51 protein-coding genes, 1 pseudogene and 2 riboswitches (2 of these 54 cut by a window edge) are annotated in these 57,671 nt (G+C 36.3%); of the genes and pseudogenes, 22 read left to right on the plus strand and 30 right to left on the minus strand.

Annotated features, from left to right (window positions below):
* The 7 genes and pseudogenes from C7N65_RS02125 to C7N65_RS02155 all read right to left on the minus strand — a co-directional run.
* On the minus strand, positions 1–90 hold the 5' end (the start) of the coding sequence (locus C7N65_RS02125; RefSeq protein WP_105992816.1) for a M20 metallopeptidase family protein. Its footprint begins 1,074 nt before the window's first position; only the first 90 of its 1,164 coding nucleotides appear in the window; the start codon lies at positions 88–90; its stop codon lies off the left edge, out of view.
* A 117-nt stretch (positions 91–207) separates the two neighbouring features.
* Positions 208–927, minus strand: coding sequence for a 2,3,4,5-tetrahydropyridine-2,6-dicarboxylate N-acetyltransferase (gene dapD, locus C7N65_RS02130; RefSeq protein ID WP_105992817.1), 720 nt, complete (start codon positions 925–927; stop codon positions 208–210).
* A 24-nt stretch (positions 928–951) separates the two neighbouring features.
* The gene (gene dapB / locus C7N65_RS02135) at positions 952–1,680 is read right to left on the minus strand and encodes a 4-hydroxy-tetrahydrodipicolinate reductase (RefSeq protein ID WP_105992818.1); all 729 of its coding nucleotides are present in this window, start codon (positions 1,678–1,680) and stop codon (positions 952–954) included.
* Entirely contained in the window at positions 1,680–2,564 is an 885-nt protein-coding gene (gene dapA / locus C7N65_RS02140; protein WP_105992819.1) for a 4-hydroxy-tetrahydrodipicolinate synthase, read from the minus strand. Before dapA ends, dapB begins: the two co-directional genes overlap by 1 nt.
* A gap of 1 nt (position 2,565) precedes the next feature.
* Positions 2,566–3,555: an aspartate-semialdehyde dehydrogenase gene (locus C7N65_RS02145; protein WP_105992820.1), complete on the minus strand. Its 990-nt coding sequence runs from the start codon at positions 3,553–3,555 to the stop codon at positions 2,566–2,568.
* 82 nt (positions 3,556–3,637) lie between these two features.
* Complete coding sequence (locus C7N65_RS02150; RefSeq protein ID WP_105992821.1) at positions 3,638–4,840, minus strand: aspartate kinase; 1,203 nt, start codon at positions 4,838–4,840, stop codon at positions 3,638–3,640.
* Between the two features lie 84 nt (positions 4,841–4,924).
* Positions 4,925–5,101, minus strand: a riboswitch (Lysine riboswitch).
* Positions 5,102–5,365: 264 nt separating this feature from the next.
* Positions 5,366–6,965: pseudogene (locus tag C7N65_RS02155) on the minus strand (ABC-F family ATP-binding cassette domain-containing protein).
* Between the two features lie 182 nt (positions 6,966–7,147).
* Between C7N65_RS02155 and C7N65_RS02160 the strand changes: the two are divergent.
* The 6 genes from C7N65_RS02160 (at position 7,148) to phoU (ending at position 13,043) form a co-directional block, all read left to right on the plus strand.
* Positions 7,148–8,056, plus strand: coding sequence for a S1 RNA-binding domain-containing protein (locus tag C7N65_RS02160; RefSeq protein ID WP_105992822.1), 909 nt, complete (start codon positions 7,148–7,150; stop codon positions 8,054–8,056).
* 418 nt (positions 8,057–8,474) lie between these two features.
* Positions 8,475–9,422: a phosphate ABC transporter substrate-binding protein PstS family protein gene (locus C7N65_RS02165; RefSeq protein WP_105992823.1), complete on the plus strand. Its 948-nt coding sequence runs from the start codon at positions 8,475–8,477 to the stop codon at positions 9,420–9,422.
* Between the two features lie 169 nt (positions 9,423–9,591).
* Positions 9,592–10,518, plus strand: a complete 927-nt coding sequence (pstC, locus tag C7N65_RS02170; protein ID WP_105992824.1) for a phosphate ABC transporter permease subunit PstC — start codon at positions 9,592–9,594, stop codon at positions 10,516–10,518.
* 1 nt (position 10,519) lies between these two features.
* Positions 10,520–11,452, plus strand: coding sequence for a phosphate ABC transporter permease PstA (gene pstA / locus C7N65_RS02175; RefSeq protein WP_105992825.1), 933 nt, complete (start codon positions 10,520–10,522; stop codon positions 11,450–11,452).
* A 50-nt stretch (positions 11,453–11,502) separates the two neighbouring features.
* The gene (gene pstB, locus C7N65_RS02180; protein ID WP_234019039.1) at positions 11,503–12,396 is read left to right on the plus strand and encodes a phosphate ABC transporter ATP-binding protein PstB; all 894 of its coding nucleotides are present in this window, start codon (positions 11,503–11,505) and stop codon (positions 12,394–12,396) included.
* Positions 12,396–13,043 carry a phosphate signaling complex protein PhoU gene (gene phoU / locus C7N65_RS02185; protein WP_105992826.1) on the plus strand — a complete coding sequence of 216 codons (648 nt, stop codon included), beginning with the start codon at positions 12,396–12,398 and terminating at the stop codon, positions 13,041–13,043. The genes pstB and phoU overlap by 1 nt, the downstream gene beginning before the upstream one ends.
* 90 nt (positions 13,044–13,133) lie before the next feature.
* Here the strand turns inward: phoU and pepF are convergent, their stop codons facing one another.
* Entirely contained in the window at positions 13,134–14,942 is a 1,809-nt protein-coding gene (pepF, locus tag C7N65_RS02190; protein WP_105992827.1) for an oligoendopeptidase F, read from the minus strand.
* 181 nt (positions 14,943–15,123) lie between these two features.
* Between pepF and C7N65_RS02195 the strand changes: the two genes are divergently transcribed.
* From C7N65_RS02195 to C7N65_RS02245, 11 genes are all read left to right on the plus strand, one after another.
* Positions 15,124–15,471: a hypothetical protein gene (locus C7N65_RS02195; RefSeq protein ID WP_105992828.1), complete on the plus strand. Its 348-nt coding sequence runs from the start codon at positions 15,124–15,126 to the stop codon at positions 15,469–15,471.
* Between the two features lie 206 nt (positions 15,472–15,677).
* Entirely contained in the window at positions 15,678–17,162 is a 1,485-nt protein-coding gene (nikA, locus tag C7N65_RS02200; protein ID WP_105992829.1) for a nickel ABC transporter substrate-binding protein, read from the plus strand.
* On the plus strand, positions 17,162–18,148 hold the full coding sequence (gene nikB / locus C7N65_RS02205) for a nickel ABC transporter permease (RefSeq protein ID WP_415918786.1): 987 nt from the start codon (positions 17,162–17,164) through the stop codon (positions 18,146–18,148). Before nikA ends, nikB begins: the two co-directional genes overlap by 1 nt.
* The gene (gene nikC, locus C7N65_RS02210) at positions 18,145–18,960 is read left to right on the plus strand and encodes a nickel transporter permease (protein ID WP_105992831.1); all 816 of its coding nucleotides are present in this window, start codon (positions 18,145–18,147) and stop codon (positions 18,958–18,960) included. Before nikB ends, nikC begins: the two co-directional genes overlap by 4 nt.
* Positions 18,953–19,744, plus strand: a complete 792-nt coding sequence (locus tag C7N65_RS02215) for an ATP-binding cassette domain-containing protein (RefSeq protein WP_105992832.1) — start codon at positions 18,953–18,955, stop codon at positions 19,742–19,744. The genes nikC and C7N65_RS02215 overlap by 8 nt, the downstream gene beginning before the upstream one ends.
* On the plus strand, positions 19,731–20,426 hold the full coding sequence (locus tag C7N65_RS02220; protein WP_105992833.1) for an ABC transporter ATP-binding protein: 696 nt from the start codon (positions 19,731–19,733) through the stop codon (positions 20,424–20,426). The genes C7N65_RS02215 and C7N65_RS02220 overlap by 14 nt, the downstream gene beginning before the upstream one ends.
* Before the next feature lie 1,200 nt (positions 20,427–21,626).
* On the plus strand, positions 21,627–21,989 hold the full coding sequence (locus C7N65_RS02225) for a helix-turn-helix domain-containing protein (protein ID WP_105992834.1): 363 nt from the start codon (positions 21,627–21,629) through the stop codon (positions 21,987–21,989).
* 63 nt (positions 21,990–22,052) lie between these two features.
* A complete protein-coding gene (locus C7N65_RS02230) occupies positions 22,053–22,685 on the plus strand; it encodes a hypothetical protein (protein ID WP_105992835.1) in 633 nt (210 codons plus the stop codon).
* Positions 22,686–22,792: 107 nt separating this feature from the next.
* Entirely contained in the window at positions 22,793–23,269 is a 477-nt protein-coding gene (locus C7N65_RS02235) for a DUF1640 domain-containing protein (protein WP_105992836.1), read from the plus strand.
* Positions 23,270–23,508: 239 nt separating this feature from the next.
* A complete protein-coding gene (locus C7N65_RS02240) occupies positions 23,509–23,832 on the plus strand; it encodes a hypothetical protein (RefSeq protein ID WP_158698091.1) in 324 nt (107 codons plus the stop codon).
* A 252-nt stretch (positions 23,833–24,084) separates the two neighbouring features.
* Entirely contained in the window at positions 24,085–24,606 is a 522-nt protein-coding gene (locus tag C7N65_RS02245; protein ID WP_105992838.1) for an HdeD family acid-resistance protein, read from the plus strand.
* 90 nt (positions 24,607–24,696) lie between these two features.
* Here C7N65_RS02245 and C7N65_RS02250 read toward each other — a convergent pair whose 3' ends face one another.
* From C7N65_RS02250 to C7N65_RS02295, 10 genes are all read right to left on the minus strand, one after another.
* Positions 24,697–25,956: an aminoacyltransferase gene (locus C7N65_RS02250; RefSeq protein ID WP_105992839.1), complete on the minus strand. Its 1,260-nt coding sequence runs from the start codon at positions 25,954–25,956 to the stop codon at positions 24,697–24,699.
* A 26-nt stretch (positions 25,957–25,982) separates the two neighbouring features.
* Entirely contained in the window at positions 25,983–27,239 is a 1,257-nt protein-coding gene (locus tag C7N65_RS02255; protein WP_105992840.1) for an aminoacyltransferase, read from the minus strand.
* Between the two features lie 299 nt (positions 27,240–27,538).
* Positions 27,539–28,294: a tryptophan synthase subunit alpha gene (gene trpA / locus C7N65_RS02260; RefSeq protein ID WP_105992841.1), complete on the minus strand. Its 756-nt coding sequence runs from the start codon at positions 28,292–28,294 to the stop codon at positions 27,539–27,541.
* The gene (gene trpB / locus C7N65_RS02265; protein WP_105992842.1) at positions 28,287–29,516 is read right to left on the minus strand and encodes a tryptophan synthase subunit beta; all 1,230 of its coding nucleotides are present in this window, start codon (positions 29,514–29,516) and stop codon (positions 28,287–28,289) included. The genes trpA and trpB overlap by 8 nt, the downstream gene beginning before the upstream one ends.
* Complete coding sequence (locus C7N65_RS02270) at positions 29,506–30,141, minus strand: phosphoribosylanthranilate isomerase (protein ID WP_105992843.1); 636 nt, start codon at positions 30,139–30,141, stop codon at positions 29,506–29,508. The genes trpB and C7N65_RS02270 overlap by 11 nt, the downstream gene beginning before the upstream one ends.
* Before the next feature lies 1 nt (position 30,142).
* Positions 30,143–30,922, minus strand: coding sequence for an indole-3-glycerol phosphate synthase TrpC (trpC, locus tag C7N65_RS02275; protein WP_105992844.1), 780 nt, complete (start codon positions 30,920–30,922; stop codon positions 30,143–30,145).
* Positions 30,906–31,922, minus strand: a complete 1,017-nt coding sequence (gene trpD / locus C7N65_RS02280) for an anthranilate phosphoribosyltransferase (protein WP_105992845.1) — start codon at positions 31,920–31,922, stop codon at positions 30,906–30,908. The genes trpC and trpD overlap by 17 nt, the downstream gene beginning before the upstream one ends.
* Positions 31,888–32,490 (minus strand): anthranilate synthase component II, encoded by a 603-nt coding sequence (locus C7N65_RS02285; RefSeq protein WP_105992846.1) that lies wholly within the window; start codon positions 32,488–32,490, stop codon positions 31,888–31,890. Before C7N65_RS02285 ends, trpD begins: the two co-directional genes overlap by 35 nt.
* Positions 32,487–33,896 carry an anthranilate synthase component I gene (locus C7N65_RS02290; protein ID WP_105992847.1) on the minus strand — a complete coding sequence of 470 codons (1,410 nt, stop codon included), beginning with the start codon at positions 33,894–33,896 and terminating at the stop codon, positions 32,487–32,489. The genes C7N65_RS02285 and C7N65_RS02290 overlap by 4 nt, the downstream gene beginning before the upstream one ends.
* A gap of 547 nt (positions 33,897–34,443) precedes the next feature.
* On the minus strand, positions 34,444–35,484 hold the full coding sequence (locus C7N65_RS02295) for a M42 family metallopeptidase (protein ID WP_105992848.1): 1,041 nt from the start codon (positions 35,482–35,484) through the stop codon (positions 34,444–34,446).
* 139 nt (positions 35,485–35,623) lie between these two features.
* Here C7N65_RS02295 and C7N65_RS02300 point away from each other — a divergent pair, with 139 nt between their 5' ends.
* Positions 35,624–36,721 (plus strand): prephenate dehydrogenase, encoded by a 1,098-nt coding sequence (locus C7N65_RS02300; protein ID WP_105992849.1) that lies wholly within the window; start codon positions 35,624–35,626, stop codon positions 36,719–36,721.
* Positions 36,722–36,772: 51 nt separating this feature from the next.
* On the opposite strand, the gene C7N65_RS02305 is transcribed toward C7N65_RS02300, so the two are convergent.
* Complete coding sequence (locus C7N65_RS02305) at positions 36,773–38,035, minus strand: Y-family DNA polymerase (RefSeq protein ID WP_105992850.1); 1,263 nt, start codon at positions 38,033–38,035, stop codon at positions 36,773–36,775.
* A gap of 154 nt (positions 38,036–38,189) precedes the next feature.
* Between C7N65_RS02305 and C7N65_RS02310 the strand changes: the two genes are divergently transcribed.
* Entirely contained in the window at positions 38,190–38,375 is a 186-nt protein-coding gene (locus tag C7N65_RS02310) for a 2-hydroxymuconate tautomerase (RefSeq protein ID WP_105992851.1), read from the plus strand.
* Between the two features lie 118 nt (positions 38,376–38,493).
* Here C7N65_RS02310 and C7N65_RS02315 read toward each other — a convergent pair whose 3' ends face one another.
* Entirely contained in the window at positions 38,494–39,507 is a 1,014-nt protein-coding gene (locus C7N65_RS02315) for an LCP family protein (protein WP_105992852.1), read from the minus strand.
* Positions 39,508–39,865: 358 nt separating this feature from the next.
* Between C7N65_RS02315 and C7N65_RS02320 the strand changes: the two genes are divergently transcribed.
* Positions 39,866–40,576 carry a hypothetical protein gene (locus C7N65_RS02320; protein ID WP_105992853.1) on the plus strand — a complete coding sequence of 237 codons (711 nt, stop codon included), beginning with the start codon at positions 39,866–39,868 and terminating at the stop codon, positions 40,574–40,576.
* A 486-nt stretch (positions 40,577–41,062) separates the two neighbouring features.
* On the plus strand, positions 41,063–41,377 hold the full coding sequence (locus tag C7N65_RS02330) for a hypothetical protein (protein ID WP_158698092.1): 315 nt from the start codon (positions 41,063–41,065) through the stop codon (positions 41,375–41,377).
* Between the two features lie 114 nt (positions 41,378–41,491).
* On the opposite strand, the gene C7N65_RS02335 is transcribed toward C7N65_RS02330, so the two are convergent.
* Complete coding sequence (locus C7N65_RS02335) at positions 41,492–42,049, minus strand: hypothetical protein (RefSeq protein ID WP_105992856.1); 558 nt, start codon at positions 42,047–42,049, stop codon at positions 41,492–41,494.
* 368 nt (positions 42,050–42,417) lie between these two features.
* Here C7N65_RS02335 and msrA point away from each other — a divergent pair, with 368 nt between their 5' ends.
* Entirely contained in the window at positions 42,418–42,933 is a 516-nt protein-coding gene (gene msrA, locus C7N65_RS02340) for a peptide-methionine (S)-S-oxide reductase MsrA (RefSeq protein ID WP_105992857.1), read from the plus strand.
* A gap of 95 nt (positions 42,934–43,028) precedes the next feature.
* Here the strand turns inward: msrA and C7N65_RS02345 are convergent, their stop codons facing one another.
* The 9 genes from C7N65_RS02345 to parC all read right to left on the minus strand — a co-directional run.
* Positions 43,029–43,931 (minus strand): homoserine O-acetyltransferase/O-succinyltransferase family protein, encoded by a 903-nt coding sequence (locus C7N65_RS02345; protein ID WP_105992858.1) that lies wholly within the window; start codon positions 43,929–43,931, stop codon positions 43,029–43,031.
* Between the two features lies 1 nt (position 43,932).
* Entirely contained in the window at positions 43,933–45,213 is a 1,281-nt protein-coding gene (locus C7N65_RS02350; protein WP_105992859.1) for an O-acetylhomoserine aminocarboxypropyltransferase/cysteine synthase family protein, read from the minus strand.
* Positions 45,214–45,272: 59 nt separating this feature from the next.
* Positions 45,273–45,370: riboswitch (SAM riboswitch) on the minus strand.
* Positions 45,371–45,540: 170 nt separating this feature from the next.
* Positions 45,541–48,066, minus strand: coding sequence for a bifunctional lysylphosphatidylglycerol flippase/synthetase MprF (gene mprF, locus C7N65_RS02355; RefSeq protein WP_105992860.1), 2,526 nt, complete (start codon positions 48,064–48,066; stop codon positions 45,541–45,543).
* Between the two features lie 146 nt (positions 48,067–48,212).
* The gene (locus C7N65_RS02360; protein ID WP_105992861.1) at positions 48,213–49,439 is read right to left on the minus strand and encodes an AI-2E family transporter; all 1,227 of its coding nucleotides are present in this window, start codon (positions 49,437–49,439) and stop codon (positions 48,213–48,215) included.
* A 163-nt stretch (positions 49,440–49,602) separates the two neighbouring features.
* The gene (ptsG, locus tag C7N65_RS02365) at positions 49,603–51,681 is read right to left on the minus strand and encodes a glucose-specific PTS transporter subunit IIBC (protein ID WP_105992862.1); all 2,079 of its coding nucleotides are present in this window, start codon (positions 51,679–51,681) and stop codon (positions 49,603–49,605) included.
* Between the two features lie 116 nt (positions 51,682–51,797).
* Entirely contained in the window at positions 51,798–53,825 is a 2,028-nt protein-coding gene (ptsG, locus tag C7N65_RS02370) for a glucose-specific PTS transporter subunit IIBC (protein ID WP_105992863.1), read from the minus strand.
* Between the two features lie 131 nt (positions 53,826–53,956).
* On the minus strand, positions 53,957–54,817 hold the full coding sequence (glcT, locus tag C7N65_RS02375; RefSeq protein ID WP_105992864.1) for a glucose PTS transporter transcription antiterminator GlcT: 861 nt from the start codon (positions 54,815–54,817) through the stop codon (positions 53,957–53,959).
* Positions 54,818–55,027: 210 nt separating this feature from the next.
* Positions 55,028–56,491, minus strand: a complete 1,464-nt coding sequence (locus tag C7N65_RS02380) for an alanine/glycine:cation symporter family protein (RefSeq protein ID WP_105992865.1) — start codon at positions 56,489–56,491, stop codon at positions 55,028–55,030.
* Positions 56,492–56,777: 286 nt separating this feature from the next.
* A protein-coding gene (gene parC, locus C7N65_RS02385; protein WP_105992866.1) for a DNA topoisomerase IV subunit A crosses the window boundary here: on the minus strand, positions 56,778–57,671 show its 3' end. 1,530 nt of this gene lie beyond the right edge of the window; 894 of the gene's 2,424 nt are visible here — the last part of the coding sequence; its start codon lies beyond the right edge, outside the window; its stop codon occupies positions 56,778–56,780.

A 57,671-nucleotide genomic window follows, 5' to 3' on the forward strand; every position in this document is an offset into this window, starting at 1 on the left:
AGTTGTTTCATGTTCTTCTAAACTTAGTTCTGGGTTTTGATGCAAATGGCGACGATGTTCAGTTACAAATTCTAATTCACTTTGTGTCATAATATCATTCCTTTTTAATACTCATAATATGTATAAAAGGCGTATGTGATGCTTTGACGAACGCACACAATACGCCTTTTAAAATTCATTTTCTCTTATATTTTGCGCTTGTCCGAATTAGTCATTTAATTTACGTAAAGCTGATACGATTTCACGTTTTGAATCTTCAACTTCAGATGTTTGTTTAATGACTTTGGCAGGTGTACCTGCTACAACTGCGCCTGCTGGTACGTCTTGCGTTACAATTGCGCCAGCCGCAACAATTGCACCTTCACCAACACGTACGCCTTCTAAAATTACGGCATTTGCACCGATTAATACATTATCTTCGATAACAACAGGGGATGCGCTTGGAGGTTCGATTACACCAGCAAGTACTGCACCTGCACCTACGTGTACATTTTTACCTGTTGTAGCTCTGCCGCCTAATGTTGCGTTCATATCAATCATTGTGCCTTCGCCGACAACTGCACCGATATTGATTGTCGCACCCATCATAACAACAGCGCCATCTTCGATAATTGCTTGTTCGCGGATGAATGCACCTGGTTCGATACGTGCATTTGTATTGCGTAAATCTTTTAATGGAATTGCTGAATTGCGGCGATCCATTTCAATTTCTACATCTTCAATGTAGTTTTTATTTTCTTCATAGAATTTATCCCAATCGTCAGCTTCACAGAAAATCACTTTTGAATTTTCGCTGCCGAATACTTTGAATGATTCAGGGTAGCTCACTTGTCCTAGAGCACCGTTAATATATACTTTTAGTGGTGTTGATTTCTTCGCATCACTAATATATTGAATAATTTCTTCTGCCGTTAAATCTTTTGCCATTACTGGTTCATCTCCTCTGTTTAATTAATTATTTAAATTGTCAAATGTATAATACCCATTTGATTTTGTAACCAATCGTTCTGCTGCTTTAATTGCGCCGTTCGCAAAGATATCTTTAGATTGTGCACGGTGAGTTAATTCGATTGTTTCATCGACACCTGCAAATAATACTTCATGTTCCCCGACAATTGTACCGCCGCGTACTGCACTGATACCGATATCTTCAGGTTTTCTTCGTTCAGTCGTTTGTGAACGATCATATACAGGATTGACTTCATCTTTTACTTCTTTAATAACATCTAATAATTTAATCAATGTACCGCTTGGTGCATCTACTTTTTTATTATGATGTGCTTCAATTAATTCAATATCATAGCCTTGTAATAGAGGTACGGCTAACTCTAATAGTTTCGTCATTACATGAATGCCGTAACTCATATTTGCACTGAAGAATACAGGCATATTTTCACTAAGTTCTTTTAATTTCGCAATGATTTTTTCTTTTTCTCCTGTTGTCGCAACAACAACCGGTAATTTGAAATCTTGATCTAATAACGGTAATAACAATTCCGGATTAGAAAAGTCGATTGCGACTTCAGCATCTTTTGCCTCGCTGATTTGATTGAAAGCAGGGTAGGGGTAATTGCTGTCTGGATCAGGAACAATAATCCCTGTAATTTCATGACCTTGCTCTTCAGCTAATCTAGCTACACGTTGGTTCATTGCACCATATCCGATTAATAAAATTTTCATTAAAGTTCACCCGCTTTATATTTGGCATAAGCTGTTTCAAGTTGTTTACGATCAGATTCTTCAAGCGTCACTAATGGTAAACGCACTTCATAGTTTCCGAAACCTTCAACTGCAGTCAATGCTTTGATTGGAATAGGGTTGACGTCTACTGATAATGCATTTAATAAACGGCTGATCGGTTCAAAGTCTTTGTCGATTGCTTCGCCGCGTTTTGCTTTTTCATATAAAGCTTGGAAATCTCCAGGAATCACATTCGCAACTACAGAAATAACACCATGACCGCCTTCTGCATAATAGCGTACTACGTTATCATCGTTACCGCTGTAAAGTGTGAACTCTGATAAATCTAAACGTTCTTTTAATGCACGGTGATAGTCGAAATCATTTGTCGCATCTTTTAGTGCTACAATGTAAGGGTTTTTCGCAAGTTCAACCATTGTTTCGACTTCAATTGTCATATTCGTTCTTGATGGTACATTATATAAGACAACCGGTAGTTCCACTGCATTTGCGATAGTAGTGAAATGTGCAATTAAGCCGCGTTGGCTTGTTTTATTATAGTAAGGTGTGATTAACATGATACCGTCTGCACCTAATTCTTTTGCACGTAATGATGCATCTAAAGATTTTTGTGTAGAGTTTGTACCTGTCCCAGCAATTATTGCTGCTTTGCCATCAACTTGTTTGATTACAGCTTTCAGCACTTGTTCTTTTTCATCTTGTGTTAATGTAGGGTTCTCTGCAGTGGTACCATTTACCACGATAGCTTGGATATTGTTGTCTAATAAATATTGTACATGTTGTTCTAATGCTTCATAATCCACTTCGTTATCTGTGAATGGGGTAGTTAATGCTACTCCGACTCCTTCAAATAAACGACTCATATTAAGAAACTCCTTTCATTGATAAAACTTGTTCTAGAATTTGTACTGTGTTTAATGCTGCACCTTTAAGCAAGTTATCTGATGTTACCCAAACATGGAATGTGTTATCTAATGAATCGTCTTGACGGATACGTCCGACAAACACTTCATCTTTACCAGTTGAATTGATTGCTAAAGGATATTCATTATTTTCCGGATTATCGATAAGTACGACACGATCATCATTATCGAATAATTCTTGGATTTCTTTTACTGTCGCTGGTTTATCTAAAGTAACATCCATTTCAACACTGTGGCTGTCTAATACAGGTACACGTACACATGTTGCTGTTACTTTTAAATCAGGCAAGTTTAAAATTTTACGTGTTTCATCAATCATTTTTTGTTCTTCTTTTGTATAACCATTTTCTAAGAACACATCGATATGCGGTAATACGTTGTTATAAATAGGGTGAGGATAAGTTTTTGGTGCTTCTCCTTTTTCACCGTTCAACAAGTCATCTTTACCTGCATAACCTGAACCTGATACTGCTTGATATGTTGTATAAGCAACACGTTTTAAACCGAATTTGTCTTGTAATGGTTTTAAAGGTACGACAGATTGGATTGTTGAGCAGTTCGGGTTAGCGATGATACCTCTAGTGAATTTAGGTGCGTTGACTTCAGGTACAACTAAATCTATATCATCATGCATTCTCCATTGGCTTGAGTTATCGATAACGATAGCGCCTGCTTCTTCAAAAATAGGGGAGAAGTGTTCGCTTGTTGCGCCGCCGGCACTCATTAATACATAATCATAATGTTCTTTTGCTGCTTCTTCTGTTAACTCTTGAACAATATATGTTTTACCTTGGAACTCGATTTCTTTACCAGCAGATCTTGCTGAAGAAAATAATACAAGTTCATCAAATGGAATATTTTTTCGGTCAACTGTCTCTAACATTTTACTACCAACTAATCCTGTTGCTCCTGCGATTGCTAATTTTGTCATATTTAATTCACTCCATATTATTATTTTAGGAAGGCTCTGTTAATCCTTCTCGTACTTCTGATTCTAGATGCGATCGAATTGATTAAATATCAAATGTTTCATAAAGTTCTTTAACTGCACGTTCTCCATTTTCAGCATCAATAACATATGAAATACTGATTTCAGATGTTGTCGTCTGATAAAATGGAATCTTTGCATTAATCAAACTGATGAAAGCTTTAGATGCAACGCCAGATATATCTCTCATTCCTGACCCAATCAATGAAATTTTAGCGTAAGCATCATTTAATTTGAAGTCTAAAGCTTGGTAACTTTCTGACAATTTATCAAAAATGCTTTGGATTTGCGTTAAATCTGTATCTTTAATTGTGAATGAAAGCTGCAAGCCTTCAACATTTACAATTTGCGAAATCATATCGACGTTGACTTGACCCACTTCTAATTCTGTAAACAAGTCCGTTAATAGTTGATTGTCTGATAGGGGATAGCTGATAGTGACATGCATCATGTTTCTATCCAACGCTACACCTGTAACTGCTTTTTTCTCTAATAATTCTGTTTGTGACATAATCCACGTTCCTTCCACATTTGATAAAGTTCTTCCTAAATACAATGGAATGTTGTAATTATTGGCCAATTCCACACTTCGTGTTTCTAAAACCCCAGCACCAAGTGCACTCATTTCCATCATTTCTTCGTAAGAAACAAAGCTTAACCGCTTAGCATCTTTATAAATTCTAGGGTCGGTAGCATATACACCGTCTACATCTGTATAAATTTCACACGGTGTATCATTCGCTGCAGCAAGCGCAACAGCGGTTGTATCAGATCCGCCTCTGCCTAGAGTTGTCAGTTCGAATTCATCGTTGATGCCTTGGAATCCTGCTACAACTAAAACATCATTCGTTTCAAATGCCTTATCAAAAGTCTCTGGATTGATTTCTGCAATCTTACTTTTCAGATGATGTCCAACTGTTTTAATTCCGGCTTGATAACCTGTCATTGCTCTGGCATTCACCCCAATATCATTGAGTACCATAGACAAATAGGAAACCGTTTGCTGTTCGCCAGTGGTTAATAAGAGGGCGAGCTCTTGTTGTTTCGGTGCACTGGTAAGCGCAGCTACATTTTCCATTAATTGGTCAGTTGTTTTTCCCATTGCACTGACCACGACAATTAATTGTTCGTCATTATTTATTCTTTCTTTCAGCATTTCAGCAATATTTTTAATTTTCGTAAAATCACTGACAGACGAACCGCCGAATTTTAAAACACTTCTCTTCATTCTATACTTATCCTCCTCAATTATCGGGGGAGAATCACATATATAAAAAAAGCAAGTCCGGAATGCGAACTTGCTTTTTTTATATACAAGTGATGCACTCCATTATTTGATAATAATGACAGACCCTTAGCTCTTAACCTGAAAGTCCAACAATCATAACTCTGCATTTATGATCATTTCGGCATCTCACCCTTTCATTGCCAACTGCGACAGACAGTCTTTAAAGCAATTACTGATGATTGATGCGCCTCATCAAAAAACTATTCAATTAATTAGTATGTATCACATTATACATAGTTCTAATAGGGATGTAAACCAGAAATTTAAGATTTTTGGAAATTTACAGAAAAAAACCTAAATTCTGAACTTATTTACTAATTAAGTGTAATTTATACTTTGATACTTTCATTGTCTGTTATCAAATCAACTGTTATACAGTATAAATAGACAGTTCTATCTGCTTTAAACATAAAAAGGGAAGTTAAAGCTATACTTTAACTCCCAAAATTAAATTTATATCGAATTTTAGTTTAATACACCAGTTTCTTTTAAGTATTCTTCATAACTGATTTCTTTAGAAACAGCGCCTTTTGGATTTAAGTCGATCACACGGTTTGCGATTGTGTTGATAAACTCAAAGTCATGAGATGTGAAGATAATTGAACCTTTAAATGATTTCAATCCATCATTGACTGCTGTAATACTTTCTAAGTCTAAGTGGTTTGTCGGCTCATCCATTAACAATACGTTAGCACTTGAAAGCATCATTTTACTTAACATACAGCGTACTTTCTCTCCACCTGAAAGCACATTCGCTTTTTTCTTAACTTCTTCGCCGCTGAATAACATACGGCCTAAGAAACCGCGTAAGAATGTTTCAGTTTGTTCATCTTCAGGTGCATATTGACGCAGCCAATCTACTAATGTCAGATTAACACCTTCGAAGTATTCAGAGTTGTCTTTAGGGAAGTACGTTTGAGATGTTGTCACACCCCATTTAACTGTACCTTCGTCTGGTTCCATTTCTCCAGCTAAAATTTTCAGCAATGTTGTCTTCGCAATTTCGCTGTCACCAACAAGTACTGCTTTATCATTAGGATTCATAGTGAATGAAATATTATCTAATACTTTTTCACCATCAATTGTTTTTGATACATTTTCAACGAATAATAAATCATTACCGATTTCACGTTCTGGCGTGAACTTAACGAATGGGTAACGACGTGATGATGGTTGAATATCATCTAATTCGATTTTTTCTAATTGTTTCTTACGGCTTGTTGCTTGTTTAGATTTAGAAGCGTTGGCAGAGAAACGTGCAATGAAGTCTTGCAGTTCTTTGATTTTTCTTCTTTTTCTTATTTTGTTCTTGCGCCATTTTTTGAGCAAGCTGACTTGATTGATACCAGAAGTCGTAGTTTCCGACATAAACTTTGATTTTGCCGAAGTCTAAGTCAGCAATATGTGTACACACATTATTTAAGAAGTGACGGTCGTGGGAAACAACGATAACTGTATTTTCAAAGTTGATTAAGAAGTCTTCTAACCAGCTGATTGCCGGAATGTCTAAACCGTTGGTAGGCTCATCAAGTAATAATACATCTGGTTCGCCGAATAAACTTTGTGCAAGCAAGACTTTAACTTTTTGGTTGTTTTCTAACTCAGACATCTTTTTGTCATGCAAGTCTGCAGGAATACCTAAACCAGAAAGCAGGGTAGCTGCATCTGCTTCAGCATTCCAACCGTTCATTTCTGCGAATTCACCTTCGAGTTCTGCTGCGCGAATACCATCTTCATCACTGAAGTCTGGTTTCATATAAATTTCGTCTTTTTCTTTCATTACTTCGAATAAACGCTCGTGACCTTTAATAACTACATCTAGTACGCGTTCATCTTCATAAGCGAAGTGATCTTGTTTTAAGATCGCAAGTCTTTCATTTTTGCCCATAGAAACATGGCCAGTTTGTGAATCTAATTCACCAGATAGAATTTTTAAGAAAGTAGATTTACCTGCACCGTTTGCACCAATCAAACCATAGCAATTACCTTCTGTAAATTTGATATTTACATCTTCAAACAATTTACGATCGCCAAATCGCAAACTTACATCAGTAACTTGTAACATGAATTTCCTCCATTAATAGATATTTCTAACGCATGAATTATACCACATTAACGCTTTCCTTTCGATATAAGGCGTTTATTTACTCATTTTCTTCTATTATACAAGGAATCGATAGAACTTCTGTCTATACAAAAGGCTGGCATGTTATAATGTTTCTAATACAGAAAGTGGAAGGAGTTATTATGGCTTTAAAAGATAACGATATTATTGGATCAATTGAATTTCTCAAAGTAGCAGGTTTGAACGGTTCAACTTACCAATTAGAAGGCCCGAATGGCGAAGAAGTAAAACTGAATCAATCAGAAGTAAATGAAGAAGATGAATTAGAAATAGGTGAGGAATACAGTTTCTTCATTTATCCTAACCGTTCCGGCGATTTATTTGCGACACAAAACATGCCGGACATCACAACTACAAAATATGACTATGTCAAAGTATTAAAAACAGACCGCGACGGCGCAAAAGTAGATGCAGGATTGCCTAGAGAAGTATTAATCCCTTGGGAAGACCTTCCAAAAGTAAAATCACTATGGCCTCAAAACGGCGACTATGTTTTAGCAACACTAAGAATCGACAGTGAAAAGCAAATGTTTGCTCGACTTGCATCAGAAACTATTGTCAGCCAAATGTACACGCCGATTCATGATGACTCAATGCAAAACCAAATGGTAGAAGCAAGACCGTACCGTGTATTAAAAATAGGGAGTTTCTTACTTTCTAAAGACGGATACAAAATTTTCGTGCACGAAAGTGAAAGAAAAGCAGAACCGAGATTAGGGGAAGCTGTTGAAGTACGAATCATCGGGCACAATGAAAAAGGCGAACTGAACGGATCATTCTTGCCGTTTGCGCATGAACGTTTAGATGACGATGGCCAAGTCATCTTTGACCTATTAGTAGAATATGATGGCGAGCTGCCGTTTTGGGATAAATCCAGCCCTGAAGCTATCAAAGAAGTTTTCAATATGAGCAAAGGTGCATTCAAACGTGCAATCGGTCATTTATATAAGAAGAAAATCATTGATATTGAAACAGGTAAAATCAGCTTAACGAAAAAAGGCGAAGCAATTGCCCAATCAGAAGAACAATAAAATATGTAAGGTGTTAAAAACTAGGGTAATCGTATCCTAGTTTTTTCTTTTTGTTGTAACACCTCTGTAAAAAAAGCCCTCAAAATCATATCTTCTGCGATATATACGGATCTTATCAAGATAATTTCTAGGCAAACGCAAATTTTTCCAAAAAAATTTTGATGAAATTCGCGTTGAGCTTTTATGAAAGTAATATTAACGAAATATTAAAACGTTGTTATGACAAGGTTTATGAGCCGTTTGTTAACTTTGTAAAGATTGTAAATTTAAAATTCGTTCGCATTAATGATTTATTTACAATTCCTCTATTTGTAATTAACAATCCATATGTAATATAGGTGTTGAAAGTAATTACATACAGCTTGAGCACACATAACTCTTAACGCTCAAATGTTTATTTTTAGGAGGATTTCTTATCATGAAAAAATGGCAAGTTTTAGGTACTACAGTAATTGGAGCTTCATTATTATTAGGCGCATGTGGCAACGGTAGTAACGGCGGAAGCAGCGACGGTGGCGGAAGCAAGGACAAAGAAGTAAAAGGCGAAGTAAAAGGCGACGGTTCTTCAACTGTAGGACCAATTATTGAAATTTTAAATGAGAAATTTGCTCAAAAATATCCGAACGTTACAGTTTCATCAAGTACTTCTGGTACTGGCGGCGGTTTTGAAAAATTCATCGCTGGCGAAACTGATTTCTCAAACGCTTCAAGACCAATCAAACCAGAAGAGAAAAAGAAATTAGAAGAGAAAAGCATCAAATACACAGAATGGAAAATTGCTAAAGACGGCGTAACAATCGCAGTTAACAAAGACAACGACTTCGTTAAAGAATTAACTGTAGATGAATTGAAAAAAATCTATTCTGGTCAAGCTAAAACTTGGAAAGATGTAAACCCTAAATTCCCTGCAAAAGAAATCAAAGCATTCTCACCAGACCAATCACATGGTACTTACGATTTCTTCAGTGAAGAAGTTATGAACAAACAAGATATCAAAGCTGAGAAAAACGCTGATACAAACGTAATCGTACAATCAGTTAAAAACAATAAAAATGGTGTTGGTTACTTCGGTTACAACTTCTACGAACAAAACAAAGACTCATTAAAAGAAGTTAAAATCAAAGGTAAAGACGGTAAATCAATCGAGCCTACTAAGAAAACTATCCAAGATGGATCTTACGCTCTAAGCCGTGACTTATACATCTACACTAGCGACAAAAAATTAAAAGACAACAAAGCATTCAGCACATTCATTAAATTCGTATTAGAAGATAAAGGTAAATCAGCAGAAAAAGCTGGTTACGTAGCATTACCTGAAAAAACTTATGATGAGCAACTTAAAAAATTAGAAGAATCAACTAAATAATCACAGCACTACTCAAGTTGAACATCAATAAGCAGTAAGATTTTATATCTTACACTCAATATGCACTTGTCCACCCGAGCTGTGTCTCGGGTGGACTTGTTTAAAAATACTAATACACAATTTAATTTAGAATAACTTATTATTTTTCCAAGGGAAGGAAGAAAGGATTATGAAATCTCAACAAAATGTGAGAGAGATGATTGCCAACAACCAAAGAAAGAAAAAAGGCTTCAGTGATAAATTCGTTCCAATTATTTTAGCGATTATCGCAGTCATATCGATTTTAACAACGATTGGTATTCTCTTCACTCTATTAACAGAAACAATTACATTTTTCACACGTGTTTCAATCACAGAATTCTTATTCACTAAAGAATGGAACCCATTCTCAAGCAGTCCTAAATATGGTATTTGGGCATTAATCTTAGGTACTTTGAAAGTTACAGTAATTGCAACATTATTTGCAGTACCGATCGGATTAGGCGCAGCAATTTACCTTAGCGAATATGCAACAGACAGAATGCGTAAAATCATTAAACCAGTTCTTGAAATTTTAGCAGGGATTCCGACAATCGTATTCGGTTTCTTCGCATTAACTTTCGTAACACCATTGTTACGTTCGATTTTCCCAGAGCTCGGAAGCTTTAACTCAATTTCACCAGGGCTTGTAGTAGGGGTTATGATTATCCCGTTAATCACAAGTTTAAGTGAAGATGCAATGGCTTCTGTACCGAACAAAATCCGTGAAGGTGCGTTAGGTTTAGGCGCAACAAAATTCGAAGTATCAACTAAAGTCGTATTACCGGCAGCTATCTCTGGTATTGTTGCTTCAATCGTATTAGCGATTTCAAGAGCAATCGGTGAAACAATGATCGTATCTTTAGCCGCAGGTTCTACACCAGACTCAACATTTAAATTAACTGGTTCAATCCAAACAATGACAGGTTATATCGTACAAGTAGCAACAGGTGATGCTACGTTCGGTTCTGATATTTATTACAGTATTTATGCAGTAGGGTTCACACTCTTCCTCTTCACACTAGTAATGAATTTAATCTCTCAATGGATTTCAAAACGTTTCAGGGAGGAGTATTAAGATGGCGAGTACAACAACTACAAATAGCACAGGAAATAGCAGAGCGCTTGTCAATCAACAGCAAGTTGAAAAGAAACTATCATCTCGTTTAACTACAAACAAAGTACTGAAATGGGTATTCTTTGCTTGTACACTTATTGGTTTAGTCGTATTAGCAGCATTATTAATAGATACGTTAATTAAAGGTGTACCATTCTTAAAACCATCATTCTTTACGAACTTCTCGTCTTCAATGCCAACAATGGCTGGTATTAAAGGTGCATTAGTCGGAACTTTATGGTTAATGATTACTATCATTCCTATCTCAATTGTTTTAGGTGTAGGTACAGCGATTTATCTTGAAGAGTATGCAAAAGACAATGCTTTCACAAGCTTTGTGAAAATCAGTATTTCAAACTTAGCAGGTGTACCTTCAGTCGTATTCGGTTTATTAGGTCTTACTATCTTCGTACGTGGTATGGGAATTGAAGCTTTATCATTAGGCAAATCAGTTTTAGCAGCAGCATTGACAATGTCATTACTGATCTTGCCGGTTATTATCGTATCAAGCCAAGAGGCGATTCGTGCAGTACCTAAATCAGTACGTGAAGCAAGTTATGGACTAGGCGGTAACAAATGGCAAACAATCTACAGAATTGTATTACCAGCTGCCTTACCTGGTATCTTAACAGGATTCATCTTATCGTTATCTCGTGCATTAGGTGAAACAGCACCATTAATCTTAATCGGTATTCCAACGATCTTATTAAAATTACCAAGCGGCATTTTCGACCAATTCCAAGCAATGCCGATCCAAATTTACAACTGGGCAAAATTACCGCAAGAAGCATTCCAGCACGTTGCATCAGCAGGTATCATCGTATTACTTGTATTGCTTTTAGCAATGAACGGATTAGCTATCTTCTTAAGAAATAAATTCAGTAAGAAATATTAAGTCAACACTTAAAAAGCTCACGAATATTTTTAGCAAAGGAGTTTTGAAACATGGATAAAGTTCAAGACAAAAAACAAGGACAAGACAAGGCAGAACTTAACAAAGAGTTGCAAGGACATGAAAATGACAACCATATTACTGTCGAAGCAAATGTTAAGCCGCACGATTCAGGTATTGCTCAGCAATCTAAAGAAATCGTGTACTCTACACAAAATTTAGATTTATGGTATGGCGACAACCACGCATTAAAAAATATCAACTTAGATATTTTAGAAAATAATGTAACTGCAATTATCGGACCTTCAGGTTGCGGTAAATCTACTTACATTAAAACATTAAATAGAATGGTTGAACTTGTACCTGTTGTAAAAACTGCTGGTAAAATCCTTTACCGCGGCAACGACATTTTCAGCAGCAAACAATCTGTTGAAAAATTACGTACAAACGTAGGTATGGTGTTCCAACAACCGAACCCATTCCCTAAATCAATTTATGACAATATCACTTACGGACCGAAAATTCACGGTATCAAAGACAAAAAAGTCTTAGATGAAATCGTAGAAAAATCATTACGCGGCGCAGCAATTTGGGATGAATTAAAAGACAGATTACACCAAAACGCATATGGTTTATCAGGTGGTCAGCAACAACGTGTATGTATCGCTAGATGTTTAGCTATTGAGCCTGATGTTATCCTAATGGATGAACCAACATCAGCACTTGACCCAATCTCAACTTTAAAAGTTGAAGAATTAGTTCAAGAATTAAAAGAACAATACTCAATCATCATGGTAACGCATAACATGCAACAAGCAGCACGTATTTCAGACAAAACAGCATTCTTCTTAAATGGTTACGTTAATGAATATGATGATACTGACAAGCTCTTCTCTAATCCTTCTGACAAACAAACAGAAGACTATATCTCAGGACGTTTCGGTTAATGACAGTTATTCGTCAGCATTACGAAGAGCAGTTAAAAGACTTAATCCAAGATTTGCACAATCTTGGGGTTAAAGTCTACTACAGTATCGACAGTGCAGTGCAATCATTAAACAAAGATGATCGCAACTTTGCACGTCAAATCATTAAACGTGACTTAGATATTAACCAATTAGAAGATGAAATTAACGAAAAAGTAATTATGCTGATTACGAAACAACAACCTATTGCGACAGATTTAAGAATGATGATTGCAGCACTTAAAATTGCATCAGAATTCGAGCGAATCGGAGATAATGCAGCAAGCATTGCGAAGATCCGCAAACGTGTTAAAATTACTGACCATTACATTTTGACACGTCTAAAAACAATGGGGGACTTAGCTTTACTCATGTTAAAGGATTTAGATACGGCCTTTAAAAATAAAGACGTTACGCTTATCCTTGAAATCATCGAAAGAGATAAAGACATTGACGACCTATATAAAGATATCGTCAATACGACTTATCTGATTGATAATGATCCATTCGTAGCTGGTCAAGCACATTTAGCAGCGAGACACTTAGAACGAATGGGAGATCATATCGCAAATATCGCTGAAAATATTTATTACTATATTACAGGCGAAACTTACGAATCTTATATCTAAAAATAAACAACTTTCAAATACAAACAGGGATACTGCTTACTCCGGCAGTATCCCTGTTCTTTTATGCTTATATTCTATTCAATAATTTGACTATGCTTGTTCAATTTCTTTTGTTAAAGATTCTAACTCATCTACGAGGCTGCTGATATAACTGATTGTTTCACGCAGCGGCGCATCTGTTGTAATATCGATACCAGCTGTTTTTGCTAAATCAACCGGCGATAAACTTCCGCCTGCTTTAAGTGTATTCAACCAATCTTCAACTGCCGGCTGACCTTCATTTTTAATACGTTGAGACATTACTGTACCGATAGTTAAACCAGCTGAATATGTGTAAGAATAAAGCCCCATGTAATAATGCGGTTGACGCATCCAAGTTAATTCTGCACCTTCAGAAATTTCCACAGCATCTCCGAAGAAGTCTTGATAGACTTTGCGCGTAATTTCATTTAACACAGGTGCAGTTAATGATTCGCCTTGATCCACTAAACGGTAAACTTCTCTTTGATATGCGGCTTCTAATAAGTGTGTAACCATATTATGATAATACGTTCTGGATATGATAGAGGCGATTACCCAGCGTTTGAATTTCGGATCATCGCTGTTTTTGAAGAGATAATTCGACATTAACATTTCATTAGTTGTAGAAGGTGCTTCTACAAAGTACATAGAAGCCTCTGACTCTAAGAAGTTTTGGTGCTGCTGCGCAAGATTAAAGTGGCCCGCATGTCCTAATTCATGTGCAAGCACAAAGGTTTCATTCATTTTGCCTGTCCATGAAATAAAGACATAACTATGAGAAGCAAATGGACTGGCACAATATGCGCCTGTTTCTTTGCCTTTATTCTGAGCAAAATCAATCCAGCGATCTTCATAAGCTGCTTGTACCATTTTAAGATAATCATCGCCTAAAATACCTAAAGCATTATAAATATACTGCTTAGAATCTTCGATTGATATTTCAGGTTCGAAATCAGGGTCAATCGATACTTTCAAGTCTTCAAATTTCATATGATCAAAGCCATGTACTTTTTGAAGCAATTTAGCATAGCGCTGCATTACCGGTGCCAAATCACTCATGATAACATCGATTTGACGGTCATACATTTCTCTTGTTACTTCTTGTTCTTCTAATAAATAATCAATAACTGAATCGTAACCTCTTAAGTCCGCTTCAATTTTCTCTTGTTGTACATGTGTATTATAAATTGCTGCTGTTGTATTTTGATATTTACGCAATGCATCGCTGAAGTATTTGAAACTTTTGCGTCTGAATTTTGTATTTGGATTATCTTCATATTCATTTTCGAAAGTAGGGTAGTCTAACGGATAAGTTTGGCCGTCTACTTCAAACGGTTCAAAATGAATATCCAGCATTTTAGTGATACCGTACATATCATAAGCCGCACTGAATGTCGGTGATAATGAAGCAAGTGTCTTTTCAACTTCATAAGAGAGTTGATAAGGTTTGCGATGTTTTAATTTTGTAAGGTAATGCGGATAAGGTGTTTCTGCTATTAATGTATCGAGCTGTTCATCAGATAACGCTAAAATCTCTGATTCCACAAATGCAAGCTGACTTGCAATTTTACCATATGAAGTGCTGAGTTTCGCACTGAGCTTTTGTCCATCCGTATCAGTAGTATCCACACTTAAACGCATTTCAGCATAATTGCCTAAACGATCGATTTGAACTAAGAGCTCCACAAATTCAGGTAAAGCTGCTTTTACTTGTTCGACTGAAGCAAGTTGATTTTCGTAAGATTCATTAAATGCTGCTGTTGCTTGTAAAACTTTGTCTAGTGTTTGATAGAATACTTCGTCATTCTCAAACAGATCGGATAAATCCCATTTCTCTTGCTTAGGAACATCTTTTCTTAATGGTAATCCTTGGCTCATATAGAATTCCCCCTGCAAATAATATTTGATATAAGTTTATATAATAAAGTATACATCAAGCAAGATATGAACGCATCTGGTGCCCATTGTCTTTTAATTCACGTTCTTAACACTTTACTGTACAATATTAATAAGATAGACGATTGAATTCTCATTCGATTGAATTGAGAGGAGTTAGATTATGACGATTTTTGATATGCCGAACTTTCTATGGATAACGATTGCACTAGTACTCATCATTACTGCTTTTGGTGGATTAGCTTTAGGCAAATGGGTAGCACCTGCAGTCTTTACCTTTATTGTACTAGGCGTACTTGCATTCTTTATACCAAACTTTACTAAGATTACTTATCAGCCGTTATTAGGCTATGCTGCATTTATGGCCATTATCAGTTTGATTGAAAGTTTCTTGATTTGGTATTTCACACGCGATTTCAGACGCCGCAGATTAGAAAAACGCATGCAGAAGGAACTGCGCGAGCAAGAAGAGAGAGATTCGCGATTTCATAGATTCCGCAGAAATAAATAACAATTTGTATTCTTTAACAAGTCTGGTATATTACAGGCTTGTTTTATTTTGCATTCTTATGCAACATCAACTAACTTGCTTTCAAAATTATTGATGAAGTATTATAATTGAGCAGTAAATTAACATAGAGAGAGAAAGGAAGTGAACAGCATCTCAGTCAATAGCGCAAGTCTATTACATATCATGATTTCATCTGAGATGTCGCCATGAAAAAGTTATTTTCTTCACTAGCCGTATGCGCACTGCTGCTCTCAGGATGCAGCAACAGCGGAGGACATTCCGCTTCGAATACGGATCAATTAAATGTAGAACTTCCATTAAAAACTACTACACTCGCACCTTATGATACTGATGTTCCAGTTACAGTAGGGGCAGCTGAAACCTTATTTAAAACTTCAGCTAAAGGGGAAATCCAACCGCTTTTAGTAAAAACATATGAACAACCCTCTGATGACACATTGAAGTTGACTTTAAAAGACAATATTAAATTCCAAAATGGACATAAGCTGACAGGGGAAGCTGTCAAAAGCAGCTTAGAACAAGGCTTGAAAAAGAGTGAGCTGCTGAAAGCTACATTGCCGATAAAATCTATTCAGGCTAATGGGCAAGAAGTTACAATTCAAACCAAAGAAGCTTATCCGGAACTTGTTTCAGAACTCGCAAGTCCATTTACAGCTGTCTATGATACAAAAGCAGATACAGATATCAAACAAACACCTGTAGGTACAGGACCTTATGCCATCAAAGACTTTAAACGTACGCAGCAAATCAACTTAAGTCAAAATAAAGATTACTGGCATGGCAAGCCGAAACTCAAACAAATCAAAGTCACATTTAACGAAGACGGCAGCGCACGTACCGACCATGTATTATCTGGCAGAACAGATTTAACAAAAGATGTGCCTACAGATAAAATCAAATCTGTGAAAAAATCGGATAAAGCGAAACTTGAAACAACATCCGGTTACAGAACTTCTTTATTGCTTTATAACCATACGAGCAAGAAAATGACGAAAGACGTTCGAGCGGCACTTGATGCAGTGATTGACCGCAAACAAATCACTCAAAAGGTTGCTCATAATTATGCCAAACCAGCAAACGGACCATTCAATACAAATTTAGACTTCATTCAAGATAAATCTGTACCATCGCAAGATATTGAAAAGGCTAAAAAATTAATGGAAAAAGCAGGCTACTCTGATAAAAAACCATTAGCCTTGCGTATATCATCCTATTCAGGACGTCCAGAATTAACAAAAATTCTGCAAGTGATTCAATCTGATGCAAAACAAGCACATATCAATATCAAGATACAAAACGTTGATGATATAGAAGGCTTCTTGCAAAACAAAAAAGACTGGGATGCTTCTATGTACAGCTTTGGCACATACCCTCGAGGAGATAGCGGTTACTTCTTTAATATGGCCTATAAAAAAGGCGGTGCTGTAAATAAAGGGGCTTACCATAACGCACAAGTAGATCAGTTAATCGAACAGTTGAATCATACTGTAGATAAAAATGAACGCGACCGTTTAACAAATGAAATCCTGAAAGTCTCTAAACAAGATATTCCGAATAGTTATATCACATATAACGACCAAATCAGCGCTATGAATCAAAAGGTCGAGCATGTGAAAGTTTCACCAGAAGACATCTATTTAATAGATGAAAAGGTGGATAAGCAAGAATGATAATTAAACAAATTCTATCTAGAATAGGACAAATGATCTTAGTATTGTTTGTCCTTTCTACTATTACGTTTATTTTAATGAAATTGTCGCCAGGAGATCCGGTGAATAAATTGCTTCATTTAGATGTTGCGAATGTTTCATCTGAGCAAATCGAACAAACTAAAGCACAACTCGGATTGAATCAGCCTTTACTTGTGCAATGGTGGACATGGTTTTCACATATCCTGCATCTAGACTTCGGCACAAGTATACAGACACAAGAACCTATGCTGAGTGAATTGATTTACTTTACACCGCCGACATTGATGATCGCATTTGGGACGTTATTTATTACACTCGTACTGTCATTAACACTAGGAACACTGGCTGCAGTATATTACCATACATGGATTGATCGTGTGATTCGTGTTGTAACTTCAGCGTTTGTCAGTATCCCGTCATTTTTCTTAGGGATGTTGTTCATTTATGTGTTCGCACAGAAACTTGAAATTCTTCCTGCAGCTGGTATTGATACACCTGCAGGTTATATCATGCCGATTATTGCATTAAGCATAGGATTGAGTGCTTATCACATAAGATTGATGCGTTCGACACTGATTGATTTATATAGAAGCAGAGAAGTAAAAGCTTCTCGTGCTCGGGGAATGTCTGAAAGCTATATTTTGTTTAAAGACATTTTCAAACCTGCTTTAATCCCGGTTATTTCAATTATAGGGATGTCGATTGGCGGATTGATCGGCAGTTCGGTTGTTATTGAAAACCTTTTTGATATTCCTGGCATCGGTTACTTTTTAGTAGAAAGTATTCGTTCTAGAGATTACCCAGTTGTACAAGGTGCTGTATTGATGATAGGTGCTTTTGTTGTTATCGGTAATACAATAGCGGACATCATTATTTTATTCTTAGATCCGACACAACGTTATCAGCATTTAAAACACAAGCCGTTATGGAAGAAGAAAGCAGAAGGGCGCGTGAAGCAATTATGAAATTAACGAAAAAGAACAGCATCTTTTATGTTTTTGGCGCCTATTTAATATTGCTTATCATCTTGCAGTTTACTGTTTCAACATCCCAAGCATTGACTGTACATTTAAATGAAGCTTTAGAAGGACCAAGTTTGAAGCACCTCTTAGGTACAGATGATTATGGCAGAGATTTATTTGCACGTCTTGTAATCGGTGCGCGCTATACATTGGCAATCACGTTACTTACAATTTGCATGATTGTACTTATCGGTGTGCCATTAGGTTTGATTGCCGGTTATCGCAAAGGCTGGATAGATACGATTATTATGCGTATCATCGATATCGGATTAGGTATACCTGACTTTGTATTTATGATTGCATTTGCCAGTTTCTTTAAACCAAGTATTTGGAATTTGGTAATTGCGATTACTATCATTAATTGGATGACGTATACACGTGTCACACGTGCAATTGTTAATACTGAGATGAATAAGAACTATATCAAACTGGCGCGTTATTTCCATACGCCTGGTTATATCATTATTTTCAAACACTTATTACCGCAAGTTGTGCCTTCATTAATTGTCTTAATGATAGTAGATATCGGTAAAATCATTCTCTATATTTCATCTTTATCTTTCTTAGGTTTAGGTGCACAACCGCCTTCACCAGAATGGGGCGCTATGTTAGCTGCAGGCAGAGATTTCTTTACAGAACATCCTATTATGTTATTAGCACCTGCTGCACTGATTTCAATTACTATCTTATTATTCAATTTGGCAGGCGATGCATTACGTGACAAAATAGCAGAAAGAAGGGATATTCATGGCTGAAGCATTAATGGAAATTAAAAATTTGAATATCACCGACAATTCACAACACACATTGATTAATCACTTAAATCTTACTGTCAATGAAGGGCAAGTGAATGTGTTGATTGGAGAAAGCGGTTCGGGTAAAAGTTTGACCGCAAGTACATTGATTGGTCAAACTCCTTCAAATCTGCATGTCAGTTATGATCAGTTTCTATTTAAAGGCGAACCTGTCACTGCATTTAAGCACTTATTAGGCCATAAAATCGGTTATATCTCACAAGATTACGCACACAGCTTTACACAACATACATTACTCGGCAAACAACTCGTCGCAATTTATCGCACGCATTATAAAGTTTCTAAACCAGAAGCACTCAGCCAAATCAAAAAAGCACTGAGTTGGGTCAATTTAGAGCATACAGAAATACTGTCAAAATACCGTTTTATGTTATCAGGCGGACAGCTGGAACGTCTATATATTGCCAGTGTCTTAATGTTAGAACCGGATTTGATTATCGCGGATGAACCTGTCGCATCATTAGATGTATTGAATGGACAACGTATTATGAAGTTGATTAAACATCTGGCAGAGGAACACGATACCACATTACTGCTGATTACACATAACTTAACCCATGTCATACAGTATGCGGATACTATTAATGTAATAAGAAACGGTACGATTATTGAAAGCGGTGCTTTAAAGCATTTCAGAGAAGGGCAGACACATCCTTATACACAGCAACTATTAAATTCGAGAAGCCGTTTAGTCAGAAAGGATGATGTGCATGATCAAAATTAAACATCTGAGTTTTGCGTATGATAAACAAAATGTCTTGCACAATATCAGTTTAAATATTCAAAAAGGTGAACTGATTGGAGTAATTGGTGAATCAGGTTCAGGAAAATCCACATTAATGAATTTAATCCTTGGCGATTTGCGGCCGGATCAAGGCGTCATTGATGTTAATACTGACCGCGTTTTACCGATTTTCCAGCAAGCTACACAAAGCTTTAACCCGAAATTAACACTCAAAGCATCATTGAAAGAACCATTAAAATACTATGCACATGCTGAATCCTCCTTTGATGCGATAGTATTGCCGTTGATGAAACAATTAAACCTCGAACAAAGACTATTAGAGCGTTATCCAGATCAAGTCAGCGGGGGACAATTACAGCGATTTAATGTCCTTAGAACAGTTATGTTGCAGCCGGATGTATTGATTTGCGATGAAATTACATCGAGCTTAGATGTTGTTGCTGAACAAAAGCTCATTTCACAATTAAAAGCCATTCATCATCAGCAGCAAACTACAATGGTAATTATTTCACATGATATCGCCATGCTGAATCAGATTGTCGATCGCATGATTGTATTACAAAACGGTCATATTGTTGATGATTTCAATACACAAGATTTATTTGCGTCAACACGTCATGCATATACAAAAGAACTTATCCAAGCTTATGATGAAAACTAAATCATAGTCACATATATCCGGAGGCAAAAGGCCATCCGGATATTTTATTTTAATATCTTGGATTATGTAAACTAAAATCTCTAATTAAGATCTCTATATACGGTTTCTAATATTCAACTCAAATTATGCCTGTAATCAGTATCGTTAAACTTCATAACTGCAAATATGTCCGAAATGAAATACATAAAATACGTATTTTGGTTCAGAAGTCAGAACTTTTATTCCTAAATTTGAATCACGTAACAAAGCTGCAGTATATGAATTAAAAACCACAGCAAGATTTATACAAACATATATGAGAGAGTATAGGTAAAAGGCACTTCTTCTGCTCAATACGTAACTTCCTATAATATATATTATGTAAACTAAAAGAACGAAAATAACAATTACATATAGCTACCTCGGTTTCATGCCCATTTTTGACATCTGTTATAAGTTACTGACTTACAATGTTTTAGTTACCATTAGCGATTCATTTATATGTTCATTTGAATGCTCAGATCTGATTCACAATTATCTCAGTAACCTCAATCGTTATAAACATGCTAATATTTAATCTAAGCTTGTAATTAAAATTATATTCCTAAATCTTAATCATCAGCTTCAATTACCAATTACAGCTATACGCCACTGGTAATTATCCATTATATGTAATGCTCGCTGCATCTCAGCGGCTCTCTCAGCATTAGTTATTTTCATTAAGCCATGTGATCATTATTTATAAAGTCCGAATATCACTATACTATAAAATTGCTTATATACTGCAAATTATCACTAGCGTTAATTGTATGATTGTCCATAAAATAATTTCTCAATGCAATACAGACGCTCTCTCAGCATACTAATTTTTAGAATGTTAGAGAAATCAGCATGAATGTATCATAATCATTGAATTCTAAATGTCCTTAACCGCAAAGGTCTATAATTATAATCCACTTTAGTTTACATAATATATCTATTGGAATTTAAATGCACTTTCTATTGATATACTTATTGACATCTTTTGCTGACTAAACATATTAAGCACTGTTTTTCATACATTCTAAACTTATGATGCATAATGCTTTTATCAATAGCAATTAATTACGCTATATGCGTACTTAAAACATCAGATATACTGCTTATACCACTACAAACTGTATAAATACAGCTTGCTATTTACGCGTCATGAGTATATATTATGTTTAAGGAGCTGATACTATGTTAGCAGACACTTTGAAAAAACTGCGCATGAATCATAAATTAACGCAACAAGAAGTAGCAAACGCTTTGCATATTGCCAATACGACCTATGCAGGTTATGAGCAAAATCATAGAACGCCTGATTTGCGTACGCTTATTAAAATTGCGGATTGGTACCATGTCAGTTTAGATGAACTAATAGGAAGATCCAACAGCAGTGCTTCTAATTCATTCATACAATTAGATATAGATAATAGTGACGATTGGCATCATTTAAATCAAAATATTCAAGAAAAAATCAAGCGTAATTTAACTGAATATACTGAATTCTTAATAGAGAAAAAACTAAATAAGTATTCCATGAATGATATTGCTAACTAACTCATTTCTTTTTGCCTTACTCCTCATTATACTTTTTAAAATAACCGAAAGGATTGAACATCTATGACCTCACAAAATGCATTCATGCCCCCTGTTCCCCCAAATAATTGGGACTACTTCTCAATTTTTATGACAAGAAGAGAATTTATCCAATTTGAAAAGCGCATTGATAATAAATTCGAAAGTTTGCATAAAGAGTTTAATATCAAGTTTGAGTCACTGCGTAGTGAAATGAATCACAGATTTGATACAATTGATCCACGATTTAATGCTGTTGATACATGCTTTGTTTCTGTTGATACACGATTTGATTCCGTTGATTCACGTTTCGATGCTGTTGACACACGATTTGATGCTGTTGACAAACGCTTTGACTACGTTGATGCACGTTTTGAAACTGTTGATTCACGTTTCAATGCTGTCGATTCACGCTTTGATGCTGTTGATAAACGCTTTGACTATGTTGATGCACGTTTTGAAACTGTTGATTCACGTTTCGATGTTGTTGATACCCATTTTGAAAAAATTGAAGTAGCCTTAAATAATCACGAAAAAAGATTTGGAAGAATTGAAACAACCCTTGATGATTTTCAAAAGGAAACACAAACACAATTTCGATGGTTAATCACTACTATTTTAGCAGCAATACCAACTATTCCCATTATCATAGGTCTTGTTAATTTATTCATCAAATAAATTAACAAATATATAACTAAAAATGTAAGACTATGATATATAAGTAGATTTAAGATACTTTAAAATATACAAATTCCACTCTCATTGGATTGAAAGGATGAACCCACATGAATTCACAACACGCCCTCTTACCACTTCCTCAAAACTATAAAGAATTATTTGCGATATTTGTAACCCGCAATGAATTTATTCAATTTGAAAAGCGTATTGATAGTCAATTTATGAATTTAAATGAAAAAATTGATGCATTAGACGCAAAAGTAAATGATATTCATCAATCACTGGATACTAAAATAGATGAATGCTTTAATACACTTGATGCTAAGATTGATGAACGCTTTAATACACTTGATGCTATGATTGATGAACGCTTTAACACACTTGATGCTAAGATTGATGAACGTTTTAACACACTTGATAGAAAGTTTGACTATAAATTTAATACATTAGACGGTAGAATGACTAAGCTTGAAACTAAATTTGATGATTTCCAAAAAAATTCGAATACTCAATTCAAATGGCTCATCACAACAATGCTCAGCATGATTTTGGTCGTTCTCGGTGTGTTAACTTATTTCATATAATGTTTTTTCTTCATTATACACTTATTTAAAGTCGCATATTTTCTCTTCCATTATTAACGGCAGGAAATGCTTCTAGCGAAACAATCAAACACTATGTATAAAACTAAAGAAAAAAGGTGACAACTTTGAGCCAAGCAATGATAGTTAAAATCATTTTAGATCCTAACAAAAAACAACTAGAATTAATCAAATAATCTTCACACTTATATATTGATACCGTTAATACACTCGTTGCTGAAATGGTTGAAGTACAGACAGAAACAATGAAAACCACCAAGCATATTCATGTACCTTTAAACAACAGTGTCAAGAATCAAGCAATTAGAGATGCTAAGTCAGTTTTTAAACAAGCCAAGAAAACACAATATCAAAAGATACCCGTTTTAAAAAGACCTATTATTGTATGGAATAACCAAAACTATACAATTAATCATACAAGTATAAGCGTTCCATTTATTGTAAAGGGCAAGTCTCAAATAATTGAAATTAAGGCTCACATTTCGGACTACGAAAGAAATATAATTGAAAAAGCCAGTAAATTAGGAACGTTGCGTATCACCTGAAAAGGAAAAGACTATTTCGCACAAATTGCAGTTGAAACACCTATTTAAACTACCCCTCAAGCATTAAGGTCATGGGTGTTGATTTAGGTATTAAAATTCCTGTTTATATTTACTATAACCCCCCTTCTATTATACAATTCACTTATTTTGTTGATTATCACCTTTTTATATCTATTTATAAGCGTTTAACACACAATTTTTTGCTAAAGGTTATATACTATTGTATATATTTCATGAAAGAGGTGCGAGAATTTGTCTACAAATCACATTAGATGGTCAAGTGTAATCATCGGCTTATTATTCTCATTAATTGGTATTTTGAGCGTAAGCTTCCCTATGAAAAACTTAGCAGTCATCACTTGGTTATTTGGTATTTTCTTCATTTTTAATGGGATTGCGGAATTATTATTCAGACGTTTAACTAAATCCTTTGTTGGGGTTTCTAGCGGATGGTTAATGATACTTGGTATTCTAAATATTATTTTCGGTATTTTGTTCATAGTTTTTACTGATATCGGCCAAGTCGCGATCGTGTATATGCTTGCATTCTGGTTTATCTTTGCTTCTATATTAGGTATCTTCACTGTGACACCAGCAGAGCGTACGAATAACGTATATCACTTTTTCTCAATACTCGTTAATATCATTGGTATTATCGCAGGTATCATCTTGCTGTTCAACCCATTTATAGGTGCTTATTTAATCGCTTTCTTTGTGGGTATCACTTTCCTCTTAATCGGACTTAACTATATCTTCGATGCATTTGCACACTAATTTAATCATAATAAAAAGCGTGCTTTCCTCATAATTTTGAAGAAAGCGCGCTTTTTAATTAACTTTAGTTAGTACTCTAATCCTTACTAACTATTTTTTTACTTTTTGACGGATATTATTCAATGTGTTGAAAATCCAGTATTTTACTTTTTGGATTGGTTTATAGAAATCTCCGATTAATTCTTCGATTTGAACATTGAAACCGCGTTTGAAGCGATATACACCATAGTCTTCACTATCTTCAGTGAAGTCTCCTGATAAACCATAGAAGTTATAACGATCATAACCATGTTCGAAGCAGTAATTAATCATATACCAATGCATCATATAAGGTCCCATGTATTGGTTATATTTCTCTGAAGAACCGCCAGAGAAATAATTCACTTCATAAGCATTCGCAAAGTAAACACCAGCAGCTAAGTCTAATACGGATCCGTCTGTTTGACGTAATTCGCTTGCTTTAAGCAATTCTTTTTGGTCATGTTCGATTTGTTTATCTAACTCAGAGATTTTCTTCAATTGCTTATCTGATTTATTTTCTTTCGCCATCATTTGATCACGACGACCTTCTTTGTCATTGAGTGATTCTTGTAATGATGTAATATATTCATCTAAATCAATATAAGCTAATGGAATAAGTACTTTATCACCGTAATGTTCAATAAAGTTTTTAAAGTACTCGTCTGTTTTAGAAACAAAGCCTGCACGCTCTTCTGTCTCACGGTAAAGTTTAAAGAATTTATCTAATTCGTCTTCACCTAAGAATCTCACTTTAACGCCATAATTAATAGCTTTATTAATGTTACGTTTACGTTGGCTGTCGAATTGTTTCTTAAGCGATGCCGGTGTTTCATCTTTTAGATCTAAAACACCCATCCAACGTACTTGGCTTGATGTATCGTATTTTGTTGTGAAGCCATGGTGGTGATAACCATGTGATTTGAACAAGTTCACAATCGCGTCATTTTTAGTACTGTCCGGCAGTGGATTAACATCTTTATCATAGATTTGATAAATCCAATAAGGGTCTATTTTAACGTATAAACATTGATGCTGGCGCAAGTACTTCTCTAACTCGCGCAAGTAAAACTCAACCAAACCTAAATCACTGTAATCCATCACAGGTCCGCGGTTTGAATAATATACGTAACTGCCCATCGTTGGAATTTTAGAAAATAAACTTGCTGCTACGACACGATTGTCAGTGTCTTTAATTCCAAGTAACACAACTTCGAAACCATCTGCCTCTCTAGTTCCGATGTTTTCCTTTGTTTGGAAATAATGACTTTCGAGTGATGGATTCTGCACAAAATTGTCATATTCTTTAACTGTCAACTCTGTAAATTTCATTTCTTTATTTCCCTTCTACCTTATGTTTATCTATCTTTAATTTTCTTCAATGTTGTATAGAGTTTGTACATTGGCTTATTAATAGGTGCAATAAAGTCTCCTACATACTCAATCACATCTGCGTTAAATCCTTTTTTGAACTTAACTACTCCTGCGTCTTCAGCATCTTCTGTGAAATGACCGCTGATACCGTAGAAATTATAGCGGTTGATACCGTGTTGAATCGCATAATTAATCATTTCCCATTGTACTGCATAGCTGCCTGCAAAATGACGGTATTCATTAGATGTTCCGCCTGCGTAATACACTACTTCAAATGGATTGATAATAAAGAAGCCTGCTGAAATCGGTAATTCATTACCATGTTTCTGCTGCAAGTCGCGCGCTTCAGCAACTTTTTGGTGATGCGCTTTCAACTGTTGCTCCAAGTTTTCTTTCTTACGTGCTGCTTTTTGATTATCAGGATTTTTATTTAAATCTTTCTCCGCTTTATTGATTTCTTTTTCTAGATTCTTCTCTTCAGAATTCAACTCATTGATATATTCCTCGAAATCAATATAAGCTAACGGTACAAGCACACGGTCTTTATAATGTTTTAAACGATGGTAATAGAAGTCATCTTCACGATCATCGAAATCTTTCGCTTCTGCAGTATCTTCCATAAACTTACGGAAAATATGCATTTCATCTTCCCCTAAGAAACGTACTTTGACACCGTTGCGTTTTACTTTTTTAGTATTACGCTTACGCAAGCTGTCCATACCTTTTAATACGTCTTGCGGTGTTTTGTCTTTTAAATCTAATACTGAGTGGAAACGAATTTGAATGATCGGATCGAATCCTGTTGTAAAGCCTTGGTGTTCGTAGCCGAGTTGTGCCATCTTATCGAAAATCCAATCATTTCCTGCATTACCTGTAATTTCCCCGTCATGATTGCGATATTGATAAGGTAAATACGGGTCGACACGCAAATACAACGCATTATATTGTTTCACATATTTTTTAAGTTCTCTAAAGAAGTAATGAACTAATTCTTTATTTTCATAATCAATAACCGGGCCGCGGTTTGAATAGAAATATTTAAAGAACTTCATCACTGGCACAGCTGTGAGTAAACATGCTGCGATAACATTGTCATCATTATCTTTAACACCTACTAAGTGTGTTTCAGTACCTTCTGCAACTTTTAACTCATAATTGCCAACCATTTGTGTAAAATGGCTATAAGGCATTTTATCTGTAAATTCTCCAAATTCAGCTGTAGTTAGATTGGTAAACTTCATAATTTCAATAACTCCTAATTTGTATTCTCTATCTTTTATTTTGCTTCTAATTTCTAATTTCAATCTTCATTATTATACAATACCCAAAACGAAAACTAAAATTGAAACCTCTGTATCTGTTTCTTTATTATGTATGTTAAGTAAGATAGTACTTTCTTACAACTATTCTGGTTAGTTTAAAATAGCGTTCCCTAAATTCCCTTGCTTTACTATCATAACATGCTCTCCCTTCAGATAGTTACCAAAACCCCTGTACACAAAGCAAAACAGAGTCATTTCTGACTCTGATACGTTTGCATTTATTTTAATTCAGCTTTCTCTTCATTTTCGTTTAGTGCTGATCTGATGTCTTTAAGATATTGTCTCGTTGATGTTATGTCATCTTCGGCAAATCGTTTCACTATTTCACTGCCGATGACCACACCATCAGCAAATCCGGAAACTTCAGCAACTTGTGCTTTGGTTCTGATGCCGAATCCTGCGACTACTGGGACATCCGCTTGTTCTTTAATCAATGCGATTTTATTTTTCAACTCAGGATGGAAACCGCCATTATCTCCTGTTGTTGCATTCATCGTTACAGTGTAAATAAATCCTTCTGCATGTTCTGCGATATGTTGAATACGGTCGTTTGAAGCGGTCATCGCAATGAGTGAAATGATTTTCACTTTTCGATTTTCAAAGCGTTGTTTAAACTGTTCAGCTAATTCAAAAGGCAGATCCGGTATGATCAAACCATAAACTCCTGCTGTTTCGCAGTCTTGAAGAAATTGTGCTTCTCCATAATGAAGAATAACATTATAATATGTCATCAAAACATAACGAGATTCAGTCAATTCCTCTTTATGTGCTTTTAATGCTTTTAATATTTTACGCGCACTCATACCTTCTTTGATTGCCTGTTGCCCAGCTTCCATAATAGTCGGACCATCTGCGACCGGATCAGAGAATGGCAGACCGATTTCTACAATATCCGCACCTTCTGCTTGCAGAACTTTTAAGTTAGCTATGAAATCTTTGTTTCCCATAATGTATGGAATAAATAATTTACTCATGGTCTCCACCTCTTCCTTGCATATAAGTGCGGATTGTATCCATATCTTTGTCTCCGCGGCCTGAAATTGTTACAACGATTATCTCGTCTTTATCCATCTTTGGTGCTAATTTTTCTACATAACTCAAGGCATGTGCACTTTCAATTGCTGGAATAATCCCTTCTGCTTTTGTAAAGCGGATTAATGCTTCCATCGCTTCTTCATCAGAAGCATTCGGATATTCGGCACGACCAATATCATGATAGTAGCAATGTTCAGGTCCGATACCCGGATAATCCAAACCTGCTGAAATAGAGTGTGCTAAACCGATTTGCCCTTCTTCATCTTGAAGCAGATACATTTTTGTACCATGCAATACACCGACTGAACCTTTTCCGATAGCTAACGCATGTTTGCTTGTTGATGCTCCTGCACCTGCAGCTTCAACACCATATAATTTCACATCTTTATCTTGGACAAATGGATAAAATGTGCCAATTGCGTTTGAACCGCCGCCTACACATGCGACAACACCATCAGGCAATCGCCCTTCTTTTTCTAAGATTTGTGCTTTAATTTCGTTTCCGATAACACTTTGGAAATCACGTACCATAGTTGGGAACGGATCAGGACCTAATGCTGAACCCAATAAATAGTGCGTATCATCCACATGGCTGACCCAATATTGCAGCGCCTTGTTAACCGCATCAGAAAGTGTACCTTGACCTTCTGTCACGGATACAACTTTCGCACCTAGCAACTCCATTCTAAAGACATTTAAAGCTTGTCTTCTGATATCTTCTTCTCCCATAAAGACAACAAGTTCCATATCGAAGAGTGCTGCGACTGTTGCACTGGCTACACCATGTTGGCCAGCTCCTGTTTCAGCCACTAATTTCTTTTTGCCCATACGTTTAGCTAATAGTGCTTGGCCTAATGCGTTGTTGATTTTATGTGCACCTGTATGGTTTAAATCTTCACGCTTTAAATAGATTTTTGCGCCGCCTAATTGTTCTGTATAAGACTGAGCAAAAGTTAATGGTGTTGCACGCCCTACATAATCTTTTAAATAACCGTCTAACTCTTCTTGGAAAGTCGGATCCTCTTTTGCTGCTTCGTATGCTTGTCTAAGTTCTTGAATAGCCGGCATTAACGTTTCTGGAACATAACGGCCGCCGTAATTTCCGAAAAATCCTAATGCATCTGCTTCTGTTTGAATAGGTTGTGTTGTATTATGCGTCATTTTTATCTCTCTCCTTAATATAATTTGATATTGTTTTCATTGCTTGTGCATCCTTTTGACCAGCTTGTTCAATGCCGCTTGCGATGTCATATCCTGCTGCTTTGATTCCAAGTTGTTCGAATGCTTGAATCTTTTCTAAATCCATACCGCCAGCAACCAAGTAAGGAATATCCGGCAATTGTTTCAATTGATTCCAATCGAATGTTTGACCTGTACCTCCGTAATGAATCGAAGGAGTATCAATAATAAATAAATCAGTATATGCACGATATGTTTCAATGGTTTCTGCTAAATGTGTATCTGCCGGCAATGCCTTATAAATCTGGATGTTTGGATAATGTTTGCTGCACCATCGTAACAGTGCAGTATCTTCATGGCCGTGAAATTGAATGGTATCTATATTAGTTTCATTGATTAATCGCGAGACAATGGCTTTTGTCGGATTCACAACGACTGCCGCTTTATGAATCGAATCAGGTATGATTTTTGTCATTTGAGCAATATCACTGATACTTTGATGGCGTTTGCTTTTCAAATAATGAATAAAGCCGATTGCATCTATATCATTTTGTATTGCCTGTTCAACATCTTTTTGATTTTGAAATCCGCAGTACTTTAAGAACATTTTACTGCTCCTTTTTCAGCTGCAAACTAGGTAAAAATTGCGAAAGGTCATCACATTTCATCAGCGATTCACCGATAAGTACACCATCAATACCAGAACCGACAACTTTTTCTACATCAGATTGTGTATGGATGCCGCTTTCAGATATATAATAGAAACCTTCTCTTTTATCTGCCAAAATTTCATTTGTATGTGCTACATCTGTTACGAATCGTGTTAAATCTCTATTGTTTACACCTATGATTTCTGGTGCTAATTGATAGGCTCTTTCCAATTCTTGTTTGCTATGGACTTCTACTAAAACATCTAAATCCAACGCTTTTGCATATTGATAAAGTTCATGCATTTGCTGATCATCTAAGATGTTAACGATTAATAAAATCATTGAAGCACCTGCTCGATGTGCCACATCGATTTGAATTGGTTCAATCATGAAGTCCTTACAAAGTACAGGCAGTGTTGTTTGCTGTGTCAGTTGATTAAGACGTTCATAACTGCCGCCGAAATAATATTCGTCTGTTAAAATTGAAATCGCCTGAGCACCATAAGTTTCATAGTCTTTCACTTGCTGTGTTAAATTTCTTTCCGGCAACTTCTTAACAGATGGACTTTTAGACTTGATTTCCGCAATGACTGAGAGATGGCTTCGTTCAGATAGTCGTTCGCTTAACTTCTTTTTATAACGTACATCTGTTTCAGGCAGTGTTCTTAATAAATCTTCATAATAGCCTTCTGCCAACAATTCTTTTTTATATGCTACGATGTCATCCAATATAGTCATACACTTGTCCCCCAGTTTTTTTATATTGTTCAAAGGCTTTTCCTTCGTCTATGAGTTGTTGTGCAAGTTTGACACCTTCTTGAATCGAGTCTGCTTTTTCTGCTGTATACAAGGCAATCCCTGCATTAAGTACGACAACATCGCGCTTGCTGGAATGATCTTTGCCACTCAGAATATTGAGTGTAATTTCTAGATTTTCTGAAGGTGTTCCGCCTCTTAATGTGTCATTGCTTGCAGGTGTTAACCCTACATCCTGTGCACTTAAATGATAAGAGGTAATGCCTTTATCTCGATTGACTTCGTAAATTAAGTTTTCACCTGATAAAGTCGCCTCGTCCATTCCGTTTGCGCCATGTAATACGATTGCGCGTTTTCTTCCTAAGTCATAAAGTGTTTGTGCCATTGTTTTCACAAAATCAGGGTTGTATACACCCACAACTTGATAATCTAATTTGAATGGATGAATCATAGGCCCTAAAATATTGAAGATTGTCGGACCTTCCAGCATTTTTCGGATGGGTTGAATATGTTTCATCACTGGATAAGTATCAGTCGCATTTAAAAAACCTAAACCTATTTCATCCATTTTTGCTTCTGCATCTATAACTTGTGTGCCTGCAATACCCATTTTGTTGAGTAAGTCAGTGCTGCCGGAAGCGGATGTAATGCTTCGGTTACCATGTTTTAATACCTTAACGCCTGCTGAGGCAACCACAAATGCGGTTGTTGTAGAAATGTTGAAACTATTAGATTTGTCGCCGCCTGTACCGCATACACACATCGCACCGGGATAAACCGGTTGAATGGGATACATCGTTTGTATCATTGCTTGAACTAAATAAGTCACTTCAGTTTGATTTAAGGGGCGAGCAGTATATTCACGCAGTAATTCAGCTTTGGTATCTTGGTCAATATCAGGATGGATTAATGTTTGAATAAATTCATGGATATCTTGTTGTGTTAAACTATTGTGCTGTTGAATTTTTTGAATAAGTGTCATGGCTGCTAGCCCCTTTCTCTACTAATTTAATAAAGTTATGAATTATGGTTGCGCCTTGTTCAGTCGCAAACGATTCTGGGTGGTATTGTATGCCGTAGTGCGGATAAGTTTTATGTTCATAAGACTGAATGCAATCTGTAGTCTCTCCTGTAATGATTAAATCTTTGGGAAACGTAACTGGATCGCTGACCAGTGAATGATAACGCATGATTTTCAAATCTTTTGGTACACCCTCGTATAAAATAGAATCATGTGTTTGATGCATCGTATCGACCTTTCCATGCAATACACTAGCACCTTGTATCACTTTGCCTTTGTAATAACACGTTAAGGCTTGTGCACCGAGACAAATACCTAAAATCGGCAAATCATGATAATGATTGATAATACGCGATAAATCATCTGTATCTTCTGGGTGTCCTGGTCCCGGAGAAATAATCACCGCGTCAGGATGCAAGTCATAAACAGTAGGATCGTCCGGATATTTCACAACAACATCTGCGTACCCTGCTACTATGTTTACTAAGTTATAAGTGAATGAATCATAATTATCTACAATCAATATCATGGTGTAACCTCCAGTAAGCTTTTAGCTTTCAAACGTGTTTCTTCTAGCTCTTTTTCAGGAATGGAATCATAAACAACGCCGCATCCTGCTTCTACATCAACATATGTTTCATCAATCAGCAATGTTCGAATGGCTAAGGCAAAGTCTAAATCGTGATTGCAGTTAATGTAGCCGACCCCTCCGCTGTATACTCCGCGTTTATATGGATGTGCTTCGTAAATTCTTTCTATCGCTCTTAACTTAGGTGCACCAGACACCGTACCAGTTGGTAAGAGACTTGCGATAATATCCATCGGCGATATTTTCTCTTTTAACTGACCAGTCACCACACTGACAATATGCATCACATGTTCGTACTTTTCGATTTCCATCAGACGTTCGATTTTTGATGTGCCTGTTTGACTGACACGATGGATATCATTTCTGCCTAGATCGACTAACATACTATGTTCGCTTAATTCTTTTTCATCGCTCAGCAGCTGTTTAGCATTAGCTTCGTCTTCTTCCGGTGTTTTTCCTCTTTTAATAGTTCCGGCAATCGGATTAGTCACTACTTCACTGCCTTTGACTTTCACAAAGCTTTCAGGTGAACTGCCTACTATAATCGGTTCATCAATATTCAAGTAATACATATACGGACTTGGGTTTTGTCGTTTTAATTTACGATATAGCTGATAAGATAACGCATGTAATTTATCACCGAATCCATGTTGGTAACGATAAATTCTTGAAGGTACAACCTGGAACATATCCCCTTCTGTGATTAACTGTTTAAATTTCGAAATAGTTTGAATAAACTGATTATCAGGAATATTCGGAATTATTTCTTTTTGAATCGGCACAAAAGATGTATCCGGTTGATATAATTTTATGTTTTGAAGTGAATCCACTTGCTTTTTAACCTTATCTTCGATGGCTATTTTATTTTCTTTTGAGAATAAATTCGTTGAGATGACATATAAATATTCTTTGTAGTGATCAAATACGTAAACATCTTCTATCATGTACAGATGCACATCGTTTTGTTCTGGTTTATCTTTAACAGCACTTCTTTTTAATACTGGAAACTCATGTCGCACCAAGTCAAAGCTGCAATAGCCTATAAATCCTGAAATAAACGGCAAGTCTTTCAACTGCTCATCTTCTACCTCTGAATAATAACTTTGTACAAAGTCTTTCAGTTTTTCGTACGGATGATTAGAGGTGATGGTTGTATCATAAGGTGTTTTAATTTCTAATTGATCCTCAGTTAAAATCACTTCTCCATAAATATCCAGTGCCACGACTGAATAGCGTCCTTTCGTTTTATTTTGGCTTGCACTTTCCAAGATGATTTTATGTGCTTTCAATTGTGCTAATGCTTCAGGGGTAATATCAGCATTCAGTCTTTCATAAACTACATCCATTTTTCTTATCGCTCCTCCCATAATAAAAAGCGCCCTTGTTTGTTGTAACAAGGACGCTTTTGGCGCGGTACCACCTTTGTTAGCAATCCATAAGATTGCTCACTCATGCTTTTATTTGATTGGCAGCTTCAAACAAAACCCAATTCATTAAACAGCGAGGTTAGTTTGCATCTACCACTAACTTTCTGAATCTGCTCACTCTGCTTAACTACTACCTTTTGTCTTATCACTGTATTTCTCTGTCTCTTCCAAATTAATAAAAGACACCACAATAACGCTTTACTCCTGTAAGGACGCGTTACCGTGGTGCCACCTTAGTTCAACATAGACATGTTCTTATTGATAAAAATTAAATTGTGTTCATGCTTGTTAAAAGTCCCAATTCACTTGATATGCTGTACTGATTTGCATCATCCATCAGTTTTCTGTTTGCTACATTTCATATAAGCTACGTTTACTTTTAACATCGTTCGCAATGTACTTTGAATCATACACTGCATTTTCAGCGATGTCAACACAAAAGTTAAACAACACTTTATTTTTGGTTTTAATCTTCAACCATATCTGAGAAGAGATATGCCTCTAACAAGCGTTGTGTGGCTTTGATTGAATCGATATGTGTACGTTCTAATGCATGCGAAGATTCAATACCTGCCCCAAACAATCCGTGTTTGATATCTGCGCCTGAACGCAATGCAGCTGAAGCATCTGAACCGTAATAAGGATAAATATCGACTTTATATGGAATCTCGTTGCTTTGCGCTAATTGTGTTAAATGCTGTCTTAATTTTTTATGATAAGGTCCTGAAGCATCTTTTGCACAAATAGAAACGGTATACTCATCAGAAGTTTGGCCATCTCCTAATGCACCCATATCAAATGCAATATACTCTTTGACTTTGCCTGGAATAGAAGCATTGGCACCATAACCTATTTCTTCGTTGTTAGAAATAAAGAAATGCGTAGTATATGGCAATGTTTTACCGTTTTCTTTCAGTTTTTCTAAAAAGTCCATAATCATCGCAACACTTGCTTTATCATCTAAATGACGTGATTTAATAAAGTCATTTGCTGTAAATACTGTTCTAGGATCTAAACTGATAAAGTCCCCTACTTCAATACCTAATTGACGTGTCTCTTCATCATTTCTTGTCACAGCATCAATTCTGACTTCCATATGTTCTTTATCACGCGGAATCGTATGATTGTCTTTGTATACATGTACAGATGTTTCATGAAGACAAATCGTTCCTGAATAATCTTTGCCTGAATCTGTATGAATGGTACAATATTCACCTTCAATTGCGTTGAAAGCATAGCCCCCGATTAATTCAATACCTAATCGGCCATCCTCTTTCACTTCTTTTACCATTGCGCCTAAAGTGTCTACATGGGCAGTGATACAACGATGCTCTACATCATTGTCGCCTTGTACGGTAATCATTAATGCCCCTTTATTCGTCACATATGTAGGATAACCTAAGTTCTCCGCAAATTCTCCCACATAATCAATCGCTTTGTACGCGTCGCCTGACGGACTTGGAATTTCAGTTAATGTTTTAATCGTTTCAAAAATTTTTTGTGCCATTAAAATCCCCTCCTTGTCTTTATTGTACCTATATTTTTCCTAAATAGAAAATCAAAATCTATTCCTTTAATGCCTTGCGTCATTTGAAAATACACTCTATAATGTTTCTATTCTGAAAATTTAGACAGAGGTGAGTCTTTTGACTAAAAACATCCTTTTTGTTGGTTTAGGACTAATCGGCGGAAGCTTAGCTTCAAATTTAAAGTATGCGCAAAACGATGCACGTATTATTGCTTATGATTCTAACCTAAGTCAACTTGATAAAGCACTTTCGATTGGAATTATTGATGAAAAAGCAGTAGATTACGAAGCAGCGGTTCAACAAGCAGATATTATTATTTATGCCACACCTGTCCAACAAACGGTAAAATATCTCAAGACACTTACAGATATCCCTACTCAACCTGGACTCATCGTCACAGATACTGGAAGTACCAAAGGATCGATTCAAGCCTTTGAAAAGCCGTTATTAGATGCCAAACAGATTCATTTAATCGGCGGTCACCCTATGGCCGGCAGTCATAAATCAGGTATCTTAAATGCGAAAAAGAACTTGTTTGAAAATGCGTATTATATTTTGGTACATTCTGAAAAAGAAAATGATCACGCATCAAAAGTGATTCAAGATTTGTTACAAGCTACACGTGCAAAAATCATCGCTACTTCACCAGAAGAACATGATTTCGTTACAAGTATTGTCAGCCATATTCCGCACATTGCTGCGGCGCTGCTTGTGAACTTAAGCCTGAATTATGATCAAGATTCTCCACTGATTAAACAGCTAGCAGCAGGCGGTTTCCGTGATATTACACGTATAGCCAGCAGCAGCCCTGAAATGTGGAGCGATATCATGCATGAAAATAAAGACTTTATTCTTGCCGGCATTCAACAATGGAACAACCAACTGTCTCATCTTGTTACACAAATACAAAACGATGATACTGAAGGGATTTATCAATTTTTCGAAAATGCCCGTGATTACAGAAATCATCTGCCTGCTAAGAAACCAGGTGCAGTCGCTAGTTCCTACGAACTTTACGTAGACATCCCTGACAAACCTGGTATGATCAGCAAAGTAACCTCTATTCTGAGTTTACATAATATTTCTATAAGTAACATAAATATTGTAGAAGTCCGCGAAGATATTTACGGTGCTTTGCGTATCAGCTTTAAAACACCTAAAGATCGCGAACTGGGGATTGAAGCGTTACATGAATTTGATACTTACAGTCTTTAATAAGCATCAAAAGGTTCTGTAGCTTGTTACAGAGCCTTTTTTGATGCTTATTTACATTTTATGACCTGCCATCAGGCCTAAACGACCATACTTAGTTCCTGCATCCGTATAAGAAATAGCTTTTGAAACAATACCTTTTCCATATTTCTGCTGCAAGCGATCAATCGTTTTCGCAAGAGCTTCATTACGTTTTCTTTCATACTCATCCACAAATAAATTCAATTGCTGAATACCTTCAGGTACAAATTGCGTCAACGAAACACTGAGTGTGCGATACAATAATGTTGGATCGCATAATTGGTCAGCCCACTTCTCTAATGTGGTCCAAATTTCTTTTTCTAAATTCGTCGGTTCTTGCAATGTAAATTGCTTATGCACACCTCCGCCATCTTTATAACCGAATGAAAAATGAATCGTTCTTGCACGCATTTTACGCAATCTCACCCGCATTGCCACATCTTCAATCAACTCTTGCATAACGACTTTGGCATCTTCATAGCTGTAGTCGCGCATTAAAATCTGACTCTTGCATATCGATGGATTAGTTGTTTTGTACTTCTCACGCATTTTGCTTTGATCAATTCCGTGTGCATGCAAATGCAGATCAATGCCCTTAATCCCAAAATCTCTTTTTAAATATTGGTATGGATAATGTGCTAAATCTCCAATCGTAAAAATACCGCGCTTATTCAATTTTTTCTCAGTGCGCGTATTGATGCCCCAAAATTTATGAAGCGGTTGTATCTTCCATAGCTTCTCAGGAACATTTTGATAACGCCATTCTGCAATACGATCAGGGTTATGCTTAGCTTCAATATCCATCGCAATTTTACTCAGCAGCATATTCGAGCCTATCCCGACTGTGCAATAGATTTGTGTCTTATCATAAATTTCTTTCATCAGCTTAATACAAAACGATTGTACTGTACTGCTGAAGCGATGATAACTATCTGTCACATCCATAAAAAATTCATCAATACTGTATTGATGCAAATCTTCTGGCGGCACATACTGCAATGCAATTTTAGAAATCGTAATAGATACATCTAAATACTTGCGCATACTTGGATTGATGATATAAATATCATTGCGATGCGGAATCTCAAATAAACGCGAACCTGTAGTAATCCCGATGGCTTTCAGCGGCGGCGTTGCGGCGAGTACTACTGAACCTTGACGTTTTGTATCTGCTACCACTGCTAATTTTGTCTTTAATGGATCTAATCCTTTTGAAATACAAGATACACTCGCAAAGAAACTCTTTTGATCTATACATAAAATATCCCTGTCCTCTAGTAAATGATAATCATACATATCATCACCCCCGTTATGTGATACTTTAAGTATATACGAACATTTGTTCTTATTCAACAATTAAGAGAACAAATGTTCTGTTTACTCTTATCGTTCATCACCTATTAACTTTAGTGGTATAATAAGGTTACATCTATTACAAGGAGGCGTTCTTATGCCAATCGTAAATATTAAATTAATTGAAGGTCGTACAGACGAACAACTTAAAGCTTTAGTTAAAGAAGTCACAGATGCAGTTGAAAAAACTACAAATGCTGACCGTAACGCAATCAGCGTTGTATTAGAAGAAATGAAACCTAACCACTATGGTGTAGGCGGCGTCAGAAAATCTGATCAATAATACATGAAACAAAGAGAAGCGGCTAACCCTCATTGGATTAACCGCTTCTCTTGATTTTCATTCTATCCTTCTCATTCTATCCTCTACATTCCTGCCATCTTTTGTATTCGAACCTAACTTATTGCTGCTGTTTGCCCGAATCTTTCTTATGGTCTTTGTTATCATTTAAAAACTCTTGGATTGCTTTTTTATTCGCAGGTTTATCCACTTCAAGTGCACTGCCGCTTTCAGCTGTTTGAATATCTTGGTATGTGCCTTTCATCGGAACCGTTAATGTTTTAACATCTTTATCACCGCGAATACCAAAGTTGACACCCGTTTGAATTAAAGCAGAGTCAGGAATATCCGTATTCAAGTAACCGCGTAAAATACCTGCAACTTTCGGCAATTTGAAAACAGCACCTGGTTTTGTCATTTCCTGTTTCAAAGCTTGAATCACTTGCTGCTGTCTTCTGACACGACCGAAGTCCCCTTCAGGATCATGACGAAAGCGCGCATAACCTAATAATTCTTTACCATTTAAATTATGGTGCCCTTTCTTAAGTGATACACCGATGAGTTCCGACATATCCTTTTCGACATCAATCGGAATACCATCAGGTGCCAGCTCATCAATCATTTTTTCAAAGCCTTTAAAATCAACTACCGCATAATACTCAGGATTAATACCGTAGTTTTCGACTAATGCTTTACGTAATAACTCTGGTCCTCCAAGTGAATAAGCCGCATTGATTTTATAATCTCTGTAGCCTGGAATCTTCGCATAAGTATCACGCATTACAGACACTACTTTCATTTTCTTATGGATGTAATCGTATTGTGCAACCATAATAGAGTCTGTTCTTGATTTACCACCGTCTGATTTGTCTGCCCCTAATAATAAAATAGAAATTTTACCATCATTTTTGACAGGACCGTTAAATTTTTCCACTTTCATATTCGGATTGTGCTTTTTCGCGTAATTAATACCGCTTCTATATCCCGAAACCGCATATACAATCAAGATAATAAAAATTATCAAGATGCCTAAAATCACAAAAGGCAACTTACGCATTCTTTTCTTTGTACGTTTCGGCAGAGGTTGTTCCCCGCTGCTACGTTTGTAATTGTCATTGTTTGTTTCTTTTGTCATTTTCATCAACCTTATATCCAGATATAGTTTTTATGTAATTCATATCAAATCAAAAACACCATTCTGATGTTATTTTATCATATTTTCCAATTAATAATTTAATATGAATTGCTATGATAAGTCAAAAATCTACCCTTTTTCCACCCTTATTTCAGTCCCAAGACCGACTAAATTTTTAATACCCTTTTCATTATACAATATCTCTGATACCCGTCCATCCTTCATAATTTTTCAGATTTAAATATTTTGTAAAACCATTAAACCTATATTAATCATCCTCTAAAGTAATTGAGTGGAATTTATATAATGGCACTTGGTGATAGTCTCTTTGTATAATTAAAAAAAGGAGGAATTATAGTTGCATTATGATTTTGATATAGGAAACCTATTAAGAGAACAAATAAATGCAATAACTGCTAACTTCAAAGACCAATTGAACTTAAGTTTATCATTTCCAGAAGTGTCTCGATTGGCTATCGATGTAGAATTGGAACTATTTTTAGACAAACAAGAAGTAATATGGAAACAAATTGAGGAATTAATAAGTTTACCAGATTTACCTCAGATCATTAACTTAGAAAAGCTAAGAAAATCTTTCAATTTATCTCCAAATATAAATTCATTTGATAATGTACTATCGAACAAAGGTTATCTAGCTAAAGACTTTTTATATACTCAAGAAGATACTCCTAGTATTTCTGATTTGAATGATGCCTTGGTTGATATTAATAATACTTACACAAATGATATTTTAGATAGTCACCAGAAAAAAACATATGATAAAATCAAAAACGTCATTGGAGACATTACTTATGTTGCATTTAATTTCACACTTTCTGCAACAACATTTTATTCCAATAAAGCATATAGAGAAATCGCTGATAAATATGCCGACACTAAATGGAAAAAGAGCGTTTTAGAATTATCACAATCTATATATGGAGATTATATAAACCAAACAATAGCAGAATTAATATCCAATAATCCAATTGATAACTCAATAAATGCCATATTCTTCTTAAAAGCAGTAGTTACGATACTGTTTCTACTTATATCGAAAGATCAGTAAAAATGCATATTCTACTTAATCAAGTCATTAAATAACAAAAAACTTCCTATCATTCTATTGGGAATATCTCATTAATTAGCTTTCTTTGTAAGAAGTTATTTGAACCTTCTTTATAAAAAAACAAAGCATAAAAAGCACTTGATACTATCACCTATAGTTGCCAAATATTTTTGTTAATTTATAATAAAAGTAACATAATTAAATTAAGGACTGATACATCATGAATAAACTACCGTTTCTTGCATTATCTGCTTTGCTGCTTGTAGCTTGCAGCAATAATGAAGAACATAAGAAAAAAGTAGAAAATCCAAAGACTGAGCAACATCATAAGGATAAAAAAGAAGAACACAAAGAGAAAGAAACTTCTAAAAAAAGACTAAGCCACAAGATAACGCAATTGATCAAGCCAAGAACGATCAACAAGCTGACAATAGACAAGTCCAGGCACAACTACAAAACAATCAACCAACTAATAATAGTCAACAAGTGCAGAATCAACAGGCAGTTCAACAATCTCAAAATGGTAATGCTGAAGCATGCGTATTAAATGGTCAACAATGCCAAGGATTAACAGAAATGGACATGATTAACGAATATAAATCACTTGTATCACAAGGTAAATTGCCTCAATCTGACGGAACAGGAAATATAGGACAAGCAATAAAAGAATCGAAGCAAATGCAACAAGGCATGGGTCATGATGAAATAGTCAAACAACGATACCAATCATGGGTTGACGCAGGTATCTGGACACAAGATGAAATGAATCAAACTTACAATGATTACTTACAACAGCACTAATATATATTTTAGAGTGCTAGACCAAAATTGGTCAGCACTCTTTAAATTTCACAACAGAACAATATAGTCTAAAACAGAATTAGTAATAATAACGCTCACTTTTATCAAAGCTAATTACAAATACCTCTCAAAAATTTCATTTGTTTGAGTCAAAAGCAAAAGTGTAATCGCTATATTTAAATCCGAAGATGCACCTTGCAATTCTTTTAAAGGATTATCAAAACAATCTTTACATGAACTTTTACTATAGTTTTCAGGGTTGTTTTTTTCATTAACCACAAATTTATTAGCCTCTTTTATGGTCTTATCTAAAGTTTCAAACTTCTCTTCGAACGTTTCAATCAATTTTACGTTCTTCACATTAGAATCTTCTATAAGAAACCCATTAGTAGCCTTGTATATAATACTTATATCATCTAATAAAATTAAGTACTTATTAAACACAAGAATCAAAGATTTATATATATCCCATTTATGCGTAATATCAACAATAGGAAGCATTTCGAAATATTGATCAACTATTTCGTTTGCATAGGAACTATTCTTTTCTTTATAATCATTCAATGATTCTTTGAGTAATTCAAATTTTAGTTTTTTACTATCCAGTTCATTTTGCTTATTAACTTGCTTATTTTGTAGAGTATTCTGTAAAAATGCAACTAATATCGGCACAAACCCTGTAATTAATACGGTTATGACAATCTCTGTAATACTAATTTAGATACATCCTTTCTAATATATAGAGGTATGATACTATCTATTTATGTTCAATAGCTAAAATCCAAATTACAAAATGTATATATTGGACATAAATGAATGAAAATCTATTAGTAATAACTTTACCACTCATTAACCGCTTACACTTAAAATAGTACAATGTTGCATCAACATTTGATAGCAAAAAGCAACCTTATATCTTCAAAATTAACAGCCTATGTAATATAATTAATACATACTAAAGTTATATAATTTCCTTTTAAAAATCAAGTATTTACTTAGCAAATGGTACTAAGGTCCCAGAAATAGAAAGGATAGATTGCATGAATATCAATACAGCTTATTTTGCCGGAGGGTGTTTTTGGTGTATGGTCAAACCCTTTGATACGTTTGACGGCATTGAAACAGTCACGTCAGGATACATGGGAGGCCATGTTGACCATCCTACGTACGAACAAGTCAAAAGCGGAACTACCGGTCATTTAGAAACTGTTAAAATAGAATATGACGTCGCACTGATGTCTTATCATAAATTACTAGAAATCTTCTTTTCCGTGATTGATCCGACAGATGCTGAAGGACAATATCAAGATCGCGGTTCGCAATACCGTACAGCTATATTCTATACTAATGAAGACCAACGTGAAACCGCAAATCAATATATTGAATCATTAAAATCAACAATTGATAAAGATAAAGCGGTCGCAACGCAAGTCTTGCCGGTAATGCCGTTTTATGAAGCAGAAGCATATCACCAAGACTTTTATAAAAAGAACCCAGAACGTTATGCTCAAGAAGCAGCACAGCGTGAAGCAATTAAACGCCAAAGAGATCAATAACAGATTGTATGTATCATAAAAACAATGCGCAAGCCATGCATCCTTAGGATGTGCTCGCGCATTGTTTTTTTATTTATTCAGCTTGCAAAGACAAGTTACTTATCAAGAATATCCGCTTCTTTTTCCTCCACTGGAAAACGGCATTGTTCCATCATATCCGTCCAGTTTTGAAAGAGCTGCTGACCATAAGGAATCCAATGTGCTGGAAGCGGTTCTAATGAATCTCCTCTGAAATAGTTTTTAGGTTTTGCGGCAGAAGCTGCATTCTTCTCACTATCTCGTATAAACTCATTTAACAACGTATTGCTTTCATATTCAAAATGCCCGCCGATATACAAATCCGATTGGTCTTTATTTGAAATGAAATCAACACCCGTATACGGACTGTAAGTAATAACATCTAAGTCCGCTTCTTCCATCAATTCAGCAGGATCCATATAAGAACTCCTAGATTGCGGAATAATATATTCTGGAATTTCAAACAACGCAGGATGCGCCTGTAAGATTTGATAACGATAAATCCCGGTCAGTTTTTCATTAAACATCCGTTTATGAATGCCATAACGGTAGTTCAACGCAAACTGTGCGCCCCAGCATATAAATAAACGCTGTTTGACATGGGTATTCGACCAATCGTAAATCTCTTTGAGTTCCTCTATATAATCTACAGCAGAAAAATCAAGATGTTCTACAGGTGCACCTGTCATAATGAAACCATCATAATAATTATCTTTAATCTCATCAAATTCCTTATAATACTGCTCAGCATGTCGATTCGAAGAAGATTTAGGTTGATGAGTAACCGGATAGATAAAGTCGACATTAATGTCGTGACACGTCTGCCCAAGCAATCTTAACAACTGTCTTTCAGCATCTTGTTTCATAGGCATAAGGTTAACAATCAATAAATTCAAACCATTAGTTATCCGTTTATCTTCAAAATCGATGTGTTCCTGCTTTAATACAGGCAGAATAGGAATTCCATCAGTAAAGAGCATCTTAAATCGCGTCTAATCCTTTTTCTAAGTCATTGATGATGTCATCAATATGTTCAAGTCCAATAGATACACGGATAGTTTCAGGTGTAATACCTGCTTTTAATTGATCCTCTTCATTTAATTGCGCATGTGTTGTTGAAGCTGGGTGAATGACTAATGATTTCGCATCCCCAACGTTCGCAAGTAAAGAGAATAATTCTAATGATTCGATAAATTTAATACCTGCTTCATAGCCGCCTTTAACACCGAATGTAAAGATTGAGCTTGCGCCTTTTGGAAGGTATTTTTGTTTTAAGTCGTAATATTCGCTTGAAGGCAAGCCGGCATATTTAACCCATTCTACTTTTTCGTGGCCTTCTAAGAATTTCGCTACTTTTTCTGCGTTTTCAACATGACGTTCCACTCTTAATGATAATGTTTCTAAACCTTGCAATAATAAGAAAGCATTAAACGGAGATAACGCTGCACCTGTATCGCGAAGTAAAGTTGTTCTGATTTTGAAAGCTAATGCAGCTGGGCCGAAAGCTTCAGTGAATACTAAATCATGGTAAGAAGGATCAGGCTCAGTTAAACCAGGGAATTTGTCATTTTGTGTCCAGTCGAAGTTACCGCCGTCTACAACGACACCGCCCATAGAAGTACCATGACCGCCGATAAATTTAGTTGCAGAATGCACCACAATGTTTGCACCGTATTTAATCGGATTGATTAAGTATGGAGAAGCGAATGTGTTATCTACGATTAATGGGATACCTGCTTCATGTGCAATATCAGCTAATTTTTCAATGTCTTCAACGTTACCTTCAGGGTTACCTACAGTTTCAATATATATCGCTTTGGTATTATCTTTGATTGCGTTTTTCACTTCATCAAAGTTTTTGCTGTCAACGATAGAAACATCGATACCGAATTTAGGTAAAGTATGTGCAAATAATGTATGTGTACCGCCGTATAAAGTAGAGCTTGCTACGATGTGGTCGCCAGCATCTGCTACAGTTTGAATCGCATAAGTAATCGCAGCCATACCTGAAGCTACCGCAATCCCAGCAACCCCGCCTTCAAGTTCAGCAACACGTGTTTCAAATACTGCTACAGTAGGGTTTGTTAAACGAGAATAGATATTACCAAGTTCTTTTAAACCAAATAAGTTTGCTGCGTGTTGTGTATCGTCAAATGTAAATGAAGTCGTTTGATAAATCGGTACCGCTCTCGAATGCGAAGATTGGTCTACCTCTTGTCCTGCGTGTAATTGCAACGTTTCGAATTTAAAATCATTTGTCATGTTCATTTCCTCCTTGAATATATAAAAAATGAGCCTACCTGAAAAAGATAGACTCGCTGGGCTTATCTTTCAGGTCTTCACCTGCTGGAATTAGCACCTAACTTAAATAGGTTGCCTGGTATCGTTGGGCCAGTCCCTCCACCATTCTGGATAAGTTTTATTAATTTATTCAGTAGTATAGAACTAATACAGCGTAATGTCAATAGACTATTCTTATTTTTCTGAATTTTGGCTTTAGAAATAATATTTCGTCAACAAAATTTACATACCTGTAAAAAAAGCCGAGACAACAATTACGCTGCCTCAGCCTTGATTACAGTTATAAAATTAATGTTTGGAACGAATCACCCATAAAACTTTGTACATTCCTTGCCATAACGAACTATGGCGCGAATATACTAAAAAGCGCGGTTCCCAATTTGGTTTGAATTTCTCTTTATATCGTCTTAAACCGCTGAAGCGATACAAAGTATTAAAGTTATCAAATACTTTTCCTGCTAAACGCTCATTCCAATATGAATATTCATTTTGACCTACATTAGATAAGGTCGCCATACCCATATTAAACGCATGATAGCCCTGTTCCTTACTCCACAATAGCATATGCAGATACAAAGCATCCATTAGCGGTAAATCTACATCCGGCAGCCAACGGATCAAATCGACAGAAATAGCTTCATCATTATGAATCGGCATTAAGCTGCAAAAAGCAATAATTCGACCGTCCGCTTCTCTTAAAATACCGACCGGTGCCTTCTCTAAATAATCTTGTGTAAAACGCCCGACTGAAAAATGCATTTCATTTTTCCCGTCCAGCCACGCATCGCTGACTTGTTCTAACGCTTTCAGCAAATCTTGATTAAACGGCGGTTCTGTAATTTCAAAATTGATGTTTTGTTCTTCTACTTTATTTAACGTAGCACGAAAGCCTCTGCGTTTTTTGCCTGAAGTTGTAAAGGTGCTTAAATCGATGACCGCTTCTTCCCCAAGCTTAAAGAACTGGTTCCCAAAATCATGATACAGCGGCATATAACGGTCTGTAGCTTGATAGAAAATAATTTCATACCCAACGTAGCGAGCGTAATGATACAGTGCTTCTAACAAGGCATTAAAGCGGTCTTTATTACCAATCGGGTCACCGAGCACAACTAAACAATTGGCTTTCAGACGATACATAATAAAAGCCTCTTCTGATTCATCCATAAATACTTGTTTGTCTCCGCTGTGCAGCAAATGACTTAAATAGTTGCCGCCGTATTGTTCAATAATCGCTTCGCATTGTGCAATATCATTATCAGGTTTCACTTTTTTATATGCTTGTTCAAACAACCATACGATAAATGTCACAATAACAATCACTGCTAAAATTGTCAGCCATAAATAATAGCGCAGCATCGAATTGTCGACCTCAATGCGGTACGCATCGACTGCTTCTAACACAAAAGCAATGACAAAATGATTCAACGTTAACATCACAACCGAAATAATCAACATCGACATCAAGTGGCGCAAACGAATCGGACGTTTGAGCACTTGTGCTTTTAAGAACGCATAAACCAATAAACCAAAAACAATGAGCAGCCAAGTAATCAATATAAATGATGTATTCGTATAGACCGTGATCATAAAAATTAAAATAACAGAAATCATCGCAAATAAAATCGCACGCCGGCTTTGTTTGAAAATACCGCGTACATTCAGCATCAATATCAAACATGCACTAGTATGAATCGTTACCACAATATAGTAAAACATATGATTCGGGTCATAGAGTCCATCATAAATGATACTGACATTGTTTAATAAGAACATCAGACTTGTAAACATAACGAGTACTGCTAAAGACAATGACGGAATCTTTTGCGTGATCATCTTTTGATAAGAGAACAAGAACGATGTCACTTCTTTTGCAGGCGTATAGTATTTTGATTGTTCAAGATAGCGTTTGGCTGAAGTCCCGAATTCAAACATCGATAAAATCAACGCAATGACAACCGGTACAATGTAATAAGCAAAACGATACAGCATCAATGCTAAAACAATCTTTTCTTCTGGCAGATTCAAATGTTTCAAACCGACTAATATCACGACATCAAATGCACCGAAGCCCCCAGGAATGAAACTGATCAAACCTGCAATTGCTGCAATAATAAAGATGCCGACAAATGAAGTGAAATCCACATTCAAATCAACGATACGCAAAGCAAAATACAAGACCATGCTCGCAGCAAGCCATTCAATACTTGAAACAATCGTCAAATAGGCACCTGTAAAACGATGCGATTGCTGTACTGGCTTTTTAATCGTCACAAATACAAACACTGGCAAGAAGCACGCCACTACATATAACAAGACATGCACCACCGGATAATCATCCAGCAAATGCTTGGCATTAAAGACATGTGTCACAACTAAAATAGATAATAAACTTAAGCCTGTCAGCATCGACAGCAGCACTAACGAAATATAATGCAGCAAAGTTTTCGTGTCTTTCGTGTATTGTTTATATACCGATACACGCACACCCGCACCGATAAAACCTCCGAACCCGATAATCGAATTCAAAGCATTGATAATATAGCTGACACGCATGACTTTCATCATCGGCATTTTCAGTTTCAACGTACGCACCATTACCACGTCATAAAAACTCAACAGTAAGATGGATAGTCCGCCGACCACAAGCAAGCTTGTCAGTTCCACACGGTTTAATTTTTCAAAGAGCATAAACAATTTCTTAAAGTTAATGGTTGAGAGTTCTCGATATAACGTCATCACAACTATGATAAAAAGTACTGCCGCAAACACTGCTTTAGCACCTGTGATTAATCTGCTTTTCATTCTTTTCGACATATTTCCACTCGATTCTATTTATTTTGATTGCACAATCAGTCATGAAATCTTTTATAATATATGAAAATATTACCACATATCCTTGTGCATGTGACAAAAAATTAAGGCATCACACCTAACAAAAGTGTCATGCCTTAACTTTATGCTTATTTGATTTCATTGTTCGGATTATCTGCCCATTCTTCATCTGCCACTTCATACGGACCAGAATCTTGACCGTAGTAGCGGTTGTATCTACGTTTGTACATTCCGAATAAATGCATAACCAATACTTTGATAACCGCATAACCCGGAATAGCTAAGATAACCCCTACAATACCTAAAAGATTACCTGCACATAACAACACGAAGATAATGGTTAACGGGTGGATTTTCAATGTTTTACCCATAACATTCGGCGAGATAAAGTGTCCTTCGATAAATTGTACCGCTGTCCATACGACAATCAATTTAATCAACATAATCGGCGATGTAATCAACGCCATAATAATGGCAGGAGAAATCGCAATCGTAGGACCTAAATACGGTACGACACTCGTTACAGCCGCAATACATGCTAAGACTAAACTGTAATCCAAACCGATAATCGAGTAACCGATAAAGAGCAAGACCCCGATACAAAATGACACAATCATTTGACCTTGGATATAAGAACCTACTTGCATGCTCATACTTTCAATGATTTCATGGAAATCTTTACGGTATTTCGGTGGAATTGCTTTTGTCGCATTTTCTTTGAAACGGTGGCCGTCTTTTAAGAAGAAGAATAACACGAATGGTGTTGTAACGATAACGACACCGATGTTGACAACTGTATCGATAATCGACATGATTTTCGTTCCGAAATCATCAAAGAAACTCGAAACCATACCCGGTACTTTTTTCGCAATTTTATCTAATTGATCTTGTATCTGCGTATAGAAGTTCGATACTCCAGGCAAGTTGGACCAGCTTGAAACTTGTGTAACAAGCTCATTGAACTTATCTGTATATCTTGGGAAGTTGTGCGCAAAGCTTTTGATTTGGTCGCTGATGACTGGAATCAATAAATTCACAACAAGTGCTATCACTGCAGCCACAAAACAAAACAGAATAATAATCCCCCAAAGTCTTGGGATATTATAACGTTCCATAAATCGAATGACAGGATCTAATAAATAAAACAAAATCAATCCTAAAATGACAGGTGCTGCAATTGTGTTGAAGATAATTATAAAAGGCTGGAATATGTATGAGACCTTATCAAAAATAAAAATTGCCACACCAATCAATATCAGCATGATTAGGCCAAATAACAGATTCTTGCCTCCCATAAATTTCATAAACCTTGTTTCGCTTAATGAAAAGCGTTGGGGTTTATCGTTATTTGCCATATAATTCACCAATCCTTGTAGTTAATTAACCATATTTTATCGCTATTTACTAAAAAAAGATACTTTTTATTGCAGCATTGCTTCAATGTAACTCATTACCCAAAGCAAACTAAAAAGAAACTGATAAACATAGAATTTATGATTTATCAGTTTCAAAATACAATTATGATTTAATTTCTACAACAGCAGTGCCGTGCTCTACTGCACCAAGATGCAAGACTTTAATGTTTTGCTGGTTCAGATTTGTCACAATGATAGGTGTAATCGTGCTTTTTGCGTGAGCTTTAATATAATCTAAATCTACTTTCATTAAAGGTTGTCCCAGTACGATTTTATCGTCTTGGTTCACCAAAATTTCAAAACCTTTGCCCTCTAATTTCACAGTATCAATACCAAAGTGAATCAATAACTCGATACCGTCTTTTGATTCTAAGCCGATTGCATGTTTAGTCGGAAAGACCATTTTAACTTCACCGTCAAACGGCGCAAAGACTTCACCGGATTCAGGTAATATTGCAATACCGTCACCCATCATTTTATCCGCAAACACTTTATCCGGCACTTCTGATAATTCTAATACTTTGCCGGTAATCGGCGCATACACTAAAGCGCCGCTGTTTGCTGCAACAGCTTTTGCTGCTTGATTTTCATCTTCTGTTGCAGTTGCTGGTTTCGGTGCAGTTACATTGCCTTCCATAATCTGTTTCATTTCATGTTTGATTTGATCAGATTTCGGTCCAAAGATTGCCTGCATATTATTGCCGACTTCAAGCACACCGGATGCGCCGAGTTTTTTCAATTCTGCAACATCCACCTCTGCTTTGTCATTAACCTCTACACGTAAACGCGTAATACAAGCATCTAAATGTTTGATATTAGCTTTGCCGCCCATTGCTTCTAACACTTTAAACGGCAATTCGCTGACAGAAACATTTTCTGTTTCCACTTCTTCTTCTTCACGCCCTGGAGTTTTTAAGTTTAATTTCTTAATCAAGAATGTGAATAAGAAGTAATAAACCACTGCATAACAAAGTCCTACCGGAATAACGAGCAATGCATTCGAACGATCCCATGAGAGTAATCCGTATAAGATATAATCAATGAATCCTCCTGAGAAAGTCATACCGATTTTAACACCTAGCAAATGCATAATTAAGAAAGATGAACCTGCTAAAATAACATGTGCGACATATAAAATCGGAGCAACAAATAAGAATGAGAATTCTAATGGTTCTGTAATACCAGTTAAAAATGCTGTCAAACCTGCTGATAACATAAGTCCGCCGACAACTTTCTTGCGGCTTGGCTTTGCTTGACGATAAATCGCAAACGCAGCAGCCGGCAATCCGAACATCATGAACGGATATTTACCTGTAGTAAAGGCACCTGCAGTAAAATGCACGCCATCTTGATATTGTGCCATCCAAATACGTTGGTCGCCGCGAATCAAGTTGCCCGCTTCATTCGTATAATGTCCAAACTCAAACCAAAACGGTGCATAGAAAATATGATGCAGCCCAAATGGAATCAATGAGCGTTCAATAATACCGAAGATAAATGTCGTTAATGCTAAGTTCTTGCCTAATAAGAAATTCGATAAAGCATTCAAGCCGTCTTGAACCGGCGGCCAAACAAAGCTTAATACAATCCCTGTTACAATTGCGACGAGCGAAGTAATAATCGGTACGAAACGCTTCCCAGCAAAGAACCCTAAAAATTGTGGAAGCTGAATATTGTAGAAGCGGTTATAACACCATGCAGCAAGTGCACCGATAATAATCCCTCCGAACACACCCGTTTGCAATGTAGGAATACCTAAAATCAAAGCATGTGCAGGATCTTTAGCTGATTGGCCTAATGTTTTAGCCCCTTCAGCATATGAATAAATATCGTCAATTGTGACACCGACGACTTTACCCATCGTAGCATTCATAATTAAATAACCGACCAATGCCGCAATCCCTGCAACACCATCGCCGCCTGCTAAACCTAGTGCTGTTCCCATCGCAAAGAGCAGCGGCAAGTTATCAAAAATAACTTGTCCTGAGACTTCCATGATTTGACTGATTAATTGAATATAATGGCTCCCCATCCATGGTGCGTAATGAAGAATCTGATCATTATGCATCGCATTACCGAATGCGAGCAAAATCCCGGCTGCAGGTAAAATTGCGACCGGCAGCATTAAGGCTTTGCCTATACGCTGCAATTGTCCGAAAAACTTTTTGAATAATTGTTTCATGATGACCTCCTTGATGTAAAAAAAGCGCGAACAAGCAACAGTTTCCTGCTTCCTTGTTCACGCTTATAACTATAATGCTATGTTGTTTTTCTTGGATGCTGGTTCGTTGTTGTTTATTATTTGATTAAAACTGCTTTATCACCGTGTTGAACTTTACCATATTCCACAACATCTAATGTTTTATTGTTCAAGTTTGTAACGACGATTGGTGTAATTGTACTTTCTGCATTTTCTTTAATATAATCTAAATCCACTTTCATTAAAGGTTGTCCCAATACGATTTCTTCATTTTCTTTTACTAAAATATCGAAACCTTTACCTTCTAATTTTACGGTTTCTAAACCAAAGTGAATCAATAATTCAGTACCGTCTTTTGATTCCAGACCTAATGCATGTTTTGTCGGGAAGACCATTTTGACAACACCGTCAAATGGTGCAAAGACTTCACCGGATTCAGGTAAGATGGCAATACCGTCACCCATCATTTTTTCAGAGAAGACTTTGTCTGGTACTTCAGTAATCGGCTTTAATTCACCTGTAATCGGTGCATAAATCACTGTATCGCCAGATTCAGCAATTTTTGTTGTTGTATTGTCGCCTTCTTCTGAAATTGTTGTTTCTTCAGGAGAAGTGATTTTACCATCCATAATTTGCTGCATATTATGTTTGATTTGATCTGATTTTGGTCCGAAGATTGCTTGCATGTTATTGCCGACTTCAAGCACACCTGATGCACCTAAGTCTTTTAAGCCTTGTACATCGACTTTAGCTTTGTCATTTACTTCAACACGCAAACGTGTAATACAAGCATCTAAATGTTTGATGTTTGGTTCTCCGCCCATTGCTTCTAATACTTTGAAAGGCAATTCATTCGTTGATACTGTAGATGACTGCATTTCTTTGTCTTCGCGGCCTGGTGTTTTAAGGTTTAATTTTTGGATTAAGAAGCGGAAAATCACATAGTAGATTGCCGCATAGATTAAACCGACCGGAATGACTAGCCACCATTGTGTTTTGTTCGGCAAGATACCAAGTAAGAAGAAGTCGATAAATCCGCCAGAGAATGTATAACCTAAATGCACATCAAGGATGTATAGCACTAAGAATGATAAACCATCTAATACTGCATGAATAAAGAATAATAACGGTGCTACGAATAAGAATGAGAATTCTAATGGTTCAGTGATACCTGTTAAGAATGAAGTCAATGCACCAGATAACATTAAACCTGCAACGACTTTTTTATTCTCTTTCTTCGCTGTTTGATAAATCGCAAGTGCTGCTGCTGGTAAACCAAACATCATAACAGGGAATTCCCCTTGCATGAATTTACCTGCAGTTAACGGTACGTTATCACGAATTTGTTCGATAAAGATACGTTGGTCACCGTGAATGATTTGACCTGCCGCATTTTTGTATGCACCGAATTCAAACCAGAATGGCGCATGGAAAATATGATGCAGACCAAATGGAATTAATAAACGCTTGATGAAACCGAATAGGAAGACAGCTAATCCAGTATTTGAAGCAAGCAAGCCTTCACTGAAGCTGTTTAATCCGCCTTGTACATATGGCCAAATAATCGCCATCGGGAACGCTAAAATAAATGAACATGTTGCCATCATAATCGGCACGAAACGTTTCCCTGCAAAGAATCCTAAGTAACTCGGCAGCGAAATATTATAGAACTTGTTGTAACACCAGGCGGCGAGTGCCCCGATGATGATACCCCCGAACACACCCGTTTGCAGTGTCGGAATTCCTAATACTGTCGCAAAACCTTTATCAGCTTTTGTTGCTAATTCAGGTGTTACATTTAAAAACATACCCATTGTTTTATTTAAAACAATGAATCCTACAAATGCTGCGATGGCTGCTACACCATCTCCGCCGGCTAACCCTATGGCTACACCGAGCGCAAAGATAATGGCTAAGTTATCAAAGATAATCCCGCCGGCACCTTCCATCATTTTAGCGACATTTTGTACGCCTTCTGCTTTAATGAAAGGCAGCAAGCTTTGTAATGCGTCGCCTTGACAGGCATTCCCTAATGCTAACAGCAAACCTGCAGCAGGCAAGATTGCGACAGGAAGCATTAAAGCTTTACCAATACGCTGCAATTGACCGAAAAACTTTTTCCACATAAAAGTTTCCTCCCAAAATTATAAAATTGAATTGTAAAGATCATGCATCAACACAACAGCAAATAAAAAAGGCATGAGTAACAAAAGCTGGAAAGTATCCAACTTTTATGACTCATGCCTAATCGAATTAGTTACACGTTATGATTATGATTGTTATTTGCAAAATGATAGACATGCAACGTCAGATACGAAAGCTCCGCTTCATACACCGGAACTTCAAGATGCTGCTGCATCATCTTAATGATTTTAACAGCTATATTATAGCACACAGGATAATGCGCTTTCAACATGTTTCCGAAGTCTTCTTTAACTTGGATGGTTTCCCCTTTTTGAAGCCGTCTGATTAAGAATTGGATGTGACGGATAAAGCGCTGGTACTGTATCGATTGCGTATCTACTTTGTACCCTAAATCATGCTCCATAATCTGTACACTTTTATTAATGATTTCATTCGTTAAACGCACTTCTTTTAACGTTAAATCATCTTTGCTGCTCGCAATGTGCAATGCAATAAAGCCGATTTCATCTTCTGGAAAATCTATATCCAATAACTCATTCAAGTGTTCAATCACTTGTACCGCAATCTGATAAGATTCTGGATACAATTGTTTAGTTTCAATCAAGAAAGGATTTTTAATAAATTGCTGCTGCTTGATTCTTTTATACGCAAATAAAATATGGTCTGTAAGCGCAATGACCAAATCATTATCATCTACAGTGCGATCTGCTTTAGTGATAATATCAATCGCTTCAATAATCGATTGCAATACATCATCGTCTGCCATTTCAACCAAAGCTTTATAATGCTCTTGTTCCGTTTTATGTTCGAGCTTATAAACTTTTTCTATCGTTGCTGTATCTGACAGCCGCATTCCTTTTTTCTTGTTGAAACCGATGCCTTTACCGATAAGTACCACTTCATTTTGGTGAGTTTCATCTCTACAAATAATCACGTTATTATTCAGTGTTTTCTCTATCACGTAGCTGCTCATGATGACCACCTTTTCTCCTCAATACTGTGTCTCTCTTATTATAGCCTTTTTCTTTTTAGATTTGTGCTGAATTAGAGACTATTTTACCACAACGTTTAATCAACTTGTTAACCTTTTTGAAAATAATGCGTTTTCATTCATTATTCATCCAAAAAATTCCCTTATCGCCAATACTTCATCGTATGGGATAAGGGAATTGAATAAATTGTATTATTTTTTACGCGTTAATTGTTTTGCCGGATCGCCCCAACATTCAATACCGAATAAATTGATTTCTAAATTCTCTGGTTTGAAGATAGGTTTCTTACCAGCTTTACGCTGAATTTGATAATCCTTCATTACGGCAAGTGCAATATTGGAAAGTGCGATAATCGAAACAATATTGACAATGGCCATTAAGCCCATGAATACATCGGCTGTACTCCAAACTGTTTCTGTTTTAATCACTGCACCAAAGAAAACTAATACTACTACAAGACATCTGAAGATGAATAAAATCGTTTTATTGTATGATAAGAATTCGATATTAGATTGTCCATAGTAATAGTTGCCGATAACAGAAGAGAATGCGAATAATGTAATCGCAATCGATAAGAAAATACCGCCGGCACTGCCTAAATGTTCGTTTAATGCTGATTGTGTTACTGCTACACCTTGTGGTGCACCTTCACCGAATTTCAAACCGCCGTATAATAAAATAACGATGGCTGTTGCTGTACAAACTAAAATTGTATCAAAGAATACACCTAGAGATTGCAATAAGCCTTGTTTTACAGGGTGCGGTACAGCAGCTGTTGCGGCTGCGTTCGGCGCAGAACCCATACCTGCTTCGTTTGAGAATAAACCACGTTTAATCCCTTGCAAGATTGCTGCACCTACTGCACCGCCTGTTGCTTGTTCAACACCGAATGCACTTTTGAAGATTGTCATAATCATCGGAATGATTTGATCATAGTTCATCACTAAAATAACAAGTACAACACCAATGTAGATAATCGCCATAATCGGAACGATTAAAGAAGATAAAGTCGCAATACTTCTTACACCGCCGAAGATAATAATACCAGTAATTACTGCTAAGACAATTCCTGTAATCACAGGACTGATATTATATTGTGTATTTAATGATTCCGCAATAGTATTCGCTTGTACTGTATTAAACACAAATGCGAATGTGACTGTAATTAAAATCGCAAAGACTACACCTAACCATTTTTGGTTAAGCCCTTTTGTCATATAATAAGCAGGACCTCCGCGGTATCCGCCTTCTTCATCTGGAACTTTATATACTTGTGCTAACACTGATTCTACAAATGCACTGGCTGCACCGATAGATGCAATGACCCACATCCAAAATACTGTGCCTGGTCCGCCTAGTACAATTGCTGTCGCAACCCCTGCAATATTCCCTGTTCCTACACGAGAACCTGCACTGATCGCAAAGGCTTGGAAAGGTGAAATCCCTTTTTCACCGTTTTCTAAAGTTTCTGGTTTCTCAACTAATGCACGCAGCATCTCTCTAAATGACGTAAATTGTACAAACCTCGAACTGATTGTAAAAAACAGGCCTGCTGTTAATAATAAACCAATCAGGTATTGAGACCATATCAAGTCATTCCCAACACCGATAAACGTTTTAAACCAGCCAGGCACTAAACTATCAAAATCTTTCATTTAATTACCTCATATCTTGTTTAATATTTATGTAGTCAGATACATATGAATGGAATACAATGCATGATACATTCATCTCCACTCAGTTTAAATAAAAAAAATACCAAGAGGTTCAAATTCAAAAAGAATCCGCAACCACTTGTTATTCATTCACTCTATCTTATATTTTATCATCTTAACAATTGTCTGACTATAATTTTTTGAAAACACTTAGCAATTATAAAAAAAGCTGCGGCAGAAAAAGTGTTCAAAACACTTCTGCAGCACAGCTTTGATAACTTATATTTTATGCTTCATCGATTTCGAATTGTGCGATAGTCATCGCTTGTACTTCACCGAATTCATCTATATCCACAACGAATGAACCATTCGTATATTGTTCTGTCAGATGAATCGCATTAACTTTGTCTGTATAAGTTTGTGTCTTAGAATACAATGTAAACTCTGACATTTGATTTGTGACAACATCAGCACCTACGATGCGATGCGGTTTGCTTTTCAGTTCTTTTAATAACTTGATACCGCGTTGTGCACGTTTGGCTTCAGTTAACACTTGATAGTTGATGCGTTTGACTGCACCGCGTTGTGTCGCCATGATAATCGTATCTTTCGGTTGAATTAATTGTGTCATCACAACATAATCATCATCTTTAAGATTGATTGATTTCACACCTGCAGCACGCAAACCAGTACTTGATAACTCATCTGTAGAATAAGTTAATGACATACCTGTATGTGTAATAATCGTCACATTCTGCGGTTGTTCGATACGCATGACACTGATTACTTCATCATTGTCTTTAAGCTTCATTGCTATGAGCGGTTTATTGAAACGCGTTGTCTTGAACAAGCCTAACTCGCTCTTTTTGATCATACCGTTTCGTGTCGCAATAATATAATCTGCTTCTTGCTTGAAGTCCGGTTCTGTAAACACATCAATGACATGTTCATCATTTTCAAGTGGCACAAGCTGCGAAATGTGCTGACCTAAGTCTTTCCATTTGATATCTGACAGCTTATGCACCGGCAAGTAGAGATAGCGGCCTTGGTTCGTAAAGACAAGCGCAATATGCTGAGTATTGGTTTCAATATAGCGCAGCATCGAATCGCCGTCTTTGAGTCCGACTTCCTCTACTTTGTTCGCATTAAAGCTTCGAATAGATGTACGTTTGATATAACC

Source organism: Staphylococcus simulans (assembly GCF_002994445.1).
GTDB lineage: Bacteria > Bacillota > Bacilli > Staphylococcales > Staphylococcaceae > Staphylococcus > Staphylococcus simulans_B.

Bases quoted from the DNA above. Each gene is read 5' to 3' on its own strand.
- dapD (WP_105992817.1), bottom strand. From the start codon at position 927: ATGGCAAAAGATTTAACGGCAGAAGAAATTATTCAATATATTAGTGAT.
- dapB (WP_105992818.1), bottom strand. From the start codon at position 1,680: ATGAAAATTTTATTAATCGGATATGGTGCAATGAACCAACGTGTAGCT.
- dapA (WP_105992819.1), bottom strand. From the start codon at position 2,564: ATGAGTCGTTTATTTGAAGGAGTCGGAGTAGCATTAACTACCCCATTC.
- C7N65_RS02145 (WP_105992820.1), bottom strand. From the start codon at position 3,555: ATGACAAAATTAGCAATCGCAGGAGCAACAGGATTAGTTGGTAGTAAA.
- C7N65_RS02150 (WP_105992821.1), bottom strand. From the start codon at position 4,840: ATGAAGAGAAGTGTTTTAAAATTCGGCGGTTCGTCTGTCAGTGATTTT.
- C7N65_RS02160 (WP_105992822.1), top strand. From the start codon at position 7,148: ATGGCTTTAAAAGATAACGATATTATTGGATCAATTGAATTTCTCAAA.
- C7N65_RS02165 (WP_105992823.1), top strand. From the start codon at position 8,475: ATGAAAAAATGGCAAGTTTTAGGTACTACAGTAATTGGAGCTTCATTA.
- pstC (WP_105992824.1), top strand. From the start codon at position 9,592: ATGAAATCTCAACAAAATGTGAGAGAGATGATTGCCAACAACCAAAGA.
- pstA (WP_105992825.1), top strand. From the start codon at position 10,520: ATGGCGAGTACAACAACTACAAATAGCACAGGAAATAGCAGAGCGCTT.
- pstB (WP_234019039.1), top strand. From the start codon at position 11,503: ATGGATAAAGTTCAAGACAAAAAACAAGGACAAGACAAGGCAGAACTT.
- phoU (WP_105992826.1), top strand. From the start codon at position 12,396: ATGACAGTTATTCGTCAGCATTACGAAGAGCAGTTAAAAGACTTAATC.
- pepF (WP_105992827.1), bottom strand. From the start codon at position 14,942: ATGAGCCAAGGATTACCATTAAGAAAAGATGTTCCTAAGCAAGAGAAA.
- C7N65_RS02195 (WP_105992828.1), top strand. From the start codon at position 15,124: ATGACGATTTTTGATATGCCGAACTTTCTATGGATAACGATTGCACTA.
- nikA (WP_105992829.1), top strand. From the start codon at position 15,678: ATGAAAAAGTTATTTTCTTCACTAGCCGTATGCGCACTGCTGCTCTCA.
- nikC (WP_105992831.1), top strand. From the start codon at position 18,145: ATGAAATTAACGAAAAAGAACAGCATCTTTTATGTTTTTGGCGCCTAT.
- C7N65_RS02215 (WP_105992832.1), top strand. From the start codon at position 18,953: ATGGCTGAAGCATTAATGGAAATTAAAAATTTGAATATCACCGACAAT.
- C7N65_RS02220 (WP_105992833.1), top strand. From the start codon at position 19,731: ATGATCAAAATTAAACATCTGAGTTTTGCGTATGATAAACAAAATGTC.
- C7N65_RS02225 (WP_105992834.1), top strand. From the start codon at position 21,627: ATGTTAGCAGACACTTTGAAAAAACTGCGCATGAATCATAAATTAACG.
- C7N65_RS02230 (WP_105992835.1), top strand. From the start codon at position 22,053: ATGACCTCACAAAATGCATTCATGCCCCCTGTTCCCCCAAATAATTGG.
- C7N65_RS02235 (WP_105992836.1), top strand. From the start codon at position 22,793: ATGAATTCACAACACGCCCTCTTACCACTTCCTCAAAACTATAAAGAA.
- C7N65_RS02240 (WP_158698091.1), top strand. From the start codon at position 23,509: ATGGTTGAAGTACAGACAGAAACAATGAAAACCACCAAGCATATTCAT.
- C7N65_RS02250 (WP_105992839.1), bottom strand. From the start codon at position 25,956: ATGAAATTTACAGAGTTGACAGTTAAAGAATATGACAATTTTGTGCAG.
- C7N65_RS02255 (WP_105992840.1), bottom strand. From the start codon at position 27,239: ATGAAGTTTACCAATCTAACTACAGCTGAATTTGGAGAATTTACAGAT.
- trpA (WP_105992841.1), bottom strand. From the start codon at position 28,294: ATGAGTAAATTATTTATTCCATACATTATGGGAAACAAAGATTTCATA.
- trpB (WP_105992842.1), bottom strand. From the start codon at position 29,516: ATGACGCATAATACAACACAACCTATTCAAACAGAAGCAGATGCATTA.
- C7N65_RS02270 (WP_105992843.1), bottom strand. From the start codon at position 30,141: ATGTTCTTAAAGTACTGCGGATTTCAAAATCAAAAAGATGTTGAACAG.
- trpC (WP_105992844.1), bottom strand. From the start codon at position 30,922: ATGACTATATTGGATGACATCGTAGCATATAAAAAAGAATTGTTGGCA.
- trpD (WP_105992845.1), bottom strand. From the start codon at position 31,922: ATGACACTTATTCAAAAAATTCAACAGCACAATAGTTTAACACAACAA.
- C7N65_RS02285 (WP_105992846.1), bottom strand. From the start codon at position 32,490: ATGATATTGATTGTAGATAATTATGATTCATTCACTTATAACTTAGTA.
- C7N65_RS02290 (WP_105992847.1), bottom strand. From the start codon at position 33,896: ATGGATGTAGTTTATGAAAGACTGAATGCTGATATTACCCCTGAAGCA.
- C7N65_RS02295 (WP_105992848.1), bottom strand. From the start codon at position 35,484: ATGGCACAAAAAATTTTTGAAACGATTAAAACATTAACTGAAATTCCA.
- C7N65_RS02305 (WP_105992850.1), bottom strand. From the start codon at position 38,035: ATGTATGATTATCATTTACTAGAGGACAGGGATATTTTATGTATAGAT.
- C7N65_RS02310 (WP_105992851.1), top strand. From the start codon at position 38,190: ATGCCAATCGTAAATATTAAATTAATTGAAGGTCGTACAGACGAACAA.
- C7N65_RS02315 (WP_105992852.1), bottom strand. From the start codon at position 39,507: ATGACAAAAGAAACAAACAATGACAATTACAAACGTAGCAGCGGGGAA.
- msrA (WP_105992857.1), top strand. From the start codon at position 42,418: ATGAATATCAATACAGCTTATTTTGCCGGAGGGTGTTTTTGGTGTATG.
- C7N65_RS02345 (WP_105992858.1), bottom strand. From the start codon at position 43,931: ATGCTCTTTACTGATGGAATTCCTATTCTGCCTGTATTAAAGCAGGAA.
- C7N65_RS02350 (WP_105992859.1), bottom strand. From the start codon at position 45,213: ATGACAAATGATTTTAAATTCGAAACGTTGCAATTACACGCAGGACAA.
- mprF (WP_105992860.1), bottom strand. From the start codon at position 48,066: ATGTCGAAAAGAATGAAAAGCAGATTAATCACAGGTGCTAAAGCAGTG.
- C7N65_RS02360 (WP_105992861.1), bottom strand. From the start codon at position 49,439: ATGGCAAATAACGATAAACCCCAACGCTTTTCATTAAGCGAAACAAGG.
- ptsG (WP_105992862.1), bottom strand. From the start codon at position 51,681: ATGAAACAATTATTCAAAAAGTTTTTCGGACAATTGCAGCGTATAGGC.
- ptsG (WP_105992863.1), bottom strand. From the start codon at position 53,825: ATGTGGAAAAAGTTTTTCGGTCAATTGCAGCGTATTGGTAAAGCTTTA.
- glcT (WP_105992864.1), bottom strand. From the start codon at position 54,817: ATGAGCAGCTACGTGATAGAGAAAACACTGAATAATAACGTGATTATT.
- C7N65_RS02380 (WP_105992865.1), bottom strand. From the start codon at position 56,491: ATGAAAGATTTTGATAGTTTAGTGCCTGGCTGGTTTAAAACGTTTATC.